The organism is Bifidobacterium samirii (assembly GCF_003952945.1).
GTDB classification, from domain to species: domain Bacteria; phylum Actinomycetota; class Actinomycetes; order Actinomycetales; family Bifidobacteriaceae; genus Bifidobacterium; species Bifidobacterium samirii.
Genome location: NZ_QXGK01000017.1, coordinates 1 through 57671 on the forward strand (window position 1 = coordinate 1; position 57671 = coordinate 57671).

At 65.0% G+C, this 57671-nt stretch carries 44 protein-coding genes and 3 pseudogenes; 27 read left to right on the forward strand and 20 right to left on the reverse strand.

All coding sequences use genetic code 11. The features are described 5' to 3' along the window. Positions 1 to 295: 295 nt before the first annotated feature. The 4 genes from D2E24_RS07830 to D2E24_RS07845 all read right to left on the reverse strand — a co-directional run bounded on the left by D2E24_RS07830 (position 296) and on the right by D2E24_RS07845 (position 5238). Complete coding sequence (locus D2E24_RS07830; protein WP_125968787.1) at positions 296 to 1618, reverse strand: ABC transporter substrate-binding protein; 1323 nt, start codon at positions 1616 to 1618, stop codon at positions 296 to 298. Between the two features lie 227 nt (positions 1619 to 1845). Then, complete coding sequence (locus D2E24_RS07835) at positions 1846 to 3276, reverse strand: GH32 C-terminal domain-containing protein (RefSeq protein ID WP_241222918.1); 1431 nt, start codon at positions 3274 to 3276, stop codon at positions 1846 to 1848. Positions 3277 to 3456: 180 nt separating this feature from the next. Continuing rightward, positions 3457 to 4572: a LacI family DNA-binding transcriptional regulator gene (locus tag D2E24_RS07840; RefSeq protein WP_125968788.1), complete on the reverse strand. Its 1116-nt coding sequence runs from the start codon at positions 4570 to 4572 to the stop codon at positions 3457 to 3459. Positions 4573 to 4575: 3 nt separating this feature from the next. Next, entirely contained in the window at positions 4576 to 5238 is a 663-nt protein-coding gene (locus tag D2E24_RS07845; RefSeq protein ID WP_125968825.1) for a YesL family protein, read from the reverse strand. Positions 5239 to 5589: 351 nt separating this feature from the next. Between D2E24_RS07845 and D2E24_RS10635 the strand changes: the two genes are divergently transcribed. The 5 genes from D2E24_RS10635 to D2E24_RS07865 all read left to right on the forward strand — a co-directional run bounded on the left by D2E24_RS10635 (position 5590) and on the right by D2E24_RS07865 (position 9781). Then, positions 5590 to 5952: a hypothetical protein gene (locus D2E24_RS10635; RefSeq protein WP_241222919.1), complete on the forward strand. Its 363-nt coding sequence runs from the start codon at positions 5590 to 5592 to the stop codon at positions 5950 to 5952. Beyond that, positions 5858 to 6955, forward strand: coding sequence for an ABC transporter substrate-binding protein (locus D2E24_RS07850; RefSeq protein ID WP_241222920.1), 1098 nt, complete (start codon positions 5858 to 5860; stop codon positions 6953 to 6955). Before D2E24_RS10635 ends, D2E24_RS07850 begins: the two co-directional genes overlap by 95 nt. Positions 6956 to 7192: 237 nt before the next feature. After that, entirely contained in the window at positions 7193 to 8947 is a 1755-nt protein-coding gene (locus tag D2E24_RS07855) for a glycoside hydrolase family 13 protein (protein ID WP_125968789.1), read from the forward strand. A 40-nt stretch (positions 8948 to 8987) separates the two neighbouring features. After that, entirely contained in the window at positions 8988 to 9422 is a 435-nt protein-coding gene (locus tag D2E24_RS07860) for an IS5 family transposase (protein ID WP_125968790.1), read from the forward strand. Next, complete coding sequence (locus tag D2E24_RS07865; RefSeq protein WP_125968791.1) at positions 9380 to 9781, forward strand: transposase; 402 nt, start codon at positions 9380 to 9382, stop codon at positions 9779 to 9781. The genes D2E24_RS07860 and D2E24_RS07865 overlap by 43 nt, the downstream gene beginning before the upstream one ends. A gap of 209 nt (positions 9782 to 9990) precedes the next feature. Here the strand turns inward: D2E24_RS07865 and D2E24_RS07870 are convergent. The 4 genes and pseudogenes from D2E24_RS07870 to malQ form a co-directional block, all read right to left on the reverse strand. Beyond that, a pseudogene (locus D2E24_RS07870) lies at positions 9991 to 10332 on the reverse strand (IS110 family transposase); the annotation flags it as partial. Positions 10333 to 10681: 349 nt separating this feature from the next. Beyond that, the gene (locus tag D2E24_RS07875; RefSeq protein ID WP_125968792.1) at positions 10682 to 13204 is read right to left on the reverse strand and encodes a glycoside hydrolase family 31 protein; all 2523 of its coding nucleotides are present in this window, start codon (positions 13202 to 13204) and stop codon (positions 10682 to 10684) included. A gap of 108 nt (positions 13205 to 13312) precedes the next feature. Beyond that, positions 13313 to 14329 carry a LacI family DNA-binding transcriptional regulator gene (locus tag D2E24_RS07880; RefSeq protein WP_125968826.1) on the reverse strand — a complete coding sequence of 339 codons (1017 nt, stop codon included), beginning with the start codon at positions 14327 to 14329 and terminating at the stop codon, positions 13313 to 13315. Between the two features lie 211 nt (positions 14330 to 14540). Beyond that, positions 14541 to 16784 (reverse strand): 4-alpha-glucanotransferase, encoded by a 2244-nt coding sequence (gene malQ / locus D2E24_RS07885; protein ID WP_125968827.1) that lies wholly within the window; start codon positions 16782 to 16784, stop codon positions 14541 to 14543. A gap of 991 nt (positions 16785 to 17775) precedes the next feature. On the opposite strand from malQ, the gene dnaK reads away from it, so the two are divergent. From dnaK to D2E24_RS07920, 7 genes and pseudogenes are all read left to right on the forward strand, one after another. Then, positions 17776 to 19626 carry a molecular chaperone DnaK gene (gene dnaK / locus D2E24_RS07890; protein WP_125968793.1) on the forward strand — a complete coding sequence of 617 codons (1851 nt, stop codon included), beginning with the start codon at positions 17776 to 17778 and terminating at the stop codon, positions 19624 to 19626. An 11-nt stretch (positions 19627 to 19637) separates the two neighbouring features. Next, positions 19638 to 20273: a nucleotide exchange factor GrpE gene (gene grpE / locus D2E24_RS07895; protein ID WP_125968794.1), complete on the forward strand. Its 636-nt coding sequence runs from the start codon at positions 19638 to 19640 to the stop codon at positions 20271 to 20273. A gap of 171 nt (positions 20274 to 20444) precedes the next feature. After that, positions 20445 to 21467 (forward strand): DnaJ C-terminal domain-containing protein, encoded by a 1023-nt coding sequence (locus tag D2E24_RS07900; protein ID WP_125968795.1) that lies wholly within the window; start codon positions 20445 to 20447, stop codon positions 21465 to 21467. 78 nt (positions 21468 to 21545) lie between these two features. Further along, positions 21546 to 22055 (forward strand): annotated as a pseudogene (locus tag D2E24_RS07905) (heat shock protein transcriptional repressor HspR); the annotation flags it as partial. A gap of 306 nt (positions 22056 to 22361) precedes the next feature. Next, complete coding sequence (locus tag D2E24_RS07910) at positions 22362 to 23036, forward strand: HAD family hydrolase (RefSeq protein ID WP_125968828.1); 675 nt, start codon at positions 22362 to 22364, stop codon at positions 23034 to 23036. Between the two features lie 143 nt (positions 23037 to 23179). Next, entirely contained in the window at positions 23180 to 23443 is a 264-nt protein-coding gene (locus D2E24_RS07915) for a phasin family protein (RefSeq protein WP_125968797.1), read from the forward strand. A 37-nt stretch (positions 23444 to 23480) separates the two neighbouring features. Further along, on the forward strand, positions 23481 to 25166 hold the full coding sequence (locus tag D2E24_RS07920) for an ABC1 kinase family protein (protein ID WP_125968798.1): 1686 nt from the start codon (positions 23481 to 23483) through the stop codon (positions 25164 to 25166). 12 nt (positions 25167 to 25178) lie between these two features. On the opposite strand, the gene D2E24_RS07925 is transcribed toward D2E24_RS07920, so the two are convergent. Continuing rightward, positions 25179 to 26318, reverse strand: a complete 1140-nt coding sequence (locus D2E24_RS07925) for a LacI family DNA-binding transcriptional regulator (protein ID WP_125968799.1) — start codon at positions 26316 to 26318, stop codon at positions 25179 to 25181. Positions 26319 to 26551: 233 nt separating this feature from the next. On the opposite strand from D2E24_RS07925, the gene D2E24_RS07930 reads away from it, so the two are divergent. Next, the gene (locus D2E24_RS07930) at positions 26552 to 27607 is read left to right on the forward strand and encodes a glycerophosphodiester phosphodiesterase family protein (protein WP_125968800.1); all 1056 of its coding nucleotides are present in this window, start codon (positions 26552 to 26554) and stop codon (positions 27605 to 27607) included. A gap of 127 nt (positions 27608 to 27734) precedes the next feature. Here D2E24_RS07930 and upp read toward each other — a convergent pair whose 3' ends face one another. The 4 genes from upp to D2E24_RS07950 all read right to left on the reverse strand — a co-directional run bounded on the left by upp (position 27735) and on the right by D2E24_RS07950 (position 32948). Continuing rightward, positions 27735 to 28376: a uracil phosphoribosyltransferase gene (gene upp, locus D2E24_RS07935; protein ID WP_125968801.1), complete on the reverse strand. Its 642-nt coding sequence runs from the start codon at positions 28374 to 28376 to the stop codon at positions 27735 to 27737. Positions 28377 to 28767: 391 nt separating this feature from the next. Continuing rightward, complete coding sequence (locus D2E24_RS07940) at positions 28768 to 29532, reverse strand: hypothetical protein (RefSeq protein ID WP_125968829.1); 765 nt, start codon at positions 29530 to 29532, stop codon at positions 28768 to 28770. A gap of 4 nt (positions 29533 to 29536) precedes the next feature. Further along, complete coding sequence (locus tag D2E24_RS07945) at positions 29537 to 30619, reverse strand: NUDIX hydrolase (RefSeq protein WP_125968802.1); 1083 nt, start codon at positions 30617 to 30619, stop codon at positions 29537 to 29539. A gap of 94 nt (positions 30620 to 30713) precedes the next feature. Further along, positions 30714 to 32948 carry an RNA degradosome polyphosphate kinase gene (locus D2E24_RS07950; protein WP_125968803.1) on the reverse strand — a complete coding sequence of 745 codons (2235 nt, stop codon included), beginning with the start codon at positions 32946 to 32948 and terminating at the stop codon, positions 30714 to 30716. A gap of 682 nt (positions 32949 to 33630) precedes the next feature. On the opposite strand from D2E24_RS07950, the gene D2E24_RS07955 reads away from it, so the two are divergent. The 4 genes from D2E24_RS07955 to D2E24_RS07970 are packed head-to-tail and all read left to right on the forward strand — an operon-like array spanning position 33631 to position 37273. Beyond that, positions 33631 to 34578: a CpaE-like family protein gene (locus D2E24_RS07955; protein WP_125968804.1), complete on the forward strand. Its 948-nt coding sequence runs from the start codon at positions 33631 to 33633 to the stop codon at positions 34576 to 34578. 3 nt (positions 34579 to 34581) lie between these two features. Then, positions 34582 to 35709: a TadA family conjugal transfer-associated ATPase gene (locus D2E24_RS07960; protein WP_125968805.1), complete on the forward strand. Its 1128-nt coding sequence runs from the start codon at positions 34582 to 34584 to the stop codon at positions 35707 to 35709. Between the two features lie 17 nt (positions 35710 to 35726). Further along, positions 35727 to 36548, forward strand: a complete 822-nt coding sequence (locus D2E24_RS10640; RefSeq protein ID WP_241222923.1) for a hypothetical protein — start codon at positions 35727 to 35729, stop codon at positions 36546 to 36548. After that, the gene (locus D2E24_RS07970; protein ID WP_125968806.1) at positions 36545 to 37273 is read left to right on the forward strand and encodes a hypothetical protein; all 729 of its coding nucleotides are present in this window, start codon (positions 36545 to 36547) and stop codon (positions 37271 to 37273) included. The genes D2E24_RS10640 and D2E24_RS07970 overlap by 4 nt, the downstream gene beginning before the upstream one ends. A gap of 219 nt (positions 37274 to 37492) precedes the next feature. Here the strand turns inward: D2E24_RS07970 and D2E24_RS07975 are convergent, their stop codons facing one another. Continuing rightward, a complete protein-coding gene (locus tag D2E24_RS07975) occupies positions 37493 to 38545 on the reverse strand; it encodes a colicin transporter (RefSeq protein ID WP_125968807.1) in 1053 nt (350 codons plus the stop codon). A 110-nt stretch (positions 38546 to 38655) separates the two neighbouring features. After that, positions 38656 to 39108, reverse strand: a complete 453-nt coding sequence (locus tag D2E24_RS07980; RefSeq protein WP_125968808.1) for a hypothetical protein — start codon at positions 39106 to 39108, stop codon at positions 38656 to 38658. A gap of 354 nt (positions 39109 to 39462) precedes the next feature. On the opposite strand from D2E24_RS07980, the gene D2E24_RS07985 reads away from it, so the two are divergent. Genes D2E24_RS07985 through D2E24_RS08000 form a run of 4 tightly spaced genes read left to right on the forward strand, consistent with a single transcriptional unit; the run spans position 39463 to position 42030 of the window. Beyond that, complete coding sequence (locus D2E24_RS07985) at positions 39463 to 39750, forward strand: DUF4244 domain-containing protein (RefSeq protein WP_125968809.1); 288 nt, start codon at positions 39463 to 39465, stop codon at positions 39748 to 39750. Between the two features lie 5 nt (positions 39751 to 39755). Beyond that, positions 39756 to 40139, forward strand: coding sequence for a pilus assembly protein (locus D2E24_RS07990; protein WP_241222924.1), 384 nt, complete (start codon positions 39756 to 39758; stop codon positions 40137 to 40139). Positions 40140 to 40189: 50 nt separating this feature from the next. Next, positions 40190 to 40915, forward strand: a complete 726-nt coding sequence (locus D2E24_RS10725; protein WP_277594809.1) for an Rv3654c family TadE-like protein — start codon at positions 40190 to 40192, stop codon at positions 40913 to 40915. Between the two features lie 50 nt (positions 40916 to 40965). Then, on the forward strand, positions 40966 to 42030 hold the full coding sequence (locus tag D2E24_RS08000) for a diacylglycerol/lipid kinase family protein (RefSeq protein ID WP_125968812.1): 1065 nt from the start codon (positions 40966 to 40968) through the stop codon (positions 42028 to 42030). A 319-nt stretch (positions 42031 to 42349) separates the two neighbouring features. On the opposite strand, the gene D2E24_RS08005 is transcribed toward D2E24_RS08000, so the two are convergent. Then, positions 42350 to 43324, reverse strand: a complete 975-nt coding sequence (locus tag D2E24_RS08005) for a DUF5692 family protein (RefSeq protein ID WP_125968813.1) — start codon at positions 43322 to 43324, stop codon at positions 42350 to 42352. A gap of 216 nt (positions 43325 to 43540) precedes the next feature. Then, positions 43541 to 43744 (reverse strand): hypothetical protein, encoded by a 204-nt coding sequence (locus tag D2E24_RS08010; RefSeq protein WP_125968814.1) that lies wholly within the window; start codon positions 43742 to 43744, stop codon positions 43541 to 43543. A gap of 334 nt (positions 43745 to 44078) precedes the next feature. On the opposite strand from D2E24_RS08010, the gene D2E24_RS08015 reads away from it, so the two are divergent. From D2E24_RS08015 to D2E24_RS08025, 3 genes are all read left to right on the forward strand, one after another. Next, entirely contained in the window at positions 44079 to 44945 is an 867-nt protein-coding gene (locus D2E24_RS08015) for a LytR/AlgR family response regulator transcription factor (RefSeq protein WP_338142211.1), read from the forward strand. Continuing rightward, positions 44878 to 46335: an ATP-binding protein gene (locus D2E24_RS08020; RefSeq protein ID WP_241222925.1), complete on the forward strand. Its 1458-nt coding sequence runs from the start codon at positions 44878 to 44880 to the stop codon at positions 46333 to 46335. Before D2E24_RS08015 ends, D2E24_RS08020 begins: the two co-directional genes overlap by 68 nt. Positions 46336 to 46483: 148 nt before the next feature. Further along, entirely contained in the window at positions 46484 to 49588 is a 3105-nt protein-coding gene (locus D2E24_RS08025) for a glycoside hydrolase family 3 N-terminal domain-containing protein (RefSeq protein ID WP_125968815.1), read from the forward strand. Positions 49589 to 50001: 413 nt separating this feature from the next. Here the strand turns inward: D2E24_RS08025 and D2E24_RS08030 are convergent, their stop codons facing one another. Continuing rightward, positions 50002 to 50601: a TetR/AcrR family transcriptional regulator gene (locus D2E24_RS08030; protein ID WP_125968816.1), complete on the reverse strand. Its 600-nt coding sequence runs from the start codon at positions 50599 to 50601 to the stop codon at positions 50002 to 50004. A 144-nt stretch (positions 50602 to 50745) separates the two neighbouring features. On the opposite strand from D2E24_RS08030, the gene D2E24_RS08035 reads away from it, so the two are divergent. Beyond that, positions 50746 to 52317, forward strand: a complete 1572-nt coding sequence (locus D2E24_RS08035) for a family 43 glycosylhydrolase (RefSeq protein WP_241222926.1) — start codon at positions 50746 to 50748, stop codon at positions 52315 to 52317. A gap of 141 nt (positions 52318 to 52458) precedes the next feature. After that, positions 52459 to 54480, forward strand: a pseudogene (locus tag D2E24_RS10820) (DNA polymerase III subunit gamma and tau); the annotation flags it as partial. 1350 nt (positions 54481 to 55830) lie between these two features. Here the strand turns inward: D2E24_RS10820 and D2E24_RS08045 are convergent. Both D2E24_RS08045 and D2E24_RS08050 read right to left on the reverse strand, forming a co-directional pair. Then, complete coding sequence (locus D2E24_RS08045; protein ID WP_125968818.1) at positions 55831 to 56559, reverse strand: hypothetical protein; 729 nt, start codon at positions 56557 to 56559, stop codon at positions 55831 to 55833. A 14-nt stretch (positions 56560 to 56573) separates the two neighbouring features. Further along, positions 56574 to 56861, reverse strand: a complete 288-nt coding sequence (locus D2E24_RS08050; protein WP_125968819.1) for a hypothetical protein — start codon at positions 56859 to 56861, stop codon at positions 56574 to 56576. Positions 56862 to 57038: 177 nt separating this feature from the next. On the opposite strand from D2E24_RS08050, the gene recR reads away from it, so the two are divergent. After that, entirely contained in the window at positions 57039 to 57641 is a 603-nt protein-coding gene (gene recR, locus D2E24_RS08055) for a recombination mediator RecR (RefSeq protein WP_125968820.1), read from the forward strand. The last annotated feature ends 30 nt before the right edge of the window (positions 57642 to 57671 follow it).

Here is a 57671-nt window from a genome sequence, read left to right on the forward strand (position 1 = left end):
CCACGTTGCCGCGCTGACGCGGCAGCAGATGCGCGATCCTCATGAACTGGTCCAGCGTGATGTCATACCTCGGCGTACACATATACCGATTATCACACAACACCAACTAGCGTAAACACACCCTAGTATGACCGGAAAAGTCTACTCAAACCCATACTTTTCCGGTCATACTAACAAAATCGGTTCATCCGATAAACGAAGTGGGTGGTTCCGCCGAGTTGTCGGCGGAACCACCCACTTATGGCGTGCGGCGTTATATCGCGCTTTGGTTGTGCGTCAGCGGCTCAGACCAGGCTCAGTGCGTGGTCTTGTACTCGGAGGCCCAGCCGTCCACGAAGGCGGAGGCGACGTTGTCCCAGTCGCCGGTGCCCTGCGCGTACTCGAGCATCGCGTTGCCGAGGCTCATCACCCACTGGGTGCTCGGCAGCGGGTAGATCACGATGTCGTAGTCGCCCTTGGCGGCGTACACGTCGTTCGCGCGGTGAATCGGGTTCGTGGTCTTGTAGCCGTTCTCGGCGTAGGACTTGAACGGGGTCTCGAACCCCATCTCGTCGGTGACGAGCTTGCGCGCCTCGTCGTCCTGCAGGATGTAGTCGAGGAACTGGCGGGTCGCCTTCTGGTCCTTCTCGGAGGCGTTCTTGTTCATCGCGAAGTACAGGAAGCTGACGGTCAGGCCGGCCTTTTCCTCGCCTTCGGTGCCGATGTAGATCGGCAGCACGCCCATATCCTCGTCGGGCACGTCCTGGTCCTTGATCTGAGAGTAGCCCCAGGTGCCGTTCTGCAGGAACGCGGCCTCGCCGAGCGCGAACTCGGAGTTCGCGTCGTCCATCGTCGCGCTGGACAGCTGGCTGGCCGGCGTGGTGGAGTCGGTGATGTACAGGTCGAAGATCTTCTTGAAGTTCGGGATGTACTTGTCGGAGATCGTGGCGGGCAGCTGGGTCACGCCCTGGTCACGGTACTCGTAGTACACCGGCACGTGCGCGAGCTGGTCGCCGAATCGCTTGATCGAGCTGGTGTCGAAGCCGGCGGACGTGAACGCGCCCTTGATGCCGAGGTCGTCCTTGTGCGCCTGGATCTCGTCGGCCACGGTCTTGAGCGTGTCGAAGTTGTCGATCGTCTCGACGTCCTTGACGCTCGACCAGTCGGCGTCGAAGTACTTCTGCAGGATGGCCTTGTTGTAGATGATGCCGTAGCGCTCCATCACGTACGGCACGGCGCCGATCTCGTCGCCGTTCTTCATCGCGTATTCCTGCTTGGTCAGGTCCTTGTACATGTTCGTGTCGGACATGTCGGCGTAATAGTCAGTCCAGTTGAGGAAGTCGTTGTTGTCGACGTCGAACACGGTGGGCGCCTCGGACTTGGCGAGCTCGCTCTTGAGCGTCTGCTCGTACGTGTCGGACGACGCGGTGGCAACGTCGACCTTGATGCCGGTCTTGGCGGTGAAATTGTCGGCTAGTTCGCGGATCTGGTCGGCCTGCTCGACCTTCATGCTCAGGAAGTAGACGTGGCCCTTGTCGGAGTCGGCGTTGGAGCCGCCCGCGGAACCGCATGCCGCGAACAGGCCAAGGGACAGGCCGGCTGCCGCCACCGCGGCCGTTGCTTTGATAATCTTCTTCATGGTTTCCCTCCTGTGGAATGCCATAACTTCGTTGTTGTAGCGTTTGCGTTGCAGAGGCGGGGGACGGGCGGACAATGCCCGATGCCGTCCGTTCCCGCGTATCGTGGAGGCCTGCCGCCGGTTGCACCCGGCGGCTTTTTTCATTGGTCCGGCCGATCGTTTCGTCCGTCGGCCGACCGTATTCGCCGGCCGGCCGGTTCAGCGTTGCGCAAGGACGTTCCTGCCGGTCACGCCTCCTTGAGTCCGCGGGCGATGGTCGCGTTCCTGACGTCGAGCGTGCCGTCGGTGACGAACATGCTCAGCGTGTCGCCTAGACGCTGGTACATGCGCGCGTTGAGCGCGACACCGTCGACGTACAGCGTGGCGATCGTGTCGTCAACGATGAGCTGGATGTGGTATTCGCGCCCGGCCGTCAGTTCGATTGGGCGTTCCAGTCCGATGTTCATGCAGTTGAACCACGGGAAGTTCGGGCTGCCTTCGAACACGTAGCGGTTTTCGGCGACGGGGAAGATGAACTGATAGCCGCGTTCGGTCTCCTCGTCACGGTAGACACGCAAGCCGAAGGATCGTGTGCCTTCGCTGAACGTCACGTCGGCCTCAAACGAGTAGATGTCGCCACAGTCGTTGGCGAGCGTCACGTTGCGTCGCGCGTCACGGCCGTCGATGACCGCGTCCTCGGCGACAGATTCACGATCGTTGAACGCGCTCCAGACGGCGTCGGGGATACGCACGCCGAGCGTGCCGTCCTCGCGCTGGTAGACCTCGTGCGGCACGAAGGTGCCGGCCCATTCGAAGTTCTTCGCGTCGTCGCAGTCCTCCTTGGTGGCGACCCAGCCGAAGAGGATGCGCTGGCCGTTGAGTTCGAACGTGCGTCCCGCGTAGTAGGCGCTGCCGTCGAACGCGTCGTCGGCCGGCGCGATCCACGGGCCGTCGAGGCTCTTGGCCATGCGGTAGACCATCTTGTGCCTGTCGCTGTACTCGGTGACGATGTGGTACCACCAGTCGCCCATCTTGAACAGATCGGGCATCTCGTGCATCGTGTACAGTCCCGGCGCCCAGAAGTCGCCTTCGAACGTCCAGTTCTTGAGGTCCTTGGACGTGAACTTGACGGTGCGGCCGGTCTGCTGGGGCTTCGGGCCGATCTTGCGTGCGCCGAGGATCAGCAGGTACTGGTCGTGCTCGTCGTCGCGGATGACCCACGGGTCGCGCCAGTCGTCGGGATCGTAGCCTTCCTGCGGAGTGAAGGTGATAGCGTCCTGCGTTTTGGTCCAGTGGTACAGGTCGTCGCTGACGGCGTGCATGAGCACCTGCGCGGGTTTGCCCTGCTCGGGGTAGTCGCGGTTGTAGCCGGTGTAGAAGATGTGGTACTGGCCTTCGCCTTCGAACACGGAGCCGGCGAAGATGAACTGGTCCTGTTCGTCGTCGCCGCCACGCGCCACAGCCACGCCGCAGTCCTGATAGTGGACGAAGTCCTTGGTGGTGGACAGGTCCCAGCCGAACGGCTCGCCGAACGGCTCGGGATTACGGTTGTCGCGCTGGTGGTACAGGAAGAATTCGTCGCCCCTGCCAAACGGCATGCAGTCGCCGAACCAGGTGCCGGGGAATTGATAGTACAGCTTGTGCACAATGCGCCTCTCTTGTGTGACTTGATCTGCCACCGGTTCTGTACCGGTGTTTCCGCGGGGCGGAACAAGCCGGACAGATCGGTCCAGACATGCCGCTTCGCATGTCTTCCAACAGGCCATTTCCTATTGTATTTCTTTCATTTAAACGCTTAAGCATTTAAACGATTAAGCATCATGATAGGCACCACCGCAGACGCTGTCAAGCGCAGAGTGTCAGCCCAAGGAAACAACGCGTGTCGCAGTTACCCCCCGCGCACGAATCGAGTCGCGCATGACCGCCGGGCAAGCGACCAGCAACGGATCGTAATGGCGAGGCTCATCACCGATGCCTTCCACGCCCTTATCTCCGCCCGCAACGGCGACTCCGTCCGCCGCATCACCATCGCCATGCACCGACTCATTCAGCGCCAGCAGCGAACGTACGCCGAGCACACCGAGATCGTACTGCGGTAGTCCCACCGTCGTCAGCGCCGGATGCAGGTGCGCGGAAATGACCTCCTGGTTGTCGAATCCGACCACCGACAGGTCGTCCGGCACGCGCAGACCGCGCTCGCGCAGCGCGTCGTACAAGCCCATCGCGGTACGGTCATTGTGGCAGAACACCGCCGTCGCACCGGTCGCCAGCACCGCGTCGACCGCACCATAGCCACCCTCTTGGTCGGCGGTCGCGTCGATCACCATCGTCGGCTGGTATTCAATGCCGCCCGCGGACAGCGCAAGCCGGTATCCTTCGAGACGCCCGACCGAGGCGGGAGAGATCGTCGGCTCGTTCACGAACGCGATGCGCCGATGCCCGGCCCTGATCAGCAGTTCGGTCGCGGCACGACCGCCCTGTACCTCGTTGGGTACCACGGCGGGGAACCGGCCGAACTCATCGAAGCAGTTGACTAGTACGGACGCGGTGCGGTCGAGTTCAACGGGGGGCGTGATTGCGCGGTGCACCCAACTCGAGTAGATCAAGCCCTCCACCTGGTGTTCAAGCATGAACGCGAACGCCTTGCGCTCGATGGTCTTGTTGCCGTCGGTGTCAACGACAAGCAGAATCTTGCCGTTGCGCCACGCCTCGTCCTGCGCTCCTTGGATGACCTGACCAGCGAACGGCGACGTGGCCACGCCGTCGCTGACGAAGCCGATCAGGTCGGACCTGCCGCGCGCAAGGCTACGGGCGAACGCGTTGGAATGGTAGCCAAGCCGATCCGCAACCTTGCGGACCTTGCGGCGTGTGTTTTCGGGGATGCGCACGTTCTTGTTGTCGTTAATCGCCCACGATGCGGTGGCGATGGAGACGCCGGCGGCTTTGGCGACGTCATGCAGCGTGACTTTGCCCATGCGTCACTGCCCTCCGGCCACGGGATCGGTCACGGCGTCGATCGAGGGGACGGACGCACCCCTGTTATCCTCGACGTACTTGGCGAAGACCTTCTCCAAGATCGGCACATGCAGCATGAGCATGGTGCCGCAGCCGAGCACGACCAGCAGGAACAGGCCCTGCGGCATGTAGAACCACGAGGCGATGAGCAGGCCTAGAAAGACCGTGTCGAATGAGACAAGCGCGAGGGTCGCGCCGATGTGCGAGACACCGAAGATGAACGAATTGGCCAGCACCGTACCGAAGGAGTTCTCGAACCGGGCCTGCAGCGCCCATACCCATTCGAAGCCGATGATCCACAGAATCGTCAAACCGAACTTGGGGATAAGCAGCGGCGTGATCTGCAGCACAACCCACGCATAGGAGAGCGCGGCGCCCGCGCCTCCGAAAACGACCCAGAGCGCGGTCGCCTTGGGGAAGTTTGCAAGGAACGCCTTGAAATAGTTGGCGGTGACGTGGCCTTCGCCGATGACCGCACGACGGGCGGTGTCGTGGCCGGCGGCGAGCGCAGCGCCGATCGTGACAAGCGGGATGGAAGTGACGAGCATCAGGATGTTGAGCCAGACGGCGTCGGCGACGTTACTCAGTCCGCGCATGAACGCAGAATCCGGGGACATGAAGCCCATGGTCAACTCCTTTGCCGGGGACGGGATGATCGATACACGCCATTGTAACGACCCGCACGCCGGCCCTGGCGTAGATTCACAGCCCGGCCGCACCGAAGCATCACTGAAGAATCCCATGTGATGGTAACGTATTCACCAACCTGCGCACCCACCGATATCGTTCAACTGCGCGCAATGGCAGCATATTTTCCGCAACACGCCGGAGTCGCCAACAAATCCTTTTGATGATATCGTTGTCATCGACGCTTAGCGGTAATGAGCGGCGAGGCCCCACACCAAGCCGCCCCCTTTGGAGAAGAACAGCATGCCGAACGTCGTCGTTCGGCACATCAGGAAAGGAACATCCCACCGATGAGCACCCCGAAGAAGCTTTTCGCAGCCGGCCTCGCCGCAGCCATGATCTTTGGCGTCGCCGCATGCGGCTCCGACACCGCATCCAACGATGCGAAGGGCCACGTCTACTTCCTCAACGGCAAGCCCGAGGTCGTCGATCAGCTGCAGCAGCTCGCCGACGACTATACCTCCGAGACCGGCGTTCAGGTCGACATCCAGACCGCATCCTCCGGCAGCTACGAATCCACGCTGACCTCCGAGCTGGCCAAGTCCGAGGCCCCCGACCATGTTCACCATCGCCGGCTACGACGAGTTCGCCAAGTACCAGAAGTACCTCGAGCCACTGCAGGACACCGACGTGTACAAGCTGCTCAACGATGAGGGCAAGGCCAACTCCCACAAGGTCGGCGACAATGCCTACACCATGCCGTACGCCGCCGAATGGTACGGCATCATCTACAACAAGAAGATCGTCAACGAGTACGCCAAGAAGAGCTACGCCGTCATCAAGTCCGACACCGATGTCAAGGACTACGACACCTTGAAGAAGGTCATCGAGGACATGAACAAGCACAAGGACGATCTGGGCAGCCAAGCCGCCATCGCCACCCCGGGCCTCGACTCTTCCTCCGCATACCGCTTCGTAGCGCACATGAGCCGCCTGCCACTGTTCTACGAGTTCCGTGACGACAACACCACGTTCACCACCGATCTCAAGGGCACCTACCTGAAGAACTACAAGGACCTGTTCGATCTCGAGGTCGCCAACAGCCCGACCGAGAGCTCCATGCTCAGCTCGAAGACATACGACGATATCATCTCCGAGTTCGCACTCGGAGATGTCGCCTTCTACCCGAACGGCGTGTGGGCTTATACCCAGATCAAGGACAACGGCGTCGAGGATGACGACCTCGGCATGCTGCCCTACTGGATGGGCATCAAGGGCGAGGAGGACTATGGCCCGGCCGGCGTGTACGACGCTTCCTGGGCAGTGAACAAGAACGCGTCCGATGAAGACAAGCAGGCAACACTCGACTTCATCAAGTGGATGGTCTCCTCCGACGAAGGCAAGAACGCCCTCGCCAAGGAAATGGGCTTCTCCGTCCCGTTCACCACCTTCGGCAACAACGACCAGCCCGACAACCCGCTCACCAAGCTCGCTCGCGCCTACGCCGACGAAGGCAAGCCGTCCGTCACCAGCTTCCCGCTGCCGAGCCAGCAGTGGCAGGACGACCTGACCAGCGCACTGCTCAACTATGTGCAGGGCGGCGGCGAATGGTCCGACTTCGAGGACGCCTTCACCAGTGGGTGGAAGAAGGACTGGGACAACAACAAGAGCGTTCTCGGGATGCTCCCGGAGTCTAAGGCGTTCGATGCCCAGTGATTTGGCGCCAGCCCCTGCCGGGCGCCCATTCCATAACTCAATAACAGACTTGGCTGTCGGGTGAAGTCAGCCAATCGCCGCCCAATCATATTTCGGCCGTCGTTCACTTTTACCTTCCCTTTTGGTGACCGGCGGCCATTCTACGATAGGACGGCATTTTATATAATTTGTACGAACGTACATATCGTGCGTGCCGCAATGCCCCCCCCCCACGAAAACTACGACAGGAAGAGAACCATGACTGCAAACAACATGCGCGACGACTGGTGGAAGCAGGCCGTCGTCTATCAGGTTTATCCGCGCTCCTTCAAGGACGCAAATGGCGACGGACTCGGTGACATCGCCGGTGTCACCAGCAAGATCGACTATCTTAAGCAGCTCGGCGTCGACGCGATCTGGCTCAGCCCGTTCTACCCGTCCGACCTCGCCGACGGCGGCTACGACGTCATCGACTACCGCAACGTCGACCCGCGACTGGGCACTATGGACGACTTCGATGAGATGGTCAAGGTCGCGCACGAAGCCGGCATCAAGGTCATCGTCGACATCGTGCCGAATCACACCGCCGACAAGCACGTTCTGTTCCAGGAAGCGCTGGCCGCCGCTCCCGGCTCCCCCGAGCGAGACCGTTACATCTTCCGTGACGGCCGCGGCGAGCATGGCGAGCTGCCGCCGAACGACTGGATCTCGCTGTTCGGCGGTCCGGCCTGGCAGCAGGTTCCGGACGGCCAGTGGTACCTGCACATCTTCGCCAAGGAGCAGCCGGACGTCAACTGGAAGAACCCTGACATCCACGAGGAATTCAAGAAGACGCTGCGCTTCTGGTCCGACCACGGCACCGACGGCTTCCGTATCGACGTCGCCCACGGTCTGTCCAAGGACCTCGAATCCGTGCCGCTCGACCAGATGGACCCGCTCGCAGTGCAGCATGGCCTGTGCCATGATTTCACCAGCCCGCTGTGGGACCGCAAGGAAGTGCACGACATCTACCGTGAGTGGCGTGAGGTCTTCAACGAGTACAACCCGCCGCGTTTCGCCGTTGGCGAGGCATGGGTCGTGCCCGAGCATCAGCACCTGTACGCTAGCACCGACGAGCTTGGCCAGGTCTTCAACTTCGAGTTCGCTGAAGCGAACTGGGACGTGGACGCGATGCGTTCCGCGATCCTCGCCGGACTGAGGTCGGCCGAGGAAACGCACGGCTCGACGACCACCTGGGTCATGAGCAATCACGATGTGCCGCGTCATGTCTCGCGCTACGGTCTGCCGCAGGTCCCGGCCTCCTCGCACCATCAGCTCGCCAAGGATTGGCTGCTGCGCGACGGCACCAGCTACTTCGAGGATCGCGAGCTCGGCACCAAGCGCGCTCGCGCGGCGATCATGATGGAGCTCGGCTTGCCCGGGTCCACGTACATCTACCAGGGCGAGGAACTCGGCCTGCCTGAGGTCGCGGACATCCCGTGGGATCGTCTTGAGGACCCGACGCCGTTCTTCACACGCGAGCGCTTCATCGAGAAGGGCCGTGACGGTTGCCGCGTGCCGCTGCCGTGGGATTCGTCCGACGTACCGGCTCCGGCCGAGTGGAACACAGGCTTCGGCACGGGCGCCTCGTTCGGGTTCTCCCCCGCGACGAAGGCCGACGGCACGGCCAGCGCCGATCCGCATCTGCCGCAACCACTGTGGTACAAGCAGTACGCGGCCGATGCGGAAGATGCCGACGACACGTCGATGCTGAACCTGTATCGCGCCACGCTGAACTTGCGTTCCACCCTGCTCACAATGACTGGAGACACCACGGATTGCGTCATGATCGATGCCGACCATGATGTAATTGCCTATACGCGTCCAAGTGCAGACGGCCGTCGATTCGCAAGTTATACCAACTTCGGTTCAACGCCGGTTGCACTGCCGAATGGCGAAGTGGTGCTAACGTCTGGAACCATTAGCGACAAACTGCTTCCGCAGGATACAACCGCTTGGCTGCTGCTCAACTAGGGTGTGTTTACGCTAGTTGGTGTTGTGTGATAATCGGTATATGTGTACGCCGAGGTATGACATCACGCTGGACCAGTTCATGAGGATCGCGCATCTGCTGCCGCGTCAGCGCGGCAACGTGGCCGTGGACAACTACACGTTCGTCAACGCCCTCCTGTGGATGTGCCGCACCGGGGCGCCGTGGCGGGACCTGCCCGAGTGCTTCGGCAAGTGGATGACCGTCTACCAGCGGTTCAACCGCTGGTCCAGGAACGGCGCGATGGAGCGCCTGTTCGCGGCGCTGCAGGAGGAGCGGATCATCGGGGTGGAGGTCAGGGTGCTCGCGTTGGACTCCACGAGCGTGAAGGTCCACCAGCATGCCGCGGGCGCCCCGAAAAAAGGGGGCCGCGGTGCGTCGGCGTCTCCCGTGGAGGGCGGAACACCAAAGTTCACGTGGTATCCGACAGCGAGTCGACGCTCGTCGAGATCCACCTGAGCCCCGGCAACGAGCACGACGCGTCCCATGGGCGCCGATCGATGGCCGCGCTCGGCGCGTTCATGGGCGCGGGCCTGCTCATGGGCCGCGCGTACGAGGGGGACCCGACCCGCCTGCTGGCCGAGTCGTTCGGGCTGAGGCCGGTCGTGCCGCCCAGGCGCAACCGCACGGCCCCGTGGGACTATGACCGGGAGGCGTACCGGGAGAGGAGCATCGTGGAGCGCCTGTTCTGCAGGATGAAGCAGTACCGCAAGGCCGCCACCCGGTACGACAGGCTCGACGAGACCTTCCTGTCCAACCTCATGCTCGTCCTCATTGCCATCTACCTCAAGGACACCACCAAAACCAGATTAGAGTAAACACACCCTAGTAAAAGTGCGTCGCTGGCGAAGGCGGATGCGGTCTTGACTACCCCTCAGTCGGCTTCGCCGACAGCTCCCCTGACAAGGGGAGCCGAGGGGAATGGTAACTGAGCCGGTCGCGTCGTGTACGACAGACCTTGGCAAGGGGAGTCGAGGGATTGCCGTCAACCCTCGCAGACCGGGAAACGACAGCTCATCTGGCAGTGGGCGGCCCATGCGATCACGCGCGCGTCCCTCCGGTCGGTTTTCGCGCTGCCGGGCAGGAGCTGGGCGGCCTTGCGCATCGCGCCTCCGGGAAGGTAGGCGACGGCGATCCCCATGCTTCTGGCCACGGTCAGGGGCGGCGAGCCGATGGTGTTGGGCTGGTCGACGACCAGCAGCGGCCGGCCTCGTTCGGAAAGCCTTTCCAGCATGGTCCGGATGGCTTTCTCGTCCTGTCTGACCGGCTTGTCGTAGACGGTGGCGCCGTCGCGGTCGAGGGCATGCGCGTGGTGCGCGCTTTTGCCTACGTCCAGGCCGATCCACACGTCGATGTCGTCCGGGGTCATCGTCGTTCCTCCCGTCTGGGGATGTTCCGTGGCCGCCGTGGACTGGGATAGAGTCCGGGCGCCCGCGCCGCAGCCACATTACGAGGGGCCTGCGCCGCGAGTCCCTGGGGTCATTCGTGCGACCGGCCTGGTTCCTATCAGCGGTCTGCGGACGTCCCCGCTCCCGGCGACAGCACCCCCCGGATCATCAGCGACAGGGCGAGAGAGTCATACCGGAACCGGCGACCGGGTTCTGACTATCAGAACTTACCAAAACATGGTAATGGGCGAGGGAAATGGCGACCGGGTCGAGAGAACGAAAGTGGCCCGCGTCGCTGGACTCGGGCCACTTGGAGGGGGGATCAGAGCATCAGACGCGGCCCGTGCGCAGCAGCGGCTCGGCGACGGCCTGAATCACGGACTCCGGCATATGCGAATCGTCGAAATCGTGACGCGGGCGATCGCTTTTGACGCTTTCCAGCGTGTGCAGTGCGTTCAGCGCAAGAGCGCCGTTCTCCTTGACCAGCTGGTAGGCGCGTTCCTTCGACAGGTAACGGATCTGCGCGTTGTACAGCACGGTGAATGCATCCTCGATCGCCGGATCGTCGGCGTACCGCAGGCCGCTCGCCGAACGCACAGACACCTCGGCGTCGACCGGCACGTTCCTGACCGTCACCGACAGGCTCAGCGTCGCCTCGTCATACGCGACCTCGGCCTCCTCGCGCGTCACGCCGGCGACTGTAACGACCACGTCGTCCGCCGCGACCTCGGCCACTCCACGGAACGTGACCGTCCACGTACGCTCCGCAGGCAGCGCCTCGACGTTGCCGGACGCGGGCGCGATCGTGAACGTGGCAGCCGCGCCATCCTTCCAGTCGAACGTCATCGCCGTCGACGTCAGCGCCGAAGCGAGCGGCTGCGCCTGGTTCGTGCCGTCGTCCTCCTTGAGATCGAACGCGCCGTCCGCGCCCGGGAAGACCACGACCTGCAGGTGCGCCGGGTTGCCGACCGAATTGATCGCGCCGTTGGCCTCGTCCAGCGGCTGCAGCGGCACGATGCCGCCGGCCTTCGCGAACGCCGGAACGCCGTCGAGATCACGCCACGCCTCCAGCTTGCGGCCGTTCGTGCTCGCCGACTCGTAGCGGCGACCGGTGAAGAAGTCGAACCAGGTACCCTGCGGCAGCCATACGTCGGCCTTCGCCAGCTGCGCGTTGCCGTCGATCGGCTCGACGATCGGCGCGACGACCAGCTCGGTGCCGAAACGGAACTCCTGCTCCATCTCGTACGCGGTCGGGTTCTCCGGCGATTGCCAGTACATCGGCTCGACTAGCGGACGGCCGTCGGCCGCGGCGCGCCAGTTCATCGTGTACAGGTATGGCAGCATCTCGTGGCGCAGGCGCAACGCCTTATCCATCGCGTCGCGCGTTGCCGTGTGGAAGTTCCACGGTTCCTTGCCGTTGAACGACGAATCGGTCGAATGCAGTCGGTTGATCGGGCTGAACGTGCCGAGCTGATACCAACGGGCTTCCAACTCCTCATCGCGGTAACCGAACATATGGCCGCCGATATCGTGGCTCCACCAGCCGTAGCCGATGTTTGACGCGGTCGATGTGAAGTACGGCTGGAACTTGAGCGACTCCCATGTGACGACCGTGTCACCGGAGAAACCGACCGGGTAGCGGTGTGAGCCCGGGCCGGCGTAACGCGAGAACGTGAGCGGCCAGCGGCCGTCGCGACCGGAGTCGAGATAATGCATATGGTTGAGCATCCACAGCGGGTCGAGGCCCTTCTGGCGGGTCGCGCCGCCCTGCTGCCAGTCCAACCACCAGAAGTCGGTTCCCATGTCTTCGAGCTTGTGATGCAGGTCGAAATACGCGTCCATGAAACGCGGACTGGTCAGGTCGAACTCGACCGGTTCGCCGGATTCCGGGTCGATGCCCATACGTTCAGCGACCTCGTCGTAGCCGTCCTCGAATGCGCGCACGCCGTCGCGCGGGTGCACATTCAGCGTCGTGCGTAGACCATGTTCGTGCAACGCGCGTTGGAAACGCTCCGGATCCGGAAAGAAGTCGCGGTTCCAGGTGTAACCGGTCCATCCGGAACCGTACTTCGGATCGACGTCGTCGACCAGATGCCAGTCCATGTCGATGACGGCCGTGGTGAACGGCAGACCTTCCTTCTCGAAACGGTCGACCAGCGTGAGGTACTCGTCCTCGGTGTAACGGTGGTAGCGGCTCCACCAGTTGCCCAGCGTGAATCGCGGCAGCAGCGGCGTCGGGCCGGTCAGCTTGTAGAAGTCCTGCACGGCCTCGATGTAGCGGTGGCCGTAGCCGAAGATGTACAGATCCTTGCCCTGATGCTCGCGCGGCACGACCCAGGTGCCGAACGGGTTGGCCTCGCCCTTGACCTCGGCGGCCTCGACGATTACGTTCGACGTGGAATCGTCGATTACGGCCCAGCCATCGTGCGAGATGACGCCCAGACCGAGCTTCGTCTCGCCGTCGACCTCGTCGAGCGTGCGGGCGGTGCCGCGTAGATTGCCGCGCTGATCCTCGCCGTAATGCCAGGTGTTCATCTGCGAGTTGGTGACGCCCTTGACGACGACGCTCAGGCCTTCCTTGGAGAACTGCTGCATGTTGTAGGTCATACGGAGCGCCGGAGTGTCGATGATGAGCAGGCCGTCGCGCTCGGTCTTCGTGAACTGAGGGGGATTGGCCGCAAGCCAGTTGCGGTTGACGACCATCTGCGTGGCGTGATTCTCGAAAACGCCGTCGTCCTGCCATTCAAGGCGGATGAGCGATTCGGTGATGACGCCGATGCGCCAGCGGTCGCCCTGGATGACCGTGGCCGGGTTCATGCCCGGGTTCGTGGCCAGTTGCGGAAAGGTGGACATGTGAGCTCCTTTGCTGGGACTTGATTTATATTGACTTGTATAAAAGATGAGCAGGGTACAGTAATGATGTCTGGGCTGTAGTGCTTTGCTGGCGTCAAAGAACCGGTGTCATCGTGCTGCGATGGCAGTAGTGTCTCGCAGCATGAGTTGGGTATTCAGAATTTCGAATCGCGGCTCAGGTAGCGGGCCTCCCATGGCTTTGATTGCCTTGCGTGCTGCGATGGCGCCAAGATGTTGCGGGCGTTGCCGTAAGGTAGTCAGCCCTATCTTGGATGCGAATGGAATATCGTCAAATCCGATTACCGACAAGTCTTTCGGGACCTGTAAACCATATTGCGGGAGCCGGTATAGAATCGGCAACGCAAGTTCATCGGTCTGGAAACAGATGGCTGTGGGTGATGGATTCATCGTGGTCAGTCGCGCAATCGCCATACTGGTTGAATCGTCATGATCGGAACACTGGATCTGTTCTATGGTGATGCCGGGGTGCGCGTCAGCGGCGCGCAGCAGTCCCTGTAGTCGGGTTTCCGCACTGAATTGCAAATGGTTGGAGTCGTCGTGGGCGCCGCAGACATACGCAATACGGCGGTGTCCTAGCGATGCCAGATGACCGAGCGCCATGTGCATGCTTTGCTGGTCATCGATGCACACGGTGCCGTCGAATCCAGCTGTGGACGGCGTATTGATTCCGATGAGGGGGACATTCATTTCCTTAAGTCTGCTAACCTCGGCCGGGTCTATGTCAAACGAGCAGACGATAACCGCATCGACATTTCTTTGTACTGGCAAATCAGCGAAGAAACGATGCCGGTCATGCTCGTTCGACATGCCGTACGTGGATATGTCATAGCCGGCCGGGTGAAATACAGAATCAAGACCTCGGTAGACATTTGCGTTGAACCAGACATCAATGGTGTCGGCATGGAGGAATGCAATACGGAATGATTGTCCTGACTTCAGCGCAGCTGCGGATCGGGAGACTCGGAAGTCCAGTTTTCGAGCGGCTGCCAGAACCCGGGCGCGGGTTTCCGGGAGAACGAGATCCGGTTTGGCGAATGTGCGCGATACTGTTGATACGGATACGCCTGCTTCCGCTGCTACAGCTTGAATACTTGCTTTTGCCATGGCAACCTCGCTCATACGCAATAGTGGTTTTCTTGGTAAGACAACGTTATCATACTGGTGAGAGTTGTGTGAGGCACAGTGTTATGCTGCGACGAGTTGAAATGGGGTTCTGTGAGGCGGGCGGAGTCTGGCATGGTGATTGAGCCGGGTTTTATATTTGAAAACGGCCGCAGCTCGTCCTGATGAAAAACGGACGTGCTGCGGCTCTGGTCTATTGCTTTCCGCTCATGATGGCAGCGAGGGACAACACTCGTGGGTTGGTGAATACGTCATCGGTGTGGACGAGACATCCACTGCTATCCATTAGCGGAACGCGCCAATTGGGATACTGATCGGATGTTCCTGGTTGGTTTACTGTGGCGTGCTGTCCAGTGCCGTCTACAATGGCTGCTTGACGCAGCACGCTCGGTGTGGAGATTAGCATTCGGTGCATGGCTTCGATGATTTCCTGTTCATATTCTGGAACGTTAGCGGCGGCTTCGGCCGTCAGCCATCCTCCGGTGACCAGCAGGTCAAGCATCGCTTGCCGCTCTGCTTCCGCACTTCTTGCAAATTGTTCGACGGGTTCGGTCAACAAATGGAGTCGTTCTCGTAGTCGCACATGTTCGAATTCCAAGTAGCCTGCTGTCGGAGGCAGATCGTGCGTGGTCACAGATGCTAGCGCCAGCTGGCGGTAGTTGCTGGGATGAGTATAAGGATCTCCTGCGTTTGGGGAGTCGTCGATACGCGCGAACCATTCCACGTCGGTGCCGAGTACCCCGTGTCCGGACAGGAACTGACGGACAAAAGGTGGAACGGTTCCTAAATCCTCGCCGATTACCATTCCGTTCGCGCGAGTTGCTTCAATCGACAAAATCGCAATCATCGCGTGATAGTTGTACATCACATATGCTCCGCCCTTTGCGTTTTTGCCCTGCGGAATCCACCACAAACGGAATAGTCCGAGTGCGTGGTCAATCCGTACTGCGCCGGCATGCTCAAACATCGAATGCACCATCTCTCGGTATACGCGGTATCCGGTTGCTTCGAGATAACGAGGACTGAATGGTGGTTGTCCCCAATCCTGTCCTTGTTGGTTATAGAAATCCGGAGGACATCCGACCGTGACTGAGCCGACTGCGAAACGTTCGGGGCTCCACCAGACGTCCGCACCCAGCGCGTGTACTCCCACAGCCATGTCCTGTATGAGACCAATGGCCATGCCATTAGCTCGTGCGGTTTTCTGGGCGTTCCCTAGTTGCTCGTTGGCGATCCACTGTAGCCAGCGATTGAATTCAAACAAGTCATGGTGAGTTCTGATCAGGTCGGCGACCTCGGGTGAGGTACGGTTAGTGCGCGCAAACCAGGAATTCGGCTCCCACGGGGCGCCCCACACTTCAAATGCGAGACACCAAGCGGCGAATGCATCAAGGTCTGGGCCGGCCTGCTCCTTGAAGCGGGCGAACTCGGCCTCTCGTTCGGGAGAGCGCGGATGGTCGAAAATCAGACGCAGGGCGGGGCGTTTCGCATTCCACGCCGCATTGATACCCATGGGATTAGGCTCGTCATTGTTTGCGGATACCGATGCATGTAGTTCGTCGACCTGTGCGCGATCGTCGGATGATAGCTCAGCATATTCGGGGATATTCTGTGGCCGGATGTACGTTACGTTGAAGAATCGTCGTGACTCAGGCAGATACGGCGACGGCTCGAGCGGCGGAACGGGAGCTCCGGCATGAACTGGGTTGATAAGCATGAAATCGGCATCGGTTTTCGCTGCTGCCGCAGCAAGGAGTTCAGTCAGATCCCCGTAGTCCCCTACGCCCCACGAATCATGAGACCGGATTGAATAGAGTTGAGCCATCCACCCCCAACGCGGGCGTTCCGCTACGGCTTGAGGCAAAGGGATACAGGCGGGGGCGACCATCAGAGTCGCTTGGTCGTCGTGGTCTCCGTTGGCTACGTGTAGCGTGTGGTATCCGATTGGCAGATTGTCGGGCAGTGAGAAAGAGTATGCCGACAGGTCGTGACTGTTTCCCCGGTGGATTTCTTCGCGGCAATGAGTAGTGCCATCTTCCAGCATGATTGTTATCTGGAGCGGGGCCGCTGAGTCGATATGGTTCAGTCTGACTGTTGCGGGTTCTCCAACTGTGGCGGTGAGGGTCGATGAGGGCAGGATGCGGGCGGATGGCTTCGCCCCGATTGCATCTGATGAGTCGGTTGCGGTTGTTTGGGCAAGCGACTGTTCGATTGCTGTAGGTGTGTTGGCCTCGACTCCCAGTGCTTCGAGCACGTTGATGAGTACGTCGTCGGAGATTTCAACATATGTACCAAGCTGGTCTATGTATGATGTGGCTACCCCATTGATTTTGGCTAGCTGGATGAGCGGTCGGGAGAGCCTTTCGGGACTTTCGTAGCGCTCGGCCCCATCGATTGATGTGTTGATGGGGCATGGGGTGGCATCGAGTGGCGTCATCTGTTCCTCCTCCTCTGTCATTTCCTTGGCGGAATTCATTCGGATTGTGGTGTTGCTGAGTGGTGACCTGCGTCCGTCTGCTGGTGCTTTCTCTGTTGGCCGTGTCCCTCGGGTATGGCCCGCCATCGGGCCGAAGTAATTCGGGGCATACCTAAGAGCGGCTCCGCTCATGGTTACTATACCTCATATTGACATCGTTTGCAAAACGATAAAACATTGACTTTGGTGAGTTAAACGGTCTTATTCTGGTTATTCTGGGGAGACTGCTTCTATCGTTTGCAATAGCTGAAGACTATCCAACTTGTTGCTTTTGATAGTCCGAGTTCTCGGAGTGTGTACAGGTGTCTGTTTCCATACTGCGGCGATGGGATCGACCCGGCGTCGGCCATGACGCATTCGGGTCCCTGAAGTCGGTTTCGTCGATTCCAATCGTTGCCATACCCGTGTGGTGGCGTGTTGGATGTCATCGGGTTGTTGTTTATGATGAGTGAGTCGATACCGACAAGTTTCATGTCTCGGCGGGCTTGGACGCGTTGGTCGGTGCGGCCGAGGAGATCTTGCTGTGCGACTGCCGAGTCAGTGACTGCCGTCATTCATGTGAATCCCGACGCAACCGGACCGTGTTGCGTCGGGATTCGTTCGTTTCCGGGAATCCCCATACGGATTGCGACGCCGGGAGAGGCGGTTGCGTCGGGATTCGTATGGGATGGCGGGATGATGTGCGGATTGCGACGCAAGCCGGCCTGGTTGCGTCGTAATCCGTTAATGAACCCCGGATCCTGTGCGGATTGCGACGCGGATGACGGGGATGCGGAGGGCTGAGGCGGGGAAGGGGTGCCGCAATCCGTCCCGAAAAAAGTTCGGAGAATCGGGAATAGAAAGTTGCAAACGAAAGTTGAGTGGTGTAGGCTCAAGTTTTGGAAAGCCCGAGAGCGGTCCAAGAGCTTGGGCGAAGAACGAAAGCGCATAACTCAACCAAAGGAGCAACACTATGGGACGCGCAGTCGGTATTGATCTGGGTACCACCAATTCCTGCATCGCCACGCTGGAAGGCGGCGAGCCCACCGTCATCGTGAACGCCGAGGGCATGCGCACCACCCCGTCCGTGGTCGCCTTCAGCAAGTCCGGCGAGATCCTGGTCGGCGAGGTCGCCAAGCGCCAGGCCGTCACCAACGTCGACCGCACCATCTCCTCCGTCAAGCGCCACATGGGCACCGACTGGACCGTCGACATCGACGGCAAGAAGTGGACCCCGCAGGAGATCTCCGCGCAGGTCCTCATGAAGCTCAAGCGCGACGCCGAAGCCTACCTGGGCGAGCCGGTCACCGACGCGGTCATCACCTGCCCGGCCTACTTCAACGACGCCCAGCGCCAGGCCACCAAGGACGCGGGCACCATCGCCGGCCTCAACGTCCTGCGCATCATCAACGAGCCGACCGCCGCGGCGCTCGCCTACGGCCTGGAGAAGGGCAAGGAGGACGAGCGCATCCTCGTCTTCGATCTGGGCGGCGGCACCTTCGACGTCTCCCTGCTGGAGATCGGCAAGGACGAGGACGGCTTCTCCACCATCCAGGTGAAGGCCACCAACGGCGACAACCGCCTGGGCGGCGACGACTGGGACCAGAAGATCATCGACTGGCTCGTCGGCGAGGTCCGCAACAAGTACGGCGTCGACCTGTCCAAGGACAAGATCGCCCTGCAGCGCCTCAAGGAGGCCGCCGAGCAGGCCAAGAAGGAGCTGAGCTCCTCCATGTCCACCTCGATTAACATGCAGTACCTGGCCATGACCCCGGACGGCACCCCGGTCCACCTCGACGAGACGCTGACCCGCGCCCGCTTCGAGGAGATGACCTCCGACCTGCTGGGCCGCTGCCGCACCCCGTTCAACAACGTGCTGCGCGACGCGAACATCTCCGTCGGCGAAATCGACCACGTCGTCCTGGTCGGCGGCTCGACCCGTATGCCGGCCGTCAAGGAGCTCGCCAAGGAGCTGACCGGCGGCAAGGAGCCGAACCAGTCCGTCAACCCGGATGAGGTCGTCGCCGTCGGCGCCGCCGTGCAGTCCGGCGTCATCAAGGGCGACCGCAAGGACGTCCTGCTGATCGACGTGACCCCGCTGTCGCTGGGCATCGAGACCAAGGGCGGCATCATGACCAAGCTCATCGAGCGCAACACCGCCATCCCGACCAAGCGTTCCGAGGTGTTCTCCACCGCCGAGGACAACCAGCCGTCCGTGCTCATCCAGGTCTACCAGGGCGAGCGCGAGTTCGCCCGCGACAACAAGCCGCTGGGCACCTTCGAGCTGACCGGCATCGCCCCGGCGCCGCGCGGCGTCCCGCAGATCGAGGTCACCTTCGACATCGACGCCAACGGCATCGTGCACGTGTCCGCCAAGGACAAGGGTACCGGCAAGGAGCAGTCGATGACCATCACCGGCGGCTCCGGCCTGCCGAAGGACGAGATCGACCGCATGGTCAAGGAGGCCGAGGCCCACGAGGCCGAGGACAAGAAGCGCAAGGAGGAGGCCGAGACCCGCAACCAGGCCGAAGCCTTCGCCTACCAGACCGAGAAGCTCGTCAACGACAACAAGGACAAGATCTCCGACGAGATCGCGACCGAGGTCACCGGCAAGGTCGAAGCCCTCAAGGAAGCCCTGAAGGGCGAGGACATCGAGGCCATCAAGACCGCGCAGACCGAGCTGATGACCGCCGCCCAGAAGATCGGCGAGGCCCTGTACGCGCAGCAGGCCGCCGACGCGTCCGCCGCCGACAACGGCGCCGCGAACAACGGCCCCGACGACGACGTGGTCGACGCCGAAGTCGTGGACGACGACAACAAGTAAGGGACGCCCCCATGGCCGAGTTCAACAAGGACGATTACCTGAACGACCTGCCCGATGCCGACGACCTGACGGCCGCCGCCGGGCAGGCCGGCCCCGACGCCGCCTCCGCCGACGCCCCGTCCGCCGATGAGAGCGCGGCCGCCGCCGGCGAGCCCGCCGAAACCGGCGAATCCGCCGAGTCCGCCGACGGCGAGTCCGCCGAGGACACGCTGACCCCGCTGGGCAAGGCGAAGCAGGAGGCCGCCGAATACCTCGAGGCGCTGCAGCGCGAGCGTGCGGAGTTCATCAACTACCGCAACCGCGCGCAGAAGGAGCAGGAGCGCTTCCGCCAGCACGGCATCATCGACGTGCTCAGCGCGCTGCTGCCCGCCCTCGACGACATCGACCGCATCCGCCAGCACAGCGAGATGGACGACTCCTTCAAGGCCGTCGCCGCCAAGATCGACAAGGCCTTCGAGAAGTTCGGCGTCGAGAAGTTCGGCGAGCAGGGCGAGGAGTTCGACCCCACCCGCCACGAGGCGATCCTGCACAAGCCGGACGCCTCCGCCGAGAAGGAGACCGTCGACACCGTCGTGGAGGCCGGCTACCGCATCGGCGAGCGCGTGATCCGCGCCGCCCGCGTGGTCGTCGCATCCCCGCAGGCCTGACGCATCCGTCATTGCAATCCGCGCGGGACGGCGGCGGACGTGCCACGGCATGTCCGCCGCCGTCCCGCGCGGCCGTCATCGGCGGCGGCATCCGCCGAACGCAACCATCATGCGGCGAGCATCGGGGGAACCGCGCCGCATTCGCAACACAACACGTGAAAGGAGACATGGATGGCTGAAAACGAGTGGCTGAGCAAGGACTTCTACAAGATCCTCGGTGTCTCCAAGGACGCCAGCGAAGCCGACATCAACAAGGCGTACCGCAAGCTGGCCCGCCAATACCATCCCGACCTCAACCAGACCAAGGAGGCCGAGGAGAAGTTCAAGGACATCTCCGAGGCGTACGACGTGCTCAGCAGCAAGGACAGCCGTCAGAAGTACGACGCGATCCGCCAGTTCGGCATGGGCGGCGCGCGCTTCGCCGGCGGCTCCGGCGGCGGCTTCGACGCATCCGGATTCTCCGACATCTTCGGCTCGATGTTCGGCGGCAACGGCGGCAACGTGCGCTTCGGCACGAACGGCGGGCCGACCAACATCAACGACATCTTCTCGATGTTCGGCGGTGGGGCCGGCGGCATGGGCGGCGGAGCGCCGTTCGGCGGCGGCTACGCGACCGGCGACCCGTACGCGGGCCGGCAGTCGGCGCCGCAGCCGGAGGACGGCGAGGACCGCAACTCGAAGATCAACCTGACGTTCCGCCAGGCCGTCAAGGGCGCGACCGTGTCGCTGAGCGCCGACGGGAAGAAGTTCAAGACGCACATCCCCGCCGGCGTCAAGGACGGCCAGAAGATCCGCCTCGGCGGCAAGGGCAAGCCGGGTCGCAACGGCGGCAAGGCCGGCGACCTGTACCTGACCGTCAGCGTGGCCGACGACCCGAAGTTCACGATGCGCGGCACCGACATCCTCATGGACCTGCCCGTCACCGTGGGCGAGGCCGTGGGCGGCGCGAAGGTCGAAGCGACGGACGTGGACGGCGAGACCGTCACGTTCAAGGTGCCCGCCGGCTCGTCCAGCGGCACCGAGGTGCGCGTCTCCGGACGCGGCGTGAAGCAGGGCAATACGCCCGGCGACCTCGTCGGCCGCGTGCAGATCCGCGTGCCCGCCAAGCCGGGACTGGGCCTCAGGCACGCCGCCAAGGAGTTCGACGCGAAGGCCGGCGACGAGTACGCGGCCGGCGTCGCGGCCGGACGCTGACGGACGCCGGACGCCGGACGCCGGACGGCGGCAACGACAGCAACGGGTAGGAACGACAAGGAACGGTAGGCGACGATCATGGCCAGGATCGCTCAGGAAGTGAAGCGCGCGTACGCGGCATGCGCGGCCGCGCTCGTATCCGGCAAGGCCGATCTGGACGCGGTCGATTCGCTCGGACTGAACGTCGAGATGCCCGTGTTCTCGGTCGGGCAGGCCGCCGAACTCGCGGGCGTGCACGCGCAGACGCTGCGGCAGTACGACCGGCTCGGCCTGGTGGTGCCGCGGCGCACCGAAGGCGGCGCGCGCCGCTACACGCTGCGCGACATCGACCGGCTCGCGCAGGCGCAGCGGCTCAGCCAGGAGGAGGGCATCAACCTCGCCGGCATCGAACGCATCCTGTCGCTGCAGGAGGAGAACCGTCAGCTGCGCCGGCAGAACCGCCACCTGCGCCGCCGTCTCGAAGGCGACAGCGTGTTCGAGGCGAGCGCGGACGGCGAAGTTGTCGAAGTGCTCCAGTCGAAGGCGAAATACTATCGCATCTGGCGTCGCGGCAGCGCCAAGCCGCTGCAGCTCACCGCGGCGCGCGAGGAATTCGGCGGGGCGGGCGTCGGCGCGGGCATCGGCTCGGGTGCCGGCCCGGCCGGACGCACGCACGACGTGCGGTTCGACGGTGCCCTCGGCGACGATTTCGGCGATGACTTCGGCGACGACTTCATCCCCGCGCAGATCGTAGTCGTCGGCGACTGACCGACGACTGACCGGCGACCGACCGACGCACGGTCGGCGAACCGATCGCCGCCCTCCCGCGCCGGCGTGCGCTCGTCCGCAATCTCTGCTGAGATGGAACCGGATATGCACGCGGCCGCACAGCGGCCCGAGGAAAGGCGGATCACCATGATGCTCAAGGCCGTGTTCTGGGATATGGACGGCACGCTGATCGACTCCGAACCCTACTGGCACGCCGGCGAAATGGAGATCGCGAAGGCGAACGGCGGCTACTGGGATCAGGAGCTCGCGTGGGCCGGCTCCGGCACGCCCGTCCCGCAGGTCGCCCAGCGCATGGTCGACCACGGCTGCCAGCTGTCGGTCGAGGAGATCGGCCGCGGCATGATCGACTACGTGGCGCGCGCCGAAGCCGCCCACATGCCGTGGATCGACGGCGTGACCGACGTGCTCGAATCGCTCGTCGCCGCCGGCATCCCGTCCGTACTCGTCACCACGTCGCCGCGCCACCTCGCGCAGGGCCTGATCGACCAGGCACCCGCCGGCGCGTTCGCCGGATTCATCTGCGGCGACGACGACGTCGAGAAGAAGCCGTCGCCCGAACCGTACCTGGCCGCCGCCCGACTGCTCGGCATCGCCCCCGAGGACATGCGGTACTGCGCGGCCATGGAGGATTCGATGAGCGGCCTCAAGTCCGCCGCCGCGTCCGGCGCGACCACGATCGCGCAGACCGGCTACATCCAGACCGACACGTCCGACGGCCCCCAGTTCGCGTCGATCTCGTCGTACGACGGCGTGACCGCCGCCACGCTCGACGCGTTCGTCCGCAGCCGCGTCGGCGCGTGACCGCGACCGCGTCGCCCTCGCGACCGCCGGTACGCCGCGGCCGCGAGGGCGACGACGGGAGTCATCAGTGCGGATGATTGCCGCGCGCATCGGGGTGTGGTGAGGTAGGCTGGAGAGGTCCATCCAAGCTAAGGAGGCAAATCATGGCTGATTTCGATCTGGGCGACGGCATCCGCAAGGTGTTCCTTGCCGGCATCGGGGCGCTCGCGACGACGGTGGAGAAGGGACAGGAGATCGTCGACGATCTCGTCAAGAAGGGCGAACTGACGGTCGAGCAGGGCAAGGCCCTCAACACTGAGCTCAAGCGCAAGGTCGCCGAAGTCAAGGAGGAGACCGGCAAGACGGCCGAAACCCCGGCCGAGCCAGCTGCCCCGGCTGCTCCGGCGGCCCCGGCCGACGAGGCCTGACCCCGAATCGGGGCATCCGTTGAACGGAACCACCGGCATGACCGCGCGGACCGGACAGGAGACAGGGGAGACCCTCGACCTGTTCGGTCCGCGTCGTGATGCCTTCTCGGCGCGCTACCATCTGACCCGACGCGGCAAGATCAAACGCCTCGGGCAGATCGCGCGCATCGCCAAGCAGTTCGACGTCGTGCATGGGCTCACGCCCGTCAAGATGCGTCTGATGATGGAGGCGCTCGGCCCCACGTTCGTCAAGGTCGGGCAGATTCTGTCGATGCGTTCGGAGATTCTGCCGCCGTCGTTCTGCGACGAGTTGGCGAAGCTGCGCGCCGACGCCGACCCGATGCCGTACCGCACCGTCGTGGATACGCTGGAACACGAATACGGGCGGCCGGTCGACGAGATCTTCGCGCATATCGATCCGACGCCGCTCGGTTCGGCGTCGCTCGCGCAGGTGCACCGCGCCACGCTCGTCACCGGCGAGGACGTCGCCGTCAAGGTGCAGCGGCCGGGCGTGCGCGACGTCATGGCGCAGGACGTGTCCATCATGCGTTCGATCGCGAAGGCGGCGACCCAGTTCGTGCCCAGCGCGCAGGTCGTGGATCTGGGCGGCGTGGTCGAGGAACTGTGGGACACGTTCGAATCGGAGACGGACTTCCTGATCGAAGCGCGCAACCTGGCCGAATTCAAACGCTTCTGCGAACCGTACCGGTACATGGACTGTCCCAAGCCGTACATGGACCTGTGCACCGAGCACGTGGTCGTCATGGACTACGTCGAAGGCATCTCCGTGTCGCATCCGGAACGGCTCGTCGCCGCCGGCTACGACCTGAAGGACATCGGCACGAAGCTCGTCGACAACTACGCGACGCAGGTGCTCGACGACGGCTTCTTCCACGCCGACCCGCATCCGGGCAACATCATCATCGCCGGCGGGCAGATCGTGCTCATCGACCTGGGCATGACCGGCCGGCTCAACGCGAAGACGCGCGCGGTGCTGCGACAGATGATCTTCGCCGTCGCCGAACGCGATTCGCCGTCATTGGCGGACGGTCTGCTGCGCTTCGCGGGCGCCGACGCCGACCCGGCGGACTATCCGGCGCTGCTGGCCGACCTGGACACGATCATCGCCGAATACGGCACGGTCGATTTGGCGGAACTCGACATCGCCGCGTTCATGACGGCGCTCACCCAGCTGGCGCAGCGGCACGGCATCGAAGTGCCGAGCACGGTCACGACGGTGGGGCGCGCGCTGGTCACGCTGGAGGGCCTGCTCGACGAGTTCATCCCCGACGTGAACATGATCGACATCATCTCGAAGCACATCGCGACGAGCAAAAGCATCGACCGGGCCGTCAAGGACGAGCTGACGTCGCTGGGCGTCGAAGGGCACGCCGCGCTGCACGGCCTGCTGGGCGCGGCCGGCGAGGCGAAGGTCGCGGCGCGCATGCTCACCCGCGGGCAGCTGCGCATGAACCTGGAGCTGGTCGGCGCGGAAGAGCCGATGCGCATGCTGTCGGACATGGTGAACCGTCTGACGATGGCGCTGATCGTGGTGGGCCTGTTCGTCGGCTCGTCGATCGTGTATTTCGCCGGCATGAAGCCGATCGTGTTCGGCATCCCGGTGGTCGGCTTCATGGGCTACGTGGTCGCGTTCGTACTGTCCGCGTGGATCGTGTTCGACATCTACTTCAAGGGCCGCAAAGGCGGCGGCCGCCGGCGGTAGGGGAGTCGTCCGTCAGTCGAGCGGCAGCGTCGACTCGCGTTGCGCGAGACGGCAGGCGACCGTCTCGACGCCGGTATGCGCGCGCCCGTCGATCGCGTCGAGCAGCCGGCGTGCGGCGAGACGGCCGATGCGCTCCGACGGGTCGGTGACGGTCGTCAGCGGCGGCGTCGACTCGCGTGCGAACGGTTCGGGCGCATCGCCCAATCCGATGACCGCGACCGACTGCGGCACGCTCCACCCCGCCTGCCGCAGCACGCTCAGACAGCCGCGCGCGATGCGGTCGTCCTGGCACAGGATCGCATCGAAATCGACGCCCTGGTCGATGAGTAGCCGTGTCGCGGCCCGACCCCACGCCTCCGATCCGACGTTGCGTCGGATCTCGCCCGCCGGCTCCAATCCGGCGGCGCGCAGCGCGTCCAGCGTGCCGTTCAGCCGGCGCCGCATGACGGGTGACGCCTCGTCGCCGCCGATGATCGCGATGCGGCGTCGCCCGCAGGAGATCAGATGCCGTGCGGCAGTCTCGCCGACCGCCGCCTCGTCGCGCACGACGGAGCAGTCGTTCGCATACCGGCTTGCCGACATCGCGTAGACGACCGGCATCATGTCGGCGTCGCCGCGCAGCGACCGTCGCGTCTCGCCGTCGCCGCCGACCACCAGCACGCCGTCGACATGATGGTCGGCGAACAGGTCGAGCGCGTCGCGTTCCAGCTGGGCGTCGCCGCGCGCATTGCGCACGATGACCGCGTTCCCCGCCGCCGACAGCTCCGCCTCCGCGCCCAGGACGGCCGCCGCATGCGGGCGTTCGGGCGTCGCGTCGAGCAGCAGGCCGATCAGATGGGAGCGTTCCTCGACGCGCACCGGCGCGGGCACGGCCGACGACGACGTCGCATAGCCGAGCATGCGCGCCGCGTTGAGGACGCGGCGGCGCGTCTCCTCGCTGACGCGCGGCTGGCCGTTCAACGCCTTCGACGCGGTCGCGAGGGAGACGCCGGCCTCGGCGGCGACCTCGGCGAGCGTCGTGCCGCGACCGGCTTGCCGGAACGGTTCGCGGTCGGCGTCGCGGGGCGCACGGCGGTCCGATTGACGGTCCGTCCGTCGGTCCTGCTGACGGTCCGGCTGACGGTTGACGTAGAGCGGGCGGTCGTCGGTCATGGGACTCTCCTTCGCGCGGCGGACGTATGCGATGACGCACGCAATGACGTATGCGGTGAAAATTTTACCCGGTACGGGAAACCCCAGCCGGCGCAACCGTCCCGCGCGAAAACCGGCGGCCGCGCTGGACCGGCGGCCGCGCATCGTGGGCGGGACGCGCACGGCGGCGACGGGAAGGACTAGGCTCGGAGACGAACGTCAGTATCGTCCGATCCGATCGCAAGGAGCAACGCATGTCAGCACGTTTGCGCAACCTCATCATCGGCGGCGCCGTGGCCGCCGGCGCGGCCGCGTGGGCCGTCAAGCCGCGCGCATTCACCGACCGTCTCGACCACTACGTGCCGTCCGTGCCCGACGTGTGGTACGCGCACCGCGGCCTGCACGACGCCGGCTCCGGCCTCAGCCCCCAGTACGCGGCCGAAAGCGGCGACTACGTGGCGCTCGCCCGCCGCATGGCGATGAAGGCCGGCTACGGCGACCCGCTGATCGACGCGCCCATCGCGCCGGAGAACTCGCTTGCGTCGTTCGCCGCGGCCTGCGAGGCCGGCTACGGCATCGAACTGGACATCCAGCTGACCGCCGACGGCCAGGTCGTCGTCGTGCACGATTCCGACCTGCTGCGCGTCGCCGGCGACCCGCGTCGCATCGACGAACTGACGTACGACGAGCTGACCCGCATCCCGCTGTTCCCCGGCTGCCGTCCCGGTGCAGAGCAGGTCGAGCCGGCGAACGGCGACGGCGCGACCGACCACGCCGGCAGCAAGGCGAAGGAGCTGCGCGTCGGCGGCGTCGAGGTCGCCTACCAGCATGTCCCGCTGTTCTCCGACGTGCTGCGCGTCGTCGCCGGCCGTGTGCCGCTGATCGTCGAATACAAGTTCGACGACAACGCCGTCTGGTCGCCGCGCAACGACGAGCTGATGGAGAAGGGCGACGCGCTGCTCGAGGCGTACGACGGCCCGTACGTGGTCGAATCGTTCCATCCGGGCGCGATGAACTGGTACAAGGTGCACCGTCCGGAGGTGTGCCGCGGACAGCTGTCGTGGCCGGCGAGGATCGACGAGGACGGCTGGAAGGAATGGCTCGCCGGCTTCCTCGTGTTCGACTGGCTGTCGAGGCCGGATTTCGTCGCGTACGACTGGACCGGCGGCCATCTGCCGCAGGTGCGTGCCGCCCGCGCGATGGGCGCGACCGCCGTCTCGTGGACCGTGCGCAGCACCGACGAATTCGCCCAGTGCGACGACTTCTTCGACCGCCACATCTTCGAGGCGTTCGTCCCGCCGCGCTTCTGATCCGCAGTCCGGTCGGAGGATGCCGCCCGATGAATATGAGGAGGCCCGCAACGACGATGACGTCGCTGCGGGCCCCCTCATGTCATGCCGACCGGCTGCGCGAGCCGGCCGTATCGGGTGTATGACGTCAGTCGATGACGCCGTACAGACGGTCGCCGGCGTCGCCCAGACCCGGCACGATGTAGCACTTCTCGTTGAGCTTCTCGTCGACCGCGCACACCACGACCTTGAAGTCGATGGACGGGTCGACGTGCTCCTTGACGAATTCGATGCCTTCCGGGGCGGCGAGGATGCACACGGCGGTGACGTCCTTGGCGCCGCGCTCGGCCAGATAGTGGGTCGCGGCGACGAGCGTGCCGCCGGTCGCCAGCATCGGGTCGATCAGGAAGCACTGACGGCCGGTCAGGTCGTCGGGCAGACGGTTCGCGTAGGTGATCTGCTGGGTCGGATGCTCCTCGTCGCGCTTCATGCCGAGGAAGCCGACTTCGGCGGACGGGATCATCTTGGTCATGCCGTCGAGCATGCCAAGGCCGGCGCGCAGGACGGGCACGATGATGGGACGGGGTTCGGCGATGTGCTTGCCGACCATCGGGGCGACCGGGGTCTCGATCGGCTTGTCGACGACGTCGAGCTCGCGGGTGGCCTCATAGGCTTCGAGCATGACGAGCTCGGAGACGAGCTCACGGAAGGTGGCGGACGAGGTGTTCTTGTCGCGCAGGACGGTCAGCTTGTGCGCGACCAGCGGGTGATCCAAAACATGAAGTTCCATAGCCTCTAGCGTACCGTGAATCGGCGCGGGCCGCGCCCCGCAGGCGCATCGCGCTGTGGGCGGAATCGGATGGGAATCATGACAGTAAGAAAGGCGCCGGACCGTGAAAGCGCCTGTCGGCGCAAAGGCCGCTCGCAGCGGCAAAAAATGGAGCCCGGGGCTATGCACGGCCCGACGCGACCCCCATTGTACATGCCACCCGTCCCGCGACACGGCACGGGGCGAGCGGGCGTGGGGAGCGACACGAACATCCGCACGTTTCCCTTCGCAACGGACACGCAATCACGATGCCTGCGTGTCCATTGCGAAGATACGAGCGGTCGAAACTTCATAACCGTCACGCGGACGTGCCGATTGCGCGTCCGTTGTGAAGTCTTGCGCGGTTCGACGCCTATTCGAGCGTGCCGGCGCGCCACAGGTGGGCGCCGCGGCGGAACACCTTGGCGGTGGCGAACAGGTTGCCGGCCGTGTGCAGCAGTCGGGCGGCCTGCTCGCGGCGGGCGGTCGCGTCGACGCCGCGGTCGTCGGCTCCGCCGTCTCCGCCGTGCGCATCGCCGTCGTGTGCGCCGTCGGTCGGCAGGTCGGTGGTCAGATGACGTGCGTCGAGCCGCATGCCCAGCGCGACGACGTCGGTGAACGCGGCGGCGCGGTCGAGCGCGACGGCGAAATCGCCGGTGAACGCGCCGGCGAGGATCGAGTCGGCGGTGCGGGCGATGTCGTCCTCGTCGGGCGTCGCGTCGACGCCGGCGATCGCGGACGCGCTGGTCGCGACCGGCTCGCCGATGCGCCACAGTCGCGCGATCGACGCATCATGCCGGCGCATCCACGAACGCAGCATGTACAGCCGCCACAGGATGCCCGGCAGCGTGTCCGGTTCGGCCTTGCTCCACAGTTCGGCGACCACGTCCACGCCCTCGTGTTCGACGAGCGTGAGCACGCGCGCGACGACCTCCGGGTCGGCCTGATGATGCACGCGGTCGAGCAGCGCGGCCGCCGTCTCGTGCGCGATCTCGTTGACGACGCTCGGGTCGGTGCCGCCGGCGATGCCGTCGACGACGCCGGGGCTGAGCTGGCCGGGACGCGATGGTCGGGGCGAACCGGTGTGGGTGAAGCCGTTGGCGCGGCCGGAGATGATCGAACCGGAGCCGTAGTGCAGGGCGTTAGTAGACAATCGGGGCAACTTTCTGGACGTCGATGATGCGCGGCCCCTGGTCGGTGGCCACGACGAACAAGGCTACCGCAGTGCCGGTGGGCATGTACGGCGATTTCGCGACGAGACGCTTGGCGAGCGACTTGGCCGCGCACAGCTTGCGCAGGTGCGCGAACATTCCGCCGATGACCGGCCGGTGCATGCACACGGCGACGGTCTCGCCCTCACTGAGCGCGTGGTCGATCTCGTCGGCGAAGCAGTCCCATGCGCGCCGCTCGTCCTCGGCGAACGCGTCCTCGGTGAGCGGGTCGAGGTGCGCCATCGGACGGTTCGTCTGCCAGGAGAACACGTGCAGCGTCTCCTTGCAGCGCATCCACGGCGACGTGGCGAGCCGGGTCGGGTTGTAGCAGGCGATTTCGCGGTTGAGCGCGTACGCGGCGGCCGCGCCCTTGGGCGTGATCGGCCGGTTCTCGTCGGTGCCGTCCCACGTCTTGCGCGACTCGGCCTTCGCATGGCGCACGATCATCACGTTCTGCGCGTCGGCGGCGCCCTCGCGCAGCCGGTCGACGAACCAGGCGAGCACGTCGCGGTCGCTGGAATGCGTGAGCCGCTTGCGCGCGGCGGCGACGGGCATCCAGACGATGCCGTCGATCTCGCCCACGTCGGCGTGATGGATCGGTCCGAACGCGTCGATGAGCTGCTCCGCCTCGACCGGGTCGATCGGCCGCGCCATCCAGTAGCGGATGTGCTTGATGGGCGTCGCACCGTCCTTGAGACGGCGTTTGCGGCTGCCCTCCTGGTCGAGCGGGTATTCGACGTCGCCCAGGTAGGGGCCGAGCGCGACGGTCATGCCGGTCTCCTCGCCTATCTCGCGCACCGCCGCGTGGCGGTGGGATTCGTTGAGTTCCAGCTTGCCCTTCGGCCAGCTCCAATCGTCGTATTTGGGCCGGTGCACGACGCACACCTCGATGCGGGCGGTCGGATCGTCCGCGGATCGCGCGGCGCGGCGATCGTCGCGCGCGCCGTGTCCGTCGCGTCCGTCGTCGACGATGCGGTAGACGATGCCGCCGGCGGCTTCGACGATATGGCTCATGATGTCCCCTCTCGTTCTCCCTGATGGTTGCGACGGCATGACGGACCGGGCCGCCCGCCGCCGGTCGGCGGGGCGGGCGGCCCGGTCATGGCCGTCAGTGGCCCGACTTGCGGCGCGTGTGGCGCTTGATGAGCACGTCCTGGCTGTCGGGCAGCAGGCTGCCGTCCTCGGCGTGCGAGACGTGCACGTACGTGCCGTCCGGCTGCATGTGCCATGATGCGGTCGTGTCGGCCATCTGCAGGTCGATGTAGTCGATCAGCTCCTGCACCTGCTCGGGCGCGGTGATGCGCACGAGCGCCTCGACGCGGCGGTCGAGGTTGCGGTGCATCAGGTCGGCCGAGCCGATCCACACCTCCGGGCCGGACATCGGGCCTTCGCCGATCTGCGGGCCGTCGGAGTTGGCGAACGCGTAGATGCGGCTGTGCTCGAGGAAACGGCCGAGGATCGAACGCACGCGGATGTTGTCGGACAGGCCGGGGACGCCCGGCTTGAGCGCGCAGATGCCGCGTTCGACGATGTCGATCTTCACGCCGGCCTGGCTGGCGCGGTACAGCGCGTCGATGGTCTTCTCGTCGACGACCGAGTTGACCTTGATCTTGATCCACGCCTCCTTGCCGGCGCGCGCGGCCTCCTCCTCGCGGCGGATGCGCTGGATGATGCCCAGGCGCACGGTGCGCGGCGCGACGAGCAGACGGTGGAAGCTCGACTTGGGCGCGTAGCCGCTCAGCTGGTTGAACAGGCGCGTCAGGTCCTGGCCGACGACCGGGTCGCAGGTCAGCAGGCCCAGATCGGTGTAGATGCGGGCGGTCTTCGGGTTGTAGTTGCCCGTGCCCACATGGCAGTAGCGCTTGAGGCCGTCCTGCTCCTGACGCACGACGAGGCTGAGCTTGCAGTGCGTCTTGAGGCCGACGATGCCGTACACGACGTGCACGCCGGCGCGTTCCAGCTTGCGCGCCCACGCGATGTTCGCGTCCTCGTCGAAGCGCGCCTTGATCTCGACGAGCGCCAGCACCTGCTTGCCGGCGTGCGCCGCGTCGATCAGCGCGTCGATGATCGGCGAGTTGGAGCTAGTGCGGTACAGCGTCTGCTTGATGGCCAGCACCTTCGGATCGGCCGCGGCCTGCGCGAGGAACGCCTGCACGGACGTGGAGAACGAGTCGTACGGGTGGTGCAGCAGGATGTCGTGCTCGCGGATCGCGGCGAAGATGTCCTGTGCACGGCTCGACTCGACCTCGGCGATCTGACGGTTGGTGGTCGGCACGAACGGACGGTACTTGAGGTCCGGGCGGTCGATGCCGCCCAGCTCGAACAGGACGGTCATGTCGAGCGGCGCGGGCAGACGGAACACCTCTTCGGCGCTGACGCCGAGCTGGTCGGCGAGCAGCTGGGAGAGGAACGGGCTGGTCGCGTCGGAGATCTCGAGGCGGATCGGCGGTCCGAAACGGCGGCGCAGCAGCTCCTTCTCCATCGCGTTGAGCAGGTTCTCGGCGTCGTCCTCCTCCACGTCGATGTCCTCGTTGCGGGTGACGCGGAAGGAGCGGGCCTCCTTGATGATCATGCCCGGGAACAGGGATTCCAGATGGGCGATGATCAGGTTCTCCATCGTGATGAAGCCGTAGCGCACGTTGCCGGACTCGTCCTCGGTCAGGTCGGAGACGGGGACGAGACGGTTGAGGTTGTCCGGGATCTTGACGCGGGCGAAGTGCGACTTGCCGGAGTTCGGGTTCTCGACGATCACGGCGAGATTGATCGAGTTGCCGGAGATGTACGGGAACGGGTGGGCCGGGTCGACGGCGAGCGGTGTGAGGACCGGGAACACCTGCTGGCGGTAGTAGCGCGACAGGCGCTCCTGCTCGGCGGCGGTGAGCTTGTCCCAGCCCAGCAGCACGATGTGCTCCTCGGCGAGGGCCGGCAGGATGTGGTCGACGACGTAGCGGGCGTGCTCGTCCTGCAGACGGTGCGCCTGGTCGCTGATCGCGCGCAGCTGCTGGCGGGGGCTCAGGCCGCTGGCCGCGGTGACGGCGATGCCGGTGTCGATGCGGCGCTTGAGGCCGGCGACGCGGACCATGAAGAACTCGTCGAGGTTCGAGGCGAAGATCGCCGCGAAGTTGGAGCGTTCCAGCAGCGGCTGGTCGGGATCCTCGGCGAGTTCGAGCACGCGCTGGTTGAACTTCAGCCAGCTCAGCTCGCGGTCGAAGAACCGGTCCGGCGGCAGCGGCTGCTCGTCGGGGAGGTTCTCGCGGCGGTCGTTCTTGTCGGTTTCGGCGATGTGCTCTGCGATTTGACTGCGGAGTATCGCCTTCGAAGGTGCGTCAAATATCTGTGCCATACCCCACTACTTTATGCGCTGGAACGTGCGCAACGCGAGGGCGCGTCCGATAATTCGACGCTCGTTCACGTTCGGGCGTGTTGGGGGTGGTGTGCAGGGTGCGCGGTGCGTGCGCGGCGGGGAGCGCGTGCTGAGGTTGACGACACGCCGGACTCGCGTCGGCTGCGGAACGCAAGTGAACAGAAGGCAACAGCGAACCGGTTCGAAGCGGTCGCGATGCGTCATTTTCGGTGCAATGCGGACGACGGAGCGAACAGTTATGCAAATAAGCGAACAACGGGTGGTGGGGCTTGCGGGGGCGGGGAGTCGCGCCTAGATTATGAGATACCAGAACAGAACAGAGCAGAGCCCACAAAGAGTGTATGGTCACAAAGGACTGTTACGTTGAACGGGCATTGGAAAGACTTACCGTTACGACGATGATGTTGTGCAGCGATCTGCTCTCAAGGTTTTGGTGGGGAGGCCCGCTTCGGCGGGCCTCCCTTTTTTTTTCGTGCGTGGGGGGGGCTCGCGTGGAGATGCGAGGAGACGTATAGGGCCTGCGCCGCGCGGAGACGGGTTGTCCACATCGGAAAACTGCTGTTGTGGATAGACACGCCGTGATGTGGACAACCGCATAGCTTTCGACCACATACCCCGGTTCGGCTGGCGTTCCACTCCGCCGCCGCGATTCAATCGGGGCATGGATACGACGCAACGAACCACGGCGGCGACCCCGGCAACTCCGGTGGTGCCGCGACGCTACTACACGCCAACGCAGACGGTCGGCAGGCCAACGCAGACGGCGGCCATCACCCACGCCGGACCGGACGGACCGGTCTCACGTCCCGGCATGCTGCGCGCCGGACCGCCGGATGCGACCGTCCTGCCGGACGGCGTACGCACCGGCGTCATCGGCCGCAACATCCTGACCTGCACGGCGGCGAGCGGCGGCATCGGACTGAGCCTGACCGCGGCACTGCTCGCCCGCACGCTGACTGGACGCGACCTGACCTGCACGCTCGTCGACGCGGACCTGACCGGCGGCGGACTCGACATTCTGCTCGGCATCGAGAAGAACCCCGGCATCCGCTTCGACACCCTCGACGCGCCGCTCGGACAGGTGGACGGCGACGCGCTCAACCGGGGACTGCCCGTCTGGGACGATGTGCGCGTCCTCTCCCACAATCCGTGGAACGGTCCCACACCGCCATGGTGGGGCATTCAGGCGGCCGTGCGGGCGCTGTCGGAGACGAACGGCATCGTCATCGTGGACGCCGGCCGAGGCACCGGACTGGCCGACATCCCCGAACTCGAAGCGGCTCCCAGACTCCTCGCCGCCGAACTGTCGGTACTGGGACTGGCCCGCGCCAAACCGCAACTGCAACGGATCCGGGAACGACACCCCGAGTCCGACGTGATCCTCGTCGGCATCGAACCACGCGGCGTGGGACGGCAGGCATCCGGACCGGTCGGCGTGGACGAAGCCGAAGACTACATCGGCCAGCCATTCGACGCCTGCATGCACGCTGACCCGAAACTCTGCTCCGACATCCTCTCCGGACTCGGCGCACAGCACGTCGCCCGCCGCAACCGCCTCGCGATCGACACGCTCGGCGACCGCGTGACCGCCATGCTGGAACGCGGGTGAACCATGAACGCATACGGCAACGGCATACCGTTCGGACCATTGGAGGCGCTGGCCCAGGACCCGCGCGTCACGGACGTGGCGGTCACCGGCGACGGGCGCGTATGGGCGGACGCAGGCGAAGGCATGCGCGAATACCGGCCGACCATACCGTTCACGTCACCGCAGATCGTGCGCGACTACGCGGTACGGCTGTGCGCCGCGCTCGGCCGTCGGCTCGACGATGCATGCCCGATCGCGGACGCCTCCTCGTCTGACGGCATCCGTGTGCACGCGGTCATCGCACCACTGGTGCCCGAAGGCGCGGCGATATCCATCCGATTCCCCGCCCGCTCACCGCCGCGGCTCGAAACCCTGTGCGCCACGGGCATGCTCCCCGCGGTCTGGCTGCCGCTGCTCTGCGCGCTGGTGGCCCGCCGCGCCACGATCCTCATCACCGGCGGCACCGGCACCGGCAAGACCACGCTGCTCAAAGCACTGCTCGGGCGGTGTCCACGTGAGGAGCGCATCGTGGCCGTCGAGGAGGTGCGCGAACTCGGCTTCGGCGGTGGCACCGTCGGCGCGAACCGGGTGTCGCTTGTGACGCGCGAAGCGAACGTCGAAGGAGCCGGCGCGATCGGCCTTGCCGACCTCGTCAAGGCGACGCTGCGCATGCGACCCGACCGGATCATCCTCGGCGAATGCCGCGGCGAAGAGATCGCCGACCTGCTGCGCGCCTACAATTCCGGCCACACCGGTGGCATGACCACGCTGCACGCCGACGGCGTGACCCGCGTGCCGTCCCGTCTCGCCGCCCTCGGACTTCTGGCCGGCATGCCCGTCGACGCCACCGCGATGCTCGCCGCCAATGCGTTCGACGCGGTGCTCCATCTGGAGCGCGACGGTAGCGGGCGACGGCGCATCGCACAGATCGGACGATTGGACGTCAACGGGGGATACGGGGACGGCGGCGGCGATGGCTCTGACGGTGGCTTCGTCGGCAACGATGTCGCTACTGGCGACGGCATCCGGAACCGGGGCGCCGGCGGCGGCAGCGGACTGACCGGACTGGTGCTGAGCCGTTGGGATGGCACCGGACCGCCCGTGAACGGGCCGCACTGGAATCCGTTCGTCGCACGATGGGTCGCCGGCTGAACCGGAAGGAGCGTTCCATGATCGCAGTCATCACCGCGAACATCCTCACAGCGGTCATCGCATCGCCGCATCTCATCGTGATCGTCATCGCCGCAATCGCCTCCGCGGGCGCAGTGGCGCTGGTCATGCCGTCGAATCTGACATCGGCCGAGCGCCGGCTACGAGACATGCATGCGCGCAGCCGCGACGGCCCGGCACCTGCCGGCAGCGGCATCGGCGGTGCTCGCGGCCGATATCAAGGCGCCATCGACGGTGACACGGACCATCGCACCGGCATCATGGCGGTCATCGCATCCGCAGTCGCCGCACTGCGCGGCGGCGCGACGATACGAGACGCATTCCCCGATACGGGCAAGCCCCGTCAACGGTCGGACGTACCCCCGGGCGCTCACGAGGGCGCGTCTTCACGGCCGCCGATGAACACACTGACGGAACAACGCCTCTACGAACTGCTATCCCGGCACGCCCTGCCCAAGGAAACCGACCGGCAGATCGCCGACGCCGCCACGCAGATCGCGCTCGCCGCCCGACTGAGCGAACGCCTCGGATGCCCCGCCGTACGCTGCCTCGAAGCCGTCGAACAATCCCACCGACGATCCCGTCTGCTCGCCGACTCGCGCGAACAGGCGCTCGCGGTACCGCAGGCGACGATCCGACTGCTGTCGGCGCTTCCCGCGGTGACCGTGCTGCTGGGCGAACTCATGGGCGCACGCCCCATCGGATTCCTGTTCGGCACGCCGGCCGGACTCGGCTGTCTGCTGCTCGGCGGCGGATTCCACGCGGCCGGCATGGCCTGGACGGCGGCGATGCTGTCGGCGGCGGACGACGAAGGGAGATGATGATGGCATGGACGTATGCGTGGACTGCGGCCGTGTGCGCTGGCGGAGCGGTATGGCTGTGGCTGTCGTCCGCCGGTCGCAACGCGGCTGCGGGACGGATGGACGCGCTGCCGCATCATGAGGATGGCCGACGCAATGTGGGCAGTGGATGGAAAGGGGCGAACCGCCGTTCGTCTCTGAAACGCCATGTGCCGGATACGCTCGTGCTCGCCCTGCTTGATGCCGCGATACGGCAGGGCGCGTCGATTCCGTCCGCGCTGGACGCGGTGGGGGAGTGCCTGCTGCGCTGCGGCGACGGCACTGCCGGGCGGGAGCGATTGCGCGGACGGTCACCTGGGCCATCGTCGCCATCGTCTGGGCGCTCGCCCGATTCGCCGGAAGCGGCGATCGGCGTCGGATTATGCGCGGTGGCCGCCGCTCTGCTGCGCGGCGTCGGCTGGGACGCTGCGTGGACGCTGGCCTGCGCCGATGCCGGTGATGACCTCGGGGGTGGCCGGTTGTTCCGCGCGTTGCAGGATGCGTTGGGACCGTCATGGCGTCAGGGCGTACCGCCCTCCGCCCGCCTGAACGCGATGATGGAGCAGATGGACGCGGACGAGCGCGCCCGCATCGAAACGTCGACGGCGAAGCTGTCGGTGCGTCTGCTGCTGCCGACCGGCTTATGCTTCCTGCCGTCGTTCATCATGATCGGCATCGTCCCCTCGATCGTCTCGTTCATTGCATGACGGGTGATCCGTGCATCTTGTGGTGGGGAATTGGTGCATTGCGGGTGGCTCCATCGAACCGGATGGGGCCACCCGATGCTTAGTGAGCGCGATACAGGCTGGATGCTACGTCTGCAGGCGGAGTGGAACGCATGTCGGACACGACGATTCCGGGATGGATGGAGCGTCGGTCATGCGGCAGCGGAAGCCCGTCTCTCATCGCTGATGGTGGCGAGACGGCTACTTGATTTTGTTGCCGTCCTTGTCCCACATGTTGCCATACTCATCCCAAGAATTGCCTTCCGTGTCATGAGTAATAGAGTTTCCATACAGCGGACGCGCAGACATGCCCATCGAATCCTTGTAGTTCTTCCAATCGAACGTGGAACCGGTCGACCCGCCCGACGACTGGGAGTAGCCGGTGGAGCCGCCCGTCTGCTGATAACCGGTATACCCGGACCCGCTATACCCGTTGTACGACTGCGAGTAGCCGCCGCCCGTCCCGGTGTATCCGCTGCCGGCGGACTGCGCCGCCGCAGCGGCTTCGGCTGCGGCCTGTTCGTCGGCCTGAGTCTTGGCGGTGATGCTGTCGTTGACCTTCTTCATCGCCTGAGCCAGCTTGTTCGTGGCGTCGGTGAGCTTCTTCGCGTCGTCAACGTCCGTCTTGCCAGTTTCGTCGATGGTCTTGCTCAGGGCGTCGCGCGTCGCGTTGTCGGCGACCTTGCCGTCCGAGTCCGTCAGGAGCTTCTTGGCTTCCGTGAGCTTCTTGTCGAACGCGCCCTTGGCGTCGTTCAACGTCTTCTCGGCCTTGGACGCTTCGACCTGTTCGATGGTCTTGCTCAGAGTCTTGGCCGCCTTCTCATAGGAGGCGATGGCCTTCTCGTTCCTCTCCGTGATGGCCTTGTACGCGTCGGCGGAATCGGCCTCGCACTCCGCGATGGTCGCGTCGACCTTCGTCTCCGCGCTGGTCTTGAGCGTGGCCGGCAGGGTCGCGTCCGCGACCTGCTTGTCGGTGACGGCGAGCGCGCTGGTGGTCGCGTCGGCCTTGAGCAGCTTCTCCCACGCCGTCTGCGCCTTCACGGCGTTCTCCCGGCTGGTAGCGCAATCGGCTTGCGCCTGCTGGAACTGCTGATGGTGGTGATAGGCGTATCCGCCCGTGCCGGCGGCGACGAGCGCGACGAGCGCGGCGGTGGAGATGATGGTGAGGGTCTTCTTGGAGATGCCTCGCTTATTGGTGGTGGTGCCGGATTCGTTCCCGGCTGCGGGGTTCTTCTGCTGATCGGACTGTGTCATGGTCGTTCCTTCTTGGTTCCTTCTGCACTCAATGGCGAGGCTACCCCCCTCTTGAGAACGTTCCGATGGCGTGGGCGGCACGGGCCGTCATCCGCTGGGGTCTTCCGTCGTCAGTCGGTCTCGGCCTCCGCGGCGTCCAGCAATGCCAGCTCCTCGTCGGTCAGCTCGTTCTCATCGAACCAGATCTCCTCCATGTCGATCTCCGGGTCCACGGCGATCATATGCTCAGCGGAGATGACCGGCTCACTCGTCGCCGCGGGTTTCGGACGGACCTGGATCGGGTCGGCCTCGAACACCTTCACGCCGTCGGCCTTGAGCTGGGCGAGTTCGACCTCCTGCCATGCGCGCTCCCACTTGGCGAACGCCTGCGCGAATCCGGGGTACGGTTCGATGTGGCGGGTCTCCCACCTGTCCCATTCGGCAAGGGAGAGGTTGCGTTCCGGAATGAAATCGTCGGTGAGCCATTCCGGGACGGGGACGGTCCAGTCGGCGTTCGCTATCAGCTCGTCGGCTTCGGCGACTGTCATGTATTCAACCTTGGATTCGATCGGTTCCGGCTTCATGCGCTGTTCCTTTCCTCCGGCCGCGTATCCCGCGGCATCCGGTGCGGACGGCCTTCCCGTCCGCTGCTATCTCTCTCGACCGGACAACTCCCGTCACGGCCGTCCACCGGCATGTCGCAGGATTCGGCAAACTTGCCGACTGCGCGGTTATGGATCCGGACGCGAGTTATCCACAAGGCTTGTGAAATGCGGGATGTGTGCAGCATCGACGATGGATATGTGGAACAACACGCCGTGATGTGGATAACTCCGAGCTTTCGACCACATACCCCGTTTTTCACCCGGTCCCGCGCGCAAATCCGTCATAGTGGCATGACCCGGCTTACACCGGCCGGCGCAACGAAAGGACCCATCATGAACGAGACCATCCCGATCAACGTCGACGGACAGGCCGGACTGTTCATCCACGCCCGTCAAACCGCCGCCGAACTGCGCGAACGCGGTCGCCGTCAGCTCTGCTGCCTCGACGCGCGCCTGCGCACGCTCACCGCCGAACCCGAGGAAGGCGCCGCCACCGCCGAATACGCGGTGGTGCTCATCGCCGCCACCGGATTCGCCGCACTGCTCATCTCCATCACCAAATCCGACGCCGTCAAGACGCTGCTGACCAACATCGTCAAGAAGGCGCTGAACGTCGGATGATCATCATGAGACAGGCGGACGAAGCGGACGAAGGCGCCGTCACCGCCGAATTCGCCGTAGTGCTCCCCGCCGTGGCGGCCGTGGCCATCCTGCTGCTCGGACTGTCCCGCGCCACGATCGTGTCACTGGACTGTCATGACGCAGCCTCCGCGATCGCACGCGAGATGGCCGTCGGTGCGTCCGGCGGCGGGGGAGACGGCGACGGTACGGCCGCCGCCGGCGCCGACTATCAGACGATCGCACGGGACATCGCCGGCGCCAACGCGTCGGCAAACGTGACACAGAACGGCGACCGGGTGACGGTCATCGTGACCTGTCCCGTCGTCCCCGACCCGCTCGGTATACTGCCCACCCGCATCACCGCCACCGCAACAGGAGTGATCCCATGACCGTTTTCCCGGCCGATTGCGCGTACGGCTCCGTGAACGTCGGAACCACAATGCGACAGTCACCGATTATCGTGCCGGTACGCGGACCGTTCTGCGAAACCTGGACGGCCGGTCCGGGACTCCGATCCGGACTCAGGACCACAGTCGCCCCGGTTCCGGGACGATACGCTGATGCCGATAGTGGAATCGGCCGCCGAACGCCGACGGCCTCCGTCAGCTCCGATTCGACAAGAGGCCGCGACACCGATTTCTGCCGCCTCCCCGTGCGCGATTGCGTGTCCGACAGTGTGCTCGACGCCGTATGCAACGGCGTCTGCGACAACGCGCATGACGATACCCGTCATGACATCCATGACGATACCCGTCATGACATCCATGACGACGGCCGCGATACGGCAGTAGAGGACCTTCCCGGGTTCTGGCGACGAACCGACCCCGGATCCGGCACCGTACTGGGCGTGGCACTCATCGCCGTCACTGCACTGCTGATGGCGGCGCTCGCGATGGCCGGCAATGTGGTGCTATGCCGGGCGCAGGCTCGTACCGCCGCCGACCTGGCCGCAATCGCCGCGGCGACGGCGTGGGCCGATAGATCCGACGACATCGCCGCATGCTCGATCGCCGCCGATGCCGTGACGGCCAACGGCGCTTCGCTGGCATCCTGCGTCATCGACGGGGAGGATGCGCAGGTCGTCGCCGGCGTGACCACTCAGGTGCCGATTGCACCGCAGGTGACGTACGAGTCGCGGGCCGGACCGGTCGACTGCGGGCCGTGACGGTCCCGCGGCAGGTGGCGAGCCACGCCGGGCTTGGGTATGGTGGCGGTATGAGCGAAGAACGTACCGTGGTGGCGATGGTCGGCAATCCCGTATCCGGCAAGGGCCGGGGCGCCGTGACATACGAGCGTGTGCTCGACCTGATGATCGAGGCCGGTGAACGGCACGGATTCGACGTGATCGACCTGACCGGCTCCAGCTTCGACGATTCGCTGCGACGTACTCGCGAGGAGTCCGACCGGTACGGTCATCTTGTCGTCGCGGGCGGCGACGGCATGATCTCGCTGGGCGCCAACGCGGTCGGCTGCAGCGGCAAACCGCTGGGCATCGTGGCCATCGGATCGGGCAACGACTTCGCGCGCGGACTCGGACTGCCGGTCAATCGCATCGAGACCGCGGTGGAGGGCATCGTCGGCGCGATCGTGCGCGGCAGCCACATCGACGTCGACATGGGACGGGTGACGTCGCTGCCGGGCGGCGACGGCGAGCCGATCGACCGGTTCTACGGTGGCATGCTCAACTGCGGCCTGGATGCATCGATCAACGACCGGGCGAACCACTCGCACCTGCCGGGCGGGTCGCTGCGCTACTTCGCCGCGGTGCTGGTCGAGGTCACGCGTCTCAAGCGGTACGGCTACCACATCAAGGCCACGTTGGTCGACGGCTCCGTCGAGGAATACGACCTGCTCACGCCGATGATCACCGTCGCCAACTCCCGTCACGCCGGCGGTGGGCTGGAGATCTCGCCGTACTCGCGTTTCGACGACGGCCTGCTCGACCTGGTGTGGATCGACCACATGCCCAATCCGATCGAGATCGCCGACGCCATCTCCAAGGGATACAACGGTCGCCTGCTGGCGTCCCACGTCTTCGGCTGGAAGCGGGTGCGCGACGTCGAGATCACCCGTGCGGACGAGGGCGCCGAACCTCCGGTGCTGATGTCGGACGGCGAATACGTCGGATCGGTGCCGGTGCGTGTGGAGGCCCAGCGTCGGGCCCTGCGTGTGCTGGTTCCGCCGGCCGTGGCCGCCGAGCATCGTGCCGACGACGGCTCCCGCACGCTGGCGGCGCTGGAGCGCGACCATCGCGACCCCGTCACCGGCGTCTTCATCTGATCGCCTGACTGCGGGCGTACTACCGACGCCCTGTCGTCCCGGCGGTGTTTGTATTGGCGTAGCTCAGCCTGAGCAGTGCGGGGAGATTTCGTGTGGTCTTCCGCACGGTCGGGGAGCGGGCATGCTGGGAATGTTTCACATGAAACATTTGCGTGTGACTTTCGGGACGTTCGCCCCCGTGCGGTGCCGTCTCTGTGTTTCACATGAAACATTCGTGTGAAACACAAAGGTGGGGTGGGTTCCCGTGTGGAAACTCACCCCACCCTCCGAAAGGCCGTTGCGTGTCTTTGCGTGCTCCGGCAGTCGCGATGCCGTTACGTCAGACCGCGCGGGCGATCGCCTGCTCGTAGTCGCGGGTGCCCTTGAACACCTCGCCGAGCCACGGGTTGATGCCCTGGCGCTTCGCGCGCATCAGGATGTAGCCGAGTGCGAGCACGTTCGCCGCGAGCGCGGCGATCGAGACCGCGAGGTTCACGTTCGCATTGTTCACCGACTGCGTGGAGAACACCGAGTAGTCCTGGAACATCGGGAACACCTGCGCGAACATGCACCAGATGGCCAGCGTGTTGGCGCGGTTCTGGATCCAGCCGCCCTTGTTCCACAGTGCGTTCGCGACGGTCGGGGCGAGCAGCAGCGCCAGACCGCAGTACCAGGAGTGCGTGGGCAGGCAGTTGTAGGTGTAGCAGAAGTTCCACAGGTCGTAGGCGACGATGAACACCCACGTCATGTCCGGCCAGAGCATGTCGTCCTTCTTCTTCGACACGTAGATGCCGAACCATCCGGTCATGCAGGCGATGTTGATCAGACCGGCCAGGCCGTTGAACGCGTTGTGCCAGCCGCCCATGAGCGTCACGCCCTCGGTGGACACCCACGTGGTGTCCCACGCGCGGAACGCGGACTCGAAGTCGGACACCACGGCGATGAGGATGTTGATCGCGACGATGACGAACGGGAAGCACTTGAACCATTCGGATTTGCCGATACGGCCCCACTGGTACTTGAGTGCCATGAAGCCGATGCATCCCGCAGTGGCCGCGTACAGCTTGGCGTAGTGGAACCAGCTGGTCATGTGCACGTAGGTCGGGTTGGCGAGCGCCCAGTCGGCGCCCATCGCCGCGCCCGCGTAGATCGCGACGAAGTAGACGGTCAGAATCGCCGGGACGACGAGGAACGCGACGATGCCGCCGATCTTGGTGCGTCGGGCGAGTTCGTTCGCGCCGATCAGACAGACGAATACGAGAATCCAGCCGAGCCACTGGAACACGGCATGGTCGCCGTACACCTGGAACAGCATGATGGTCCTTCCTGCTCTCTTCCGCCGTCGCATCGACGGGCGCGAATCATGGACAAGAGGACCGGGCATGGCTTTCGGATGGTCTTCCGTCTCCGTCGCGTCCGCCGTTGGACGACGTTGACAAAATGTCAATTTTTAATGCCCGTCCATGATATCCCCAAAGTTGACACTCTGTCAAACTTCGGATGATGGGGAGTCCGTGCTGCTTGGTTGTTGTTATCGGCCGCTCTCGTGGGTCCGTAGATAGTCACGGAGCATCGGCACCGCGAAATCCACCTGCCCGCGTCGAAGCGCGACGATGACGCGCGCGTCGAGCAGCTTCGCCCGGTACACGTTGGCGTAGTCGATGGTCTCGCCCATGCGTTTGGCCACGTCGGAGGTGGCGGACGGCCCGTCGTCGACGGGACTGATTCTTTCCATCCCGTTATAGAAGAAATAGAAAACTTATAGAAAAAATCAGTGATGCCGAAAACCGTTGGAATCATTGGGCTTTGAGGAATTTATAGAAAAAATAGAATAAATAGAAAAGCGACGTTCGTCAGAGGCGTGGGCATGGAGACTCCTTGGATCGTGAGGCTGCGATGGTCCGCCGCGCCCGGATTGGTCATGCATAACGGCGGATGCGATTTCAGGACCGGCGGAATTCCCATGGTTTCCATGGGCAACCGTCGTTCTGTACGACCAGTCCGGGCGTGTCGTCTCGTCGGCGGCAAGCCGCCCATTCTGGCCTTGCTATCGGCCCGACAGAGCCCCGTTGGCATGCCGTTCGGTCCCCACCCCGGACCCCGGCGATGGGTTATCGTGGTGTGGTCGGGCGATGATGCGTCGGGAGAAGGAGCGTGGCCGTATGTTCAGCGTGGCGGTGGTCGAGGACGATGAGGATGCCGCGGCAAGGCTTCGAGCGTGTCTGGCCGAGTACGAGGCCGGTCACCCGGATGTCCGGTTCGACGTGACGGAGTTCCGCGAGCCGACGAGTTTTCTGGATCCGTACAAGGCGAGCTGGGACATGGTGTTCATGGACATCGGGATGCCGAACATGGACGGCATGGAGGCCGCCCATCGTCTGCGCGAACTGGACGCGGAAGTCGTCCTGATCTTCGTGACCAACATGGCCCAGTTCGCCGCGAAGGGCTACGAGGTGGACGCGCTGGACTACATCATCAAGCCGTTCGCCTACCCGGACTTCGAACGCAAGCTCACCCGCGCGGTACGACTGCGCGAACGGGAATCCGATTCCATAGTCATCGCGCAGCGGGGAGCCAGTCAGCGCATCCGTCTACGCGACATCAGCCATGTCGAAGTGCGCGGCCGCAATCTCGACTATCACACGGAACGCGGCGTCATCACCACTTCCGGCAGTCTCAAGGAGCTTGAGGCCGCTCTCAAGCCTTACGGGTTTGTCCGCTGCGGCAATCCGTATCTGGTCAATCAGAGGTATATCACGGCGGTCAGGGGGCAAACCGTATTACTGGAACGCGGCGTCGAGCTGCCGATCGGCCGCGCCTACCGCAAGCAGTTCCTGACCGATCTCGCCGCCGAACTCGGCCGCGGCCATGTCGCGTCCGGCGGGGCATCCGTCGTCTCGACCGGCACTCCGGTCGGCGGCGCGGAACGGAGGTGAAGCAGTCATGCCGGAGATTCCTGATGCGTCGCTGATCACCGTGCTCCGCATGCTGGATTTCGTCGCGCTTCGCGTTGTTATGCCGTTCTTCAACGGTTTCATCGTCGAGCTTCTGGCGTGCGCCGCCATGTTCGTGTGGTGGCTGGACCGGCGGCCGAGGTTCGCTTGGCGCGTCGTCGTCTCGTTGATGACGGTGCTAGCTGTTGCCGTGGTGACGTATTGGCCCATAGCGGCGATGAACATCGCTCCGGTGGAAGTCGTGTCCGCCACCATCTGGATTGCGATAGTCCGGTTCGTGCTGTTGTATGCGATGTGCTGCTGGGCGATGCGGTTCTGCTATGCGATGGATCTTCGTCAGAGCGTGTTCTACCTGATCGCCGCCGTATCGTTGCAGCATTTCGTGTACTGCGGTACGAGGATCGTCGTGCTGAATCTGCCCGGAGACTGGTCGGATACGACGACGTGGCCCGGTGCCATGGCGTTCCTGGTGGTGTCGGTGATGTTTCTTCTGCTGGGATACCGGCTGTTCGCCAAACCGATGGAGCATCGGACACCGGAGCGTCTCGGTCGCAACATCCTCGTGCTGTTTCTCGGACTGCTGTTGTGCGTGAACGTGTTCTCCTGCCTGTCCGGAACATCCGATCAGGTGGGAGGCCCGTCATTGTCCGCGTATCTACTACTGGTGGCGACCCGTTTCGTGACCTGCGCATTCGTGTTGGCATTGCTTGCGGAGACCGCCAATCGCATCGCCGCCGAGCGAGACGGCTTCGCCCTGCAGCGCATGTTGGATCAGCAGCGTGCGCAGATGGTGCAGGACAAAGCCACCGTCGACCTTATCAACGTCAAGACGCACGATCTCAAGAAGCAGCTGGCGTTGCTCGACGGACGCATCACCCGCGAGGAACTCGATGAGCTGCGCGGCCTGGTCGACGTCTACGACGCGTCGGTGCGTACCGGCAACGAACCGCTCGACGTGCTGCTGGCGAACAAGGCGATGGTGTGCGAGCGACAGCATGTACGGTTCGACCGCATGATCGACGGAGCGCTCATCGCGTTCATGAAACCGACCGACATCTATTCGCTGTTCGGCAACGCGATCGACAACGCGCTGGAGGCCGTGGCCAAGCTGCCGGCCGACGCCGACCGGTACATCGCGATGACCGTGCGCGAAGGTCGGGGCATGGTGCTGATCCACGTGGAGAATCCGTACGTCGGTGAACTGCGGTTCGATGATGGTCTACCGCAGACGTCGAAGGCCGACCGACGCTACCACGGGTTCGGCACCCGCTCGATGCGGATGATCGCGGAACACTACGACGGGGTGCTGTCTATGGACGCGCGCGACGGCGTGTTCTCGGTGGACGTGCTGCTGCCGATGCACGCCGATTGACGCCACGACGTATGCGACACGCAGTCCGTTACGCGAAACATGTCGATTATGCGTGTGCACTGGCATGCCGGTCCTCTTCCCCGGACACTGGAATCACGCCGCCTCGATGACGGGCGGCGGCACATTCCCGACGAAGAAGAAGGACTCGATGACGAAGCAGAAGAACGGCGCGCTCGTGGTCCGCGCTGTCAAGACGGTGGTGTCCGTGGTCGTGGCCGCGGTGATCATCGTGGCGATGGTGCTCATCAACCCGCAGCTGAGCGCGAATAAAATGATTTCCGGACTGATGGGATACAACCATCAGAGCGCCGACAACAGCGGCGTCGACACGGACGGCGCCGACGCGAACTACTACACCGCCGACTATGACAAGGACGGCATCAAGGCCGCCGAGGACGACCTGTACGACCGCATCGCCGCCGAAGGTACCGTGCTGCTCAAGAACGACGATGACATCCTGCCGATGAAGAAGGACACTGCATTCAGCTTCTTCAGCGCCAACAGCGTCGACGGCACGTCGTTATCGACGGTCGGCGCTCTCCTTGGCGGCGGTGCCGTAACGACGCTGAAGGACGCATTCGAAAAGGCCGGATTCAAGGTCAACGACACCCTGTGGAACTACTACGAGTCCGGCGCCGGCAAGGACTACGGTCTGGCATCCGGCTCCGTCAGCTACGGTGACGCCGAGGACTTCCGCATCAACGAGGCACCGCTGAGCGCACTCGAGAAGGAATCCGGGCTGCTTGACTCCGTCAAGGGCACCGTGCCGGTGTACGTGCTCAACCGCGTCGTCGGCGAAGGCCGCGACATGCCGCGCTCGATGGTCAACCATGCCGACAAGCAGGAGGACAAGGAGAAGAGCTACATCGAACTCGACTCCACCGAAACCGAGATCATCAAGTACCTCAACGACAACTACGAGAACGTCGTCCTGCTCGTCAAGTCCAGCGCCGCGATGGAACTCGACTGGCTCAAGGACTATCCGAACATCAAGGCCGTCGTCTACTCGCAGAGCATCACCGACTCGCTCGCCGAGGTCTTCTCCGGCGAAGTCAACCCGTCCGGCCGTACGGTCGACACGTTCGCCGCGGACGCGCTCGCCTCGCCGGCCGCGCAGAACTTCGGCAGCTACCGCTACTACGACGAGAACGGTGATCCGACGAAGTACTACTACGTCGACTACGCCGAAGGCATCTACGTGGGCTACAAGTACTACGAGACCCGCTACGAGGACAAGGTCCTCGGCCAAGGCAACGCCGGCGACTACGACTACGCGAGCGAGGTCGTGTATCCGTTCGGCTACGGCCTGAGCTACACCGACTTCACGTGGAGCGGCTTCAGCGTCAAGAACAGCGGCGACGACTTCACCGCCACCGTCACCGTGACCAACACGGGCGACGTGGCCGGCAAGGACGTCGTGGAGCTCTACGCGCAGACGCCGTACACCGACTACGACAAGGCCAACGCCGTCGAGAAGGCGTCGGTGAACCTCGTCGGCTATGCGAAGACCGGCGAACTCGAGCCGGGCGCGAGCGAGACCGTCACCGTCACGTTCGCCAAGGACCAGCTCAAGTCCTACGACTACAAGGGCGCGAAGACGTACATCCTCGACGCCGGCGAATACCGCTTCACCGCGGCCGCCAACGCGAACGACGCCGTCAACAACATCCTCGCCGACAAGGGCAAGACCGTCGCCGACGGCATGACCGCGGCCGGCGACAAGTCGATGGTCGCCAGCTGGACGCCGGCCAACACCGACGTCGACACGACCACGTTCGCCACCGACGCCGAAACCGGCAAGGCCATCTCCAACCTGTTCGACGCGGCCTCCGACCCGGATGTGACCTACCTGACCCGCGCCGACTGGACCGGCACCTTCCCGAAGCACTACGGCGAGGCGTCCGACGAGAAGAGCACCTGGGGCAACGAGATCAACTGCACCGACCAGAACGGCGACAAGTCGTCGTGCACTTGGAAGAAGACCGCATCCGCGGACCTCATCAAGCAGCTCGACGGCACCGATTCAGGCACCGGCATCGACCGTTCGTCGATCGACGACACCCCGACCTTCGGCGAGAAGAACGGACTCAAGGTCTCCGACATGCGCGGCCTCGACTACGACGACGAGCAGTGGGAACGGATCCTCGACCAGCTCACCGAGGACGACTACAACCAGCTCATCACCTTCTCCGGCTACGGCGTCGACTACATCAAGTCCATCGACAAGCCGTACCAGACCGACGCCGACACGGCCAGCGGCTGGCTGTACGGCGGCACTGGCCGTGCATTCCCGAGCATCATGATGCTCACGCAGACGTGGAACGCCGACCTGGCCGAGGAGCTCGGCACGATGATCGGCAACGAGGCGCTGCTCGGCGGAGCGAACGGCTGGTACGCGCCGGCCATGAACATCCACCGCACCCCGTTCTCCGGCCGCAACGGCGAATACTACGCCGAGGACGCGTTCCTCGCCGGAGCGACGGCCTCGCTCGAGGTCAAGGGCGCGGCGGGCAAGGGCGTGTACGCGTACATCAAGCACTTCGCCCTCAACGATCAGGAGAACCACCGCGGCGACCGCGAAGGCAACTTCGGCGTGGCCACATGGTCGAACGAGCAGGCGATCCGCGAGATCTACCTCAAGCCGTTCGAGGCGTGCATGAAGCTCGGCGACATGGACATGAACTACGTCGAGAAGAACGCCGACGGCACGCTCACGAACGTCACGACCACGACCCCGATCTCCAAGGGCGTGATGACTTCGTTCAACCGCATCGGCGCCACCTGGACCGGCGGCAGCCACGCGCTCATCCAGCAGCTGCTGCGCGACGAATGGGGCTTCAACGGGCTGATCATCACCGACAACGCCAACACGGCGAAGTACATGAGCCCGTACCAGATGCTCGAAGCGGGATCCGACATCAAGCTGCTCAACGTGAGTGAGGACCCGACCGGAGAGACGCTCGACCTGAACGACCCGGCGACCTACCACTACGCCCGTCAGGCCATGCATCACCTGCTGTACACGGTGGCGAACTCGAACGCGATGCAGGGCGCCCTGCCCGGTGCCGGCTTCACGTTCTACAACCAGATGAAGGTGATCCAGATCGTGTTCAACACGGTGTGCGGCATACTGCTCGCACTGCTGGCCTTCTTCTCCGTGTGGCGCTGGCTGCCCGGCACGATCCGCCGTGTGGCCGCCCGCAAGGAACGCCGTCTCGCCAAGCGCATGGCGAAGCGCGCAGCCCGCGGCTGACATGAGGTGAGGCGCTCTCCGGGCGCCGCACCCGCTCCTCCGGACCCGGACGACCACTGCCCATTACGGTCGTCCGGGTCCTCTCATATCCCGATATGGCGGGGCATGGGACCATGCGGGGCGATTCATCCGGGAGATGAGGCCTCGCCTCGTCTCCCGCGCGCCCTGTCGTGCCGCTCGCGTGCCGCGCCACGCCCGGATTGATCATGCATAACGGCGATTGCATTTTCGGGACCGGCGGAATGTCCATGGTCTCCGTGGGTAACCGCCGTTCTGTACGACCAGTCCGGGCGTGGCGCGCCAAACAAAACGGGCGTCCGACCGCATCCGTGAACCGGAATGCGACCGGACGCCCGCAAAGTCGTCCATGACGGGCGGTCGGGACCATGACGGCCCCGACCGAGGCCCCGCCGCTACCCGAGATAGTTCTCGATGTGCAGTGTCTGGGCGGCGACCTGCTTGATGAGCCGGTCGGACGTGTCGGGGTGGAGTCGGATCAGCGACACCAGACCGACGATGAGCGTGTAGAACGTCTCGTGCACGTTGCGGATCGGCAGTCCGTGCAGACGTTCGAAGTCGCGCACGGTCGTCTCGCCGATGTAGTCGGCGATCCGGTCCGCGGCGCGGTCGATGAACTTCAGATACAGTTCGGCGTTGCCCGCCTCGATGAGCCGTGCGCTGAACGGCCCCTCGTCGGCGATGATCGAACGGGTGAGGCGCACGATGTCGTCGAGCGCCTTCTCGATGTTGCCGACCTCGCGTTCGGCGTTCCAACGGTCGAGCTTGACGAGCATGGCGGCGATCGCGTCGTCGATGACGGCGTCGGCGACCTCGTCCTTGCTGGAGAAGTAGTGGTAGAACAGCGACCGCGTCATGTCGGCGCGCGACGCGATGTCGCTGATCGTGAGTCTGGCGAATCCGGTGTCGAGGCAGGCCTCGCGGGCCGCCCGCACGATGGCGGCCCTGCGGGCGTCGCCGCGGGATTCGATGCGTGCGCCGGTAGTCCGGGCCATGGTCGCTCCTTCATTCGCGGAATACGATATCGGTGATTTCCCTCTCTTCCTCCATGATAAACAACAACCGGCGATACACCGACGTCTACCGATCGTCGCGATACGTCGGTGACCGCCCGCCGGACGAAAGACAAGGAGCGTGACATGATGCAGCAGGCGTGCAACCCGTATCTTCCGGCGGGGGAGTACATCCCCGACGCCGAACCCTATGTGTTCGGCGACCGCGTCTACATCTACGGTTCCCACGACCGCTTCGGCGCACCCATGTTCTGCGTCAACGACTACGTCTGCTGGTCCGCGCCCGTCACCGACCTGAGCGACTGGCGCTACGAAGGCGTCATCTACCGCAGGAACCAGGATCCGAAGAACCGCCTCGGCCTGCGCCTCCTGTTCGCCCCCGACGTGGCCGTCGGCCCCGACGGCCGCTACTACCTGTACTACGCGTTCGACTTCATGGGCATCATGGGCGTCGCCGTCGCCGACAGCCCCGTCGGCCCGTTCACGTTCCACGGCCATGTCCGTCACCCCGACGGCACCATCTGGGGCCGCCGCGCCGGCGACTCCTTCCCGTTCGACCCCGGCGTCCTCGTCGACGACGACCGGCGCGTCTACCTCTACTCCGGCTTCCACACGCCCGTCCCGGCGCTCGCGACCGGCGGGCGCCGGCTGGGCTTCGACGGCGGCTACGTGCTCGAACTCGAACCCGACATGGTCACGATCCGCACGCCCGAACGGCTCCTGTTCCCCAAGACCGGCCCCGGCTCGTTCCCCGGCCACGAGTTCTTCGAAGCGTCGTCGATGCGCAAGTGGGACGGCAAATACTATGTCGTCTATTCGTCGCGGCTCAACCACGAGCTGTGCTACGCGGTGTCCGACCGGCCCGACGAGGGCTTTAGCTACGGCGGCACGCTGGTCAGCATCGGCGACGTCGGCCTCGACGGCCGCGCCGACGAGACGTCCGCCGCGAACTACACCGGCAACACGCACGGCGGCATGTTGCGCATCGGCGACGACTTCTACACGTTCTACCACCGTCAGACGAACCGCAGCTCGTACGCACGCCAGGCGTGTGCCGAACGGCTCGACGCGACGTTCGACGAGACGACCGGCGAATGGCGGTTCGCGCAGGCCGAGGTCACCAGCTGCGGCCTCAACGGCGGTCCGCTGCGCGGCGCCGGCCGCATCGAGGCGCGCATCGCCTGCAACCTGTGGAGCCGCGACGGCGCCGGCCGCTACGACGGCGACGCCCCGGTCCGCCGGCTCGCCGCACACCCGTACTTCACGCAGGACGCGCGTGACGGCAAGGCCGCCGACGGCCCCGACGGCGCGGCGCAGGCGTCCGCCGTCCTCCAGTACGTCGCCAACATGCGCGACGGCGCGACCGCCGGCATCAAGTACCTGACGTTCGATCCGGCCGCACCGCTGACCGCCGTCGCCGTGACGGCGCGCGCCCACCGCCGCCGGCGTCACGAGCCGCGCGACGACGGCAGGCCGGACGGCCGCATCGTCGTCTCGACCGACGCGGCCGGCGCGCACGTCATCGCCAGCATCCCGCTGACCGGCATCGGCGACGACTGGCGTGACTTCACCGCCGACGTCGCCGTCGCCGCGTCGCCGACCGGCGTACTGCCGCTGTACTGGCGTTACGAGGGCGGCGGATCCGTCGACGTCGCCGCGCTCGACCTGCACGTCGCCGGCGATCGCGCCGCCGAATGATCCGACGGTGCGGGCGGACTCCCGCCTCGGAATTCCGGAACCGGACGGGTTATCCACACCCGGCCGCCCCGCCGTCGCGTTATCCACACCGCCGTCCTCGCGAGCCCCGCCGGGTAGCCGCCATGCGGTAGGTTGGAGGGCATGGCACTTGCACTGTATCGACGTTACCGGCCGGACACCTTCGCGGGCGTGATCGGGCAGGACCAGGTCACGGTCCCGCTCATGCGCGCGCTCGACGAGGGCAAGCTCACGCACGCCTACCTGTTTTCGGGTCCGCGCGGCTGCGGCAAGACGAGTTCGGCGCGTATCCTCGCCCGGTGCATCAACTGCGCGCAGGGTCCCACGTCGCATCCGTGCGGTGAGTGCGAGTCGTGCCGTGATCTCGCCACGGGCGGCCCGGGTTCGATCGACGTGGTCGAGATCGACGCGGCGAGCCATAACGGCGTGGACGACGCCCGCGAGCTGCGCGAGCGCGCCGGGTTCGCTCCCGCGCGCGACCGCTACAAGATCTTCATCCTCGACGAGGCGCACATGGTCACGCAGCAGGGCTTCAACGCGCTGCTCAAGATCGTGGAGGAGCCGCCGGAGCATGTCATGTTCATCTTCGCGACGACCGAGCCGGACAAGGTGATCGGCACGATCCGTTCGCGCACCCACCATTATCCGTTCCGTCTGGTGCCCGCCGAGGTGATGGGCCCGTATCTGGAGGACGTGTGCGCCAAGGAGGGCGTGACGCCGGAGCCGGGCGTGCTGCGTTTGGCGATGCGCGCGGGCGGCGGTTCGATGCGCGATACGCTGTCGGTGCTCGACCAGCTGATGGTGGGCGCGGTCGACGGCACGATCACGCACGACGCGTCGGTCGCGCTGCTCGGCTTCACGCCCGACGCGCTGATCGGTGACGCGGTGGACGCGGTGATCGACCGCGACGGCGCCGCCCTGTACGCGGTGGTGCAGAAGGTCGTGGTCGGCGGCTTCGACCCGCGTCGCTTCGTCGAGGACCTGCTGGCGCGCGTGCGCGACCTGCTGGTGCTCACGTTGGCGGGGGATCGCGCCGAATCGGTGCTGTCCGACGGCGCCGAGGCCGAGGATACGTCCGACCTGCAGCGTCAGGCGTCCGCGCTCGGTCTGGCCGAGCTGACGTCGATGGCCGAGACTATCAACACGACCCTGGGGTCGATGACCGGCGCGATCTCGCCGCGCATGCGTCTCGAACTGCTCGCCGCCCGCCTGCTCGCCGCCCGCGAAACGGGCGCGGCCGGTGCGGCTGGCGGTTCCGGCGTGGCCGGCCCATCTGGTTCCGCCGGTTCTGCCGGTTCGTCCGGTACGTTCGGCCAGTCCGGTTCGTTTGGCCCGGCGAGTTCGACCGGCCTGACCGGTGGCCAGCCCGGCACAACTGCGTCCGGCGGTTTCGCCGGTGCGTCCGCCGGTTCGTTCGCGGCCAATCGTCAGACGTCCGGCGGTTTCTCCGGCTCCCAGCCGTCGGCCGGCGGATTCGCCGGAGCGGCATCCCAGTCGGCTTCATCCGGTTTCGCGGCCTCTGCCGGTGCCGGTGCCGCTGGTTCGACGATGAGCGGGCTCGCCGGCGCCGCCGCGGCTTCCGCCGGCTCCGCGTCCGGTTCGTCACGTGCGTCCTCGGGCGGTTTCGCCGGCGCGGTGGCCGCCGCCGTCGCTGCGGCTTCCGCCGGTGCGGCCGGTGACGATTCCGATGACGGTTTCGGCGCAGGTCCCGCGTCCGGCGTCGCAGCCGCGTCATCGTCTCCGCAGACCGTCGCCGCGGCTCCGGCCCAGTCGGCCGCAGCGTCTGTTGCCCAGTCTTCCGCCGCATCTCCGGTCCAGTCCGTCGCGGCACCCGCCCCGGCCGACGACCGCACGCCCGACCAGCGTTGGGATGCGCTCGTCGCCGCGCTCCCGGAGGACGTGCGTCGTCATATCGACCGCAGCCGCGTGCCGAAGATCCTGCTGGCCCCCGACAAGCATCATCCCGGCCGTCAGTGCGTGTGGATGAAGTTCGATCGTGCGTTGAGCAAGTATGCGTTCGCGCTGGCCGTCTCGCAGGAGCCGGTCGACGGCACCACGCAGGTTGTGCAGATCGTGCGCAACGAGGTGCATCGCGTGTTCGGCCCGACGGTGGCGATCGCCCCGACCGACAAGCTGGCCGACGGCAGCATCGCCCCGCCGTTCAGCAAGCTGCCGCCCGATGAGCAGCAGCGCGTCAAGTCGCAGCTGTTGCAGGAGAGCCTGCAGGCCGCCGTCGCCAAGACCTCGTCCGGGTCGTCCGCATCGTCCTCGTCGAACGCGTCCGCCGCATCCGGTTCTTCCGACGCCGCCGGTTCCGCCGCGGCGTCGTCCACGTCTGACGCCGCGTCCGCCGACGATGACGACGTTCACCGAGCCGCCGCTTCGTCGCCCGCCGGCGATCCGTGGGCGTCCTCCGCGGCTCCTGCGCCGTCGTCCGCCACTGCCGCATCCGACGACCCGTGGGCCACGCCCGCATCGGCGGCTGAAGCCGGTTCGTCCGGTTCTTCCGAGCCGTCCGCGAACCCGCCCGCCGGCAATGCCGCGCCCGTATCCGATGACCCGTGGGCCACGCCTGCGGCATCCGCTCCGACGTCGTCGCGCCCGTCCGGTTCCGGTGCGGCCTCGCCGTCCGATGACGATCCGTGGGCATCGCCCGCTGCCGCATCCCGGTCGTCGGCTGCGCCGTCGGTTCCGTCGCCTGCCGGCCCGCAGGGCGTCAGCTCGCCGTCGCACCCCGCGAAGCACGTCGCCGTGCCCGACCCGTCCGACACCGTCGACCCGTGGGCCGTGTCCGCGTCATCGCCCGCGCCGCAGCCGGCGCCGACGCACCAGCAGCAGCCGTCGGTGAATCAGTCGGCGATGCCGGCGGACCCGTGGATGCAGGTGCCGCCGCCGGACGACGACCCGTGGGAGTCGTCGCAGCCGATCCCGTCGTTCCACGCGCCGCAGCAGTCGTCCCCGATGCCGTCCCAACCGCAGTCGCGGCCGTTCGGCCAGCGTTCGGGCATGCCGTCCTCCGGCGGTCCGGGATTCCCCGGCGGCCAGCCCGGCGGCCCCGGTTTCGCCGGCGGTCCGGCGAACGCCGACCCGTGGCGTCAGTCGCAGCCGTTCGGCGGCCCGATGAACCCGGCCGGTCCCGGTATGCCGGGCGGCCCGAACGCGCCGACGACCCCGCAGGTCGATCCGGACGAGGACGAGTATTCGATGAGCGACGAGTCGCTCGGCACCGCCGGCACGATGAGCGTCGATGAGCTGAAGAAGTTCTTCGACGTGAAGAAGGTCGAGGAGTTCAAGGCCGACGATCCGAAGAACCCGCGCAACCTCGCCAAGTCCCACCGTCACGACGACTGATACCGGAAGTACGACCGACAAGGGATGCCGGCGAAGAGACGGTGTCAGCGATGAACCATGAACAGCTCCGGTCCCTCCTCTCACTGTGGGGAAGAACCGTTGGTGGGAGGAGGGACCGGAGCTGTTCATGGGATCGTCGGAGATTCACCAGAGCTGTTCGGTCGGCCAACTGCTGTCGACCGATAGGATGCCGTTCGCGTACTGGCAGATGTTGGCCTCCGCCGCGTCGCTCTGATCGTAGGAGTAGGTCCATGTTCCCGTACCGCCGTTCATGAAGGATCGTGAATGCGCGGAATCCTCCTGCTGGAATTGCTGGCCGGTATAGGATGCGTCGACGAGGCCTCGCCGACGGAGACAGTCTGCGATGGCTTCATTGTGGTCCTTGAGGAGCGAGGCGTTGCCGACCTGCTTCTCGTACAGGAATTCGATGGCTCGTCGGTGGATCGAGGTGCAGGCTGACATGTCTTCGCTGTATTTGTTCTCCTGCTCGTCGGTGCCGGATGCATGGGATGTTTCGGTTTTGAGCCCGTCTCCGATATCGACGAAGATGATTTCCTTGTACCCCCGGTCGAGCATGCACTGACGGTATCCGGCAAGACCGGTCTCGTAATCGACGACGTCGACCGTGCCGGTTTCGACGACGCGCTGTACGGCGGCCAACTGGGTGTCGCTCATCGGCGGATCGTCCTGTGCATCGATGAGGCTCTGTGCCAGCTGCTGCATCGATGAAGCCCATCGCTCCCCAGTGGCCTGCTCCGTGTCGAGGGATTCCCCGGTGCCACATCCCGTTGACGTAAGTGTCAGCGTCATCACCAGTGTGGACGTGCCGACGCCACGGAGCCAGCCCACAAGCTTGGTTGCGTTATTTGACATTGGCCCCGGCTCCGTCATCGACGTTCCATTCCTGACCGTGATTGGAGACTTTTTTTGAAGTCACCGATATAGGCGGCTTCAACGGTATTGGTCGCTCCGTCCTGCTTGGCCCAGACCCGCACCTTGCCGTATGTGGCAGCACCTTCGGCATAGGAGTAGGTCCAATCGTAATAATAGGAGCCTTGCAGAGCGGCACCTTGGTAGATGCCAGAGAACGCTGATGCCGGAGTGCTGAAAACACCGCACGTTATGATGACAGCTACGAGGGTGCCCGCCAGCATCTTGATTTTGTTCGTGTTCATGATAACCCCCTTGAACGATTCCGCTTCATTGCGGACGGTTCTATTGTCGCTGATACCCCCCCTCCACAAGTACGACACGCCGCGATCCCGGGCCGGACATACGGAGCGCCAGTGTCGTTGTCCTTAGGTAGGTTCGCTATGCTCGTCGTACGAGCATTCGACCGGCAAGGAGACCTCATGGCACTGGCATACGACGGCGCGATCCAGCGTCTCATCGACGCGTTCTCAGCACTGCCCGGCATCGGTCCGAAGGGCGCGCAGCGCATCGCGTTCCACATGCTGTCGGCGTCCGACGAGGAGGCGTCGCAGCTGGTCGACGCGATCACCGAGGTCAAGGCGAAGGTGCGTTTCTGCGACGTGTGCGGCAACGTGTGCGAGTCGAGTCCGTGCCCGATCTGCGCCGACCCGCGCCGCGATCGCAGCGTGATCTGCGTGGTCGAGGAGGCGAAGGACGTGATGAGCGTGGAGCGCACGCGCGAATACCGCGGCCTCTACCATGTGCTCGGCGGTGCGATCAACCCGATGGCGAACGTCGGCCCCGCCGACCTGAACATCCCCAAGCTGCTCGACCGTCTCAAGAGCGCCGAAGTGCAGGAGGTGATCCTCGCGCTCGACCCGAACATCGAAGGCGAGGCGACCACCACGTACATGAGCCGTCTGCTCGGCCCGCTCGGCATCCGAGTGACGCGCCTGGCCAGCGGCCTGCCGGTCGGCTCCGACCTCGAATACGCCGACGAGATCACCCTCGGCCGCGCCCTCGCCGGCCGTCGCGACGCCTGACCCGGGTCCCTGAGCCTTCCTCCGGGCCGG

Bases quoted from the DNA above. Each gene is read 5' to 3' on its own strand.
- D2E24_RS07925 (WP_125968799.1), bottom strand. From the start codon at position 26,318: ATGACCGACGACCGCCCGCTCTACGTCAACCGTCAGCCGGACCGTCAG.
- D2E24_RS08020 (WP_241222925.1), top strand. From the start codon at position 44,878: ATGTCGCGTCCGGCGGGGCATCCGTCGTCTCGACCGGCACTCCGGTCG.
- D2E24_RS07855 (WP_125968789.1), top strand. From the start codon at position 7,193: ATGACTGCAAACAACATGCGCGACGACTGGTGGAAGCAGGCCGTCGTC.
- D2E24_RS07950 (WP_125968803.1), bottom strand. From the start codon at position 32,948: ATGGCACAGATATTTGACGCACCTTCGAAGGCGATACTCCGCAGTCAA.
- upp (WP_125968801.1), bottom strand. From the start codon at position 28,376: ATGGAACTTCATGTTTTGGATCACCCGCTGGTCGCGCACAAGCTGACC.
- D2E24_RS07900 (WP_125968795.1), top strand. From the start codon at position 20,445: ATGGCTGAAAACGAGTGGCTGAGCAAGGACTTCTACAAGATCCTCGGT.
- malQ (WP_125968827.1), bottom strand. From the start codon at position 16,784: ATGACGCCACTCGATGCCACCCCATGCCCCATCAACACATCAATCGAT.
- grpE (WP_125968794.1), top strand. From the start codon at position 19,638: ATGGCCGAGTTCAACAAGGACGATTACCTGAACGACCTGCCCGATGCC.
- D2E24_RS07930 (WP_125968800.1), top strand. From the start codon at position 26,552: ATGTCAGCACGTTTGCGCAACCTCATCATCGGCGGCGCCGTGGCCGCC.
- D2E24_RS07880 (WP_125968826.1), bottom strand. From the start codon at position 14,329: ATGGCAAAAGCAAGTATTCAAGCTGTAGCAGCGGAAGCAGGCGTATCC.
- D2E24_RS10725 (WP_277594809.1), top strand. From the start codon at position 40,190: ATGCGACAGTCACCGATTATCGTGCCGGTACGCGGACCGTTCTGCGAA.
- D2E24_RS08030 (WP_125968816.1), bottom strand. From the start codon at position 50,601: ATGGCCCGGACTACCGGCGCACGCATCGAATCCCGCGGCGACGCCCGC.
- D2E24_RS07985 (WP_125968809.1), top strand. From the start codon at position 39,463: ATGAACGAGACCATCCCGATCAACGTCGACGGACAGGCCGGACTGTTC.
- D2E24_RS07945 (WP_125968802.1), bottom strand. From the start codon at position 30,619: ATGAGCCATATCGTCGAAGCCGCCGGCGGCATCGTCTACCGCATCGTC.
- D2E24_RS07980 (WP_125968808.1), bottom strand. From the start codon at position 39,108: ATGAAGCCGGAACCGATCGAATCCAAGGTTGAATACATGACAGTCGCC.
- D2E24_RS07875 (WP_125968792.1), bottom strand. From the start codon at position 13,204: ATGTCCACCTTTCCGCAACTGGCCACGAACCCGGGCATGAACCCGGCC.
- dnaK (WP_125968793.1), top strand. From the start codon at position 17,776: ATGGGACGCGCAGTCGGTATTGATCTGGGTACCACCAATTCCTGCATC.
- D2E24_RS08025 (WP_125968815.1), top strand. From the start codon at position 46,484: ATGACGAAGCAGAAGAACGGCGCGCTCGTGGTCCGCGCTGTCAAGACG.
- recR (WP_125968820.1), top strand. From the start codon at position 57,039: ATGGCACTGGCATACGACGGCGCGATCCAGCGTCTCATCGACGCGTTC.
- D2E24_RS07955 (WP_125968804.1), top strand. From the start codon at position 33,631: ATGGATACGACGCAACGAACCACGGCGGCGACCCCGGCAACTCCGGTG.
- D2E24_RS07970 (WP_125968806.1), top strand. From the start codon at position 36,545: ATGATGATGGCATGGACGTATGCGTGGACTGCGGCCGTGTGCGCTGGC.
- D2E24_RS08010 (WP_125968814.1), bottom strand. From the start codon at position 43,744: ATGGAAAGAATCAGTCCCGTCGACGACGGGCCGTCCGCCACCTCCGAC.
- D2E24_RS07860 (WP_125968790.1), top strand. From the start codon at position 8,988: ATGTGTACGCCGAGGTATGACATCACGCTGGACCAGTTCATGAGGATC.
- D2E24_RS10635 (WP_241222919.1), top strand. From the start codon at position 5,590: ATGAGCACCCCGAAGAAGCTTTTCGCAGCCGGCCTCGCCGCAGCCATG.
- D2E24_RS07830 (WP_125968787.1), bottom strand. From the start codon at position 1,618: ATGAAGAAGATTATCAAAGCAACGGCCGCGGTGGCGGCAGCCGGCCTG.
- D2E24_RS08050 (WP_125968819.1), bottom strand. From the start codon at position 56,861: ATGAACACGAACAAAATCAAGATGCTGGCGGGCACCCTCGTAGCTGTC.
- D2E24_RS07845 (WP_125968825.1), bottom strand. From the start codon at position 5,238: ATGGGCTTCATGTCCCCGGATTCTGCGTTCATGCGCGGACTGAGTAAC.
- D2E24_RS10640 (WP_241222923.1), top strand. From the start codon at position 35,727: ATGATCGCAGTCATCACCGCGAACATCCTCACAGCGGTCATCGCATCG.
- D2E24_RS07975 (WP_125968807.1), bottom strand. From the start codon at position 38,545: ATGACACAGTCCGATCAGCAGAAGAACCCCGCAGCCGGGAACGAATCC.
- D2E24_RS08000 (WP_125968812.1), top strand. From the start codon at position 40,966: ATGAGCGAAGAACGTACCGTGGTGGCGATGGTCGGCAATCCCGTATCC.
- D2E24_RS08005 (WP_125968813.1), bottom strand. From the start codon at position 43,324: ATGCTGTTCCAGGTGTACGGCGACCATGCCGTGTTCCAGTGGCTCGGC.
- D2E24_RS08045 (WP_125968818.1), bottom strand. From the start codon at position 56,559: ATGTCAAATAACGCAACCAAGCTTGTGGGCTGGCTCCGTGGCGTCGGC.
- D2E24_RS07915 (WP_125968797.1), top strand. From the start codon at position 23,180: ATGGCTGATTTCGATCTGGGCGACGGCATCCGCAAGGTGTTCCTTGCC.
- D2E24_RS07840 (WP_125968788.1), bottom strand. From the start codon at position 4,572: ATGGGCAAAGTCACGCTGCATGACGTCGCCAAAGCCGCCGGCGTCTCC.
- D2E24_RS07850 (WP_241222920.1), top strand. From the start codon at position 5,858: ATGTTCACCATCGCCGGCTACGACGAGTTCGCCAAGTACCAGAAGTAC.
- D2E24_RS07920 (WP_125968798.1), top strand. From the start codon at position 23,481: ATGACCGCGCGGACCGGACAGGAGACAGGGGAGACCCTCGACCTGTTC.
- D2E24_RS07990 (WP_241222924.1), top strand. From the start codon at position 39,756: ATGAGACAGGCGGACGAAGCGGACGAAGGCGCCGTCACCGCCGAATTC.
- D2E24_RS07960 (WP_125968805.1), top strand. From the start codon at position 34,582: ATGAACGCATACGGCAACGGCATACCGTTCGGACCATTGGAGGCGCTG.
- D2E24_RS07910 (WP_125968828.1), top strand. From the start codon at position 22,362: ATGATGCTCAAGGCCGTGTTCTGGGATATGGACGGCACGCTGATCGAC.
- D2E24_RS08035 (WP_241222926.1), top strand. From the start codon at position 50,746: ATGATGCAGCAGGCGTGCAACCCGTATCTTCCGGCGGGGGAGTACATC.